Consider the following 57,671-nt stretch of genomic DNA (forward strand, 5'->3'; position numbering starts at 1 on the left):
ATTCGTGGCGGTGTGATCCCTGAATTTGACAAGCAAATTCTTCCCAAGCCACTCTCAAAATGCTTTTTATATAAAGTGTAGATTCGTTGTTTAAAAGAATAAAATGGAATTGTTTAAATTTTTTAATTACTCTTTTTGGATTTGCACTTTGCTTTGCTTCTTGTAATGACAAAAGAGAATAGATTGCTTCAGAAGCAAAGCTTCTTCGCAATGACAAAGGAAAAGTAAGGGGATTATTTAGGTTTTGCGATAAAGAAGGGGTTAATAAAGAGAGGCTATTTGCCCCCCCCCCCCGCACTAAGAGTGGAGTAGTGAATAGATTAGTTAAAGTCTGCATAGATTCCCTAAAATACATAAATTTAAATACTTTATTGTAAGTTTTAATCATTTTTAACTTAAAAAATAATTTTAATTCTACATATTAAAAATTTAAATTTGAATAAAATATAAAATGAGTATTATAGTTTTATATTTTGTTTAATCCAAAAGAATCAGCGAAATATAACTCTTGCAATAATAAAACAAAGAGAATATCCCTTAAATCAAAAAAATCTATGCAAATTATCACTATGAGTAAATTAGTAACATTTGCATACTATCCTAAAAACTTAAAGTTTTTAAGCTTTATGAATATCTAGCCACTGGATAAGGATCACGCGCATCTACACTGCTTCTTTGAAGCCAATAAGGATAAGGAAGCTTCGTCTGGCTTGCACGATCTAGCATTTCTATATGTTTAGGATCTAGCGTGATAGTAGAAGCTTTTAGATTATCTTTTAATTGTGTGGTGTTTTTAGCCCCTATAATCAATCCGCTAATGCTAGGACGGCTTAAAACCCAAGCTAAAGAGATCTGTGCAAAACTATATCCACTCTCTTTGGCTACTATTTCTAGCACATCCGTAATGTTATAAAGATGATCCATATCCATATCCCATGCACCTCCAGCATTTAGTCTTGAGCTTTCAATATTTTTTGCATTTCTTGTGATTTTACCTGAAAGTAAAGCTCCGCTTAGAGGACTCCATACAAAAGTGCCGATTTTCTCTTCTAAAGCTAAGGGCATAAGCTCGTTTTCTATATCTCTTGCTGCTAGAGAATAATAAACTTGCTGTGCTATCGGTCTTTGCAATCTGTATTCATCAGCTACTTTTAGCATTTTCATCAAATGCCATGCTGAATAGTTGCTAATCCCAAAATATCTAATTTTCCCTGCACGCACTAAATCATTTAAAGTTTGCAGAGCTTCTAAATGAGGAGTTTTTGCATCATAGCAATGCAAATAATACAAATCAATATAATCTGTTTTTAAACGCTTCAAACTTGCATCTATACTTTTTAAAATCTTTGCTCTTGAAGTGCCTATATCATTTGGGTTTTCACTTAGGGGTTGTCCTGTCTTTGTAGAGATAAAAACTTCTTCCCTTTTGTAATCTTGTAATGCCTCGCCTAAAATCTTTTCTGAATCTCCTAAAGAGTAGCAATCTGCTGTATCAAAGGTATTGCAACCATAATCCATACAAGTTTTAATAAGCTCTTTGGCTTCTTGCAAATTTGTCTGCCCCCATCTTTTAAAAAACTCTGTGCTACCGCCAAATGTGGCTGTTCCTAACATTATTGCGGGTATCATTTGTCCGCTGTTACCTAATTGTCTATATTGCATAAATATCCTTTATTAATTTTAATAATGCTTAGATTATAGCACTTGTTATTGTATTGAAGCTTATTTTTGGACTTTTTGTAGAAATTTAATTTTATATGTGAAATTAAAGTTTGATTATAAATTAAATACTTATTGATTTATTTCATTCATTATTTTCTAAAGCAAAATAAGTTGCTTTAGATGAATTCTAGTCTTTTTCTAGTTTTAAAACTTTATTAGTTTGAATACCTATGGGAATCTTTTTTATAGGTTTGCTAAAATCAATACAAATAATACAATAAAAGTGATTTTTAATTTTGTGTTTTTGTTTAATGTTTTATTTATTGTTATTCATTTCAATATTTTTTAAATAACTTACTATGACTACCTAGTTTTAAAATATTTAGCTCTAACTCATTATTATGTTTTTGATAAATCAATAACAAATTAGGTTTTATATGACATTCTCTAAAATCTTTTAGTACCCCTTTTAATTGATGATCTTTATATTTAGGTTCTAAATTTTTATCATTAGAAAGTTTTATGATAACTTCATCTGTTATTTTACGTTCTTCACTGCTTATCTTTTTGTAAGCTTTTATAAAATCTTTATGGTAATAAATTTTATATTTTGCCATCTTGATAAGCTTTCACAAAGTCTTGATGTGAATTAAAGCTTAATGCGGAGTTGGTTTTTTTCTCTTTGTTAAGCTCTTTATTTGCATTTAATATCTCACTTTCAAAACTACTTAGCTTAGGCTTAGAAACTTTGCATTTAGCGTTTATACTTTTAGCTAAACCTTTAAATGCAGGCAAAAAGTCTTCATTAACATTTTCAATAATAAGAGTCATTTAAACTCCTTTCAAATCATATGAAATAAATTATATCATATTTTACCAAATTTTAAAAATGCTAATATATTCAGAGTATCTTTTTTAGGCATTTAAAAAGAATTTATTTTAATGAGAAATTGACAAATCAAAGCCAAAAAACTTTAGTGTTACACAAGACAACACATTTAACCCGTCAATGAAATTATAGCAAATTAAAAAAATGTCAAATGTACTGAAGCTTATGTAGTGCTTTTGTTATTATGGGTTTTATATGTGTTTGAAGTGGATTTGTTTTATTGAACTGCTTATAAGCATAAGATATATTATTAATTTTTTTATTCTAAAAAGTCTTATTTATTTATATTTAAAAATATTTAACTTGCTTGTTATATATTTTGATTATGAATTTCCTTTTCACGTAGCTGTCCGCAAGCTGCTGATATATCTAGTCCTTTGCTTTCTCGAATCGTGCATAAAAGTCCTTTTTTGAGTAAAAATTCCCTAAAAGCTTCTAGTTTTTCTTTGCTAGGGCGTTTATAAATGCTTCCTTCATGCGGATTAAAATAGATAAGATTCACTTTTGCTTTGATTTTATTCAAAAGTGCTACAAGTTTCTTAGCACTCTCTAGCCCATCATTTAACCCATCTATCATAAGATATTCAAACATCACGCGTTTTCTACTATCAATAGGAAATGCCCTAACCTCATCAATAATCGCTTGAATATTATATGCTTTATTGATAGGCATTAGTTCTGTTCTTAGCTTGTCATCTACTGCGTGGAGAGAGATTGCAAGTTGCACCCCTAGATTTAATGCACCGAGTTTTTTAATCTTTGGTGCGATACCGCTTGTAGAGATCGTCTGCCTACGCGGTGAGATACTAAGTCCATCAAGTTCGGATAAAATGCTAATGCACCCTTTTACACTCTCTAAATTATCCAAAGGCTCTCCCATACCCATATATACGATATTTACAGATTTATTTGAAGGAATGTTTTGATCTTTTTTGATAGCTACGACTTGATAAACCATCTCTCCTATGGTGAGATTCCTCACAAATCCACCTTTAGCAGTGAGGCAAAAACTGCAACCCACTTTACAACCAATTTGTGATGAAAGACAAAAGGTAAATTTATCCTCTTTCATCTTTAAAAACACAGCTTCATAGGTAAGATTATCCAAAGTTTTAAAAAGATATTTCACACTTCCATCACTAGATTCTTCTTTTTTAGCAATCTGCACTGCATGCGTTGTAAAATTCTCATTTAAAAATTCTTTGAGTTCTTTTGGCAAATTTTGCATTTTTAAAAAATCATTTTCGTATTGGGTATAAAGCCAATGGTAGATTTGCTTTGCTCTATAAGCTTGTATTTTGCCTTGTGAATCTTCTACTAAAATCTTCGCTAATTCTTCTTGTGTATAGGAATAAATATTTTTTTTAGACATAGGATTTTTCTTTGATATAATTTTCTAATCTTTTTTTTGCTTCATTATGGTTAGCAAAAAACTCTTTTTGTGCGTCTTTATGGATATGATTTGTGCTACAAAATATCCCAAAAGCAGGAATATCAAAGTTTTTTGCTACTTGCAAAATACTAAAAAATTCCATATTTTCATATAAAATTCCTAGTTTTACCATAATTTGTGCTAGACTTTCATCCGTGCTTATATAGTTACTACAATTCACTATTTTTTGATTTTGATTAAGTAATGTTTCATGTGAAACATTTTGTTTTTCTAAACAAATAAAATTATCTAGTGGAGTATAAGACTTTTTTTCTAAGAAAGATAATTCTATATTACTTGCACTTTGCGTTTCAAAAACTTCTAAAAGTTCTTGATTCTTATCATAGCTCCCACAAGTTCCTATGAAAATAATTTCATCAGGTTTATCTCTATAAATAGAATGTGTGAGATTTATAGCACTCTGCACTAGCCCTACTCCGACACTCTTTGCAAAAGGAAAACTCTCAATCTCTCCTGCACAATAAATCATTTCACCTCTTTTATTTTTCTAATTCTTTATAAAATAAATGTGATTCATTCTTCTTTACATTTTTGACTTCTGGTATTTGTAAAACTTGAAAAAATCTTGATTTTTCTAAAAATGCAATCTCAATCACATCACCCACTTTCACATCTCTACTTGCTTTCACACTCACACCTGCGATTTTCACGACTTTATTTTCAATCATATCTTGCGCAATCGCTCTGCGTTTTACGATATTCACAGCATTTAGATATTTGTCAATTCTCATTTTTGCTCTTTTAAAACATCTATTTTATAGATTAAATCCTCTACACCTTGAATATTTTGTGCTTTTATCATATATTTACCTTTTACGATAAAGCTAGGCACACCTTGAATACTCGCATATTCTAAAAGGCTATCCCAAAATTCTAAAATTTCTTTGACTTCTTTAGATTTTAATAAAGTCTTATATTCTTTTTCCTCTAATTTTAAAATCTCTAAACTAAGCTTTGTTAAATCCGCTTCATTGTTAATTTTTTTAGCACTTTTACCATGAAAAATAGCAAAATAATCGTTCAAAAGCATTTGATAATTTGTATTTTTAGATTTTGTATCTTTGCCCTCTTTTTTATCCTTAATGATAGCCACTGCTAAAAACTCACTAATTTGTGTATGAAAATGCGCATTTGTCTTCATATGTGCGGGGTAAAATTCAATTTCTTGTGGAAGCATTTCTAAAAGCAATGGCAAAACTTCTTCATGGTAATACGCGCAATGCGGACAACCAATATTAAAAAGCTCAATCACACTATTTTCCATATTTTTAATAGGCTTAGATAAAACAATATAATCCTCACCCTCTTTTAAATCATTTGCAAACAAAGTTCCTACAAACAAGAATCCCAAAAATAAAACTTTAAAAAACTTCATTATTCACCCTCCTTAACGATACAATTTTCAAAAATAAACTGATGCTCTTGTGGCAATTTTTCAAAAATATTTTGTGTCAAATCTCTAATCTCCCATAAAGCAGATTTAGAACTTCTTAAAGCTAGAAAATTTTGCAAACTTCTTGCATTGATACTCCAAGTTAGCTCTGTCTTATAAGATTCTGGCATTGCAAATTTTGCTAAATCATTACTAATATTCACAATCAAAAGTTTGCGTAAATTCTCTAATGCCATCAAAGAAGCTTCATTTACTGCTTGATTTTCTGTAAAAACTAAAAATTTCTTAGCCCTATTTAGATTGTCCTCGCAAAAGGGTAAAAAAGATTCTTCTTCTTTTAACTCTTTTAGCGTATAGCGACTACTTTTAACCGATAAAGAAGCCATTCTATGTCTTGCAAGCTCTTGCAAACAAGCCCTACTAATCCCTTGAATATAAAAAGTATAGTTTAAATGCTCTAGCGTAGAAGCATGTTTAAATTTATTTCCCACTCTATCTATTAATTCCTTATCTTTCTCCCCGCCATTATCGCCCTTTTCAAAACTTTGCCAACAAGTCCTAATCGCATGGGAACAAATCTTCAAATCCGTATAATTTAAAAGTGTAATATCCATTTCTATTCCTTATTTAATTTGTAATTTTAAGCGTTGAGAATGGGTAATCGCAATCGCAATCGCATCTGTAATATCAAGAGGTTTAATCTCACCCTTAATCCCTAAAAGTCGCTTTACCATAAAAGCCACCTGCTCTTTTGTAGCCTTTCCATTACCTGTTAAGGCTTTTTTAACTTGTAAGGGAGTGTATTCTGCAAAATTCCCAAGTTCTTGTAAAATTTTTAAGCTCAAAGCTCCTCTAAATTGTGCTAATTTTATCACACTTTGGGGATTATAAGCATAAAACATATCTTCAATAGCAACAGAATCTATTTTATGATTTTTTAAAACCAAATCAATCCCTTCTACAAATTCTAAAATTTGATGCTGTAAGATTCTCTCTTTTATTCTTATAAGTCCTGCTTCTATTAATTTTATATTATTATTATGTAATTCTAAAATTGCATACCCACAATTTCTACTTCCAGGATCTATGCCTAAAATATTCATTCTTTTCCTAAAAATTAAAAGATTTGAAATTATAATAATTTTTTAGTAATCTTTGGATAAAATCTAAAATAAACTTTATTCACACCCTGTGAATTAAATGTGAATAACTCTTAGAAAGGGCTAAAATTGCACTCTATTTTATTACAACTTAAAAAAGAAATCACACCTTTTGAATACGATAATTACATCAATCAACTCACTTTTAATGAAAAATATTCCCGCGATGATAGAGTGGTTTTTAATGCACCCAATGTATTTGTAGCAAGCTGGATTAAGACAAAATATGCACAAAAAATTGCACATCTTTTTGAAATCACAAATGGAATCAAACCTGAAGTGATTATTGAAGTTTTCACACCCTCTAAAAAACAAGAAATCAAAAATATCCAAAAAAAGGTGCAACAAACAAGCAATCTAAACCCTTCTTTTACTTTTAATTCCTTTATTATGGGAAATTCTAACAAATATGCTTGTGAAGTAGCAAAAATCGTAGCAAATAATCAAAGCACAAAATATAATCCCCTTTTAATCTATGGTAATACTGGACTTGGCAAAACGCATTTGCTAAATGCCATAGGAAATGCAAATGTAGCTGTGGGTAAAAATGTGATTTATACTACAAGTGAACAATTTTTAAACGATTTTATGTTACATGTTAGAAATTCTACAATGGATCGTTTTAGAGAAAAATACCGCGCATGTGATTATTTACTCATTGATGATATTCAGTTTTTAAGTGGAAAATATCAAATTCAAGAAGAATTTTTTCACACTTTTAATGAATTAAAAGAAAATCACAAACAAATTGTACTTACTTCTGATAGGCCTCCTAAAAATATGGACGGCTTAGAAGAAAGATTAAAAACACGTTTTAAATCCGGACTTTTAGCAGATATTCAACCTCCAGAATTAGAAACAAAAATCAACATTATTCGCACAAAATGTGAATTTGATGGAATCTCTTTAGATAATGATGTAATCCACTATATTGCTGCAAACATTAATGATAATATTAGAGAAATTGAAGGGGTTTTAACAAAGCTCAATTTTTCTATTAATGTTACAAATATTCAAGAAGTAAAAGTGGATTTTGTCAAAGATATTTTAAAAGAATATATCAAAGAAACCAAAGAAAATATTTCCTTAGAAAACATTGTAGAAGTGGTTTCTAAATACTTTAACATTAAACCTTCAGAAATTAAAAGTAAAAATCGTTCTAAAAATGTCGTAACAGCAAGGCGTATTATTATCTATCTTGCTAGAAATCTTACACCAAATTCTATGCCAACTTTAGCAAACTTTTTTGGTATGAAAGACCACAGCTCTGTAAGTAAAGCAATGAAAAGTATTGAAGAAGAATTAAAAAATAATCAAAACTTTAGATTAATCTTAGAAGAATTAAAGAGTAAAATTGCACATTAGTAAAAATTTAACCTCATTAAAAACATAATTTTGATAAAATTGTGAATAAATGTGAATAAAATTTTATATAATTTCACATTTAAAGGCAAGTATTCTAGGGTTCTAAAAGCAATTTTTCCACATTGCACACACCCTACTAATACTACTAAATTTATTTAATAATAAAGGGAATTCCATGAACATTAACATTTCTAATAGTGTCTTAGATAATATCTTAACCAATTTACAACCTTTCTTAGATAAAAAAGATTCTAGTCAAATCACCTCTCATATTTATTTAGAAACTAAAGACAATGAGCTAATCTTTAGAGCGACAGATTTTGAAATGGGACTTTTAGCCACTACACAAAATTTAAACATTATAGAGCAAGGAATCGCAACAGTTAATGGAAAACAAATTCTAGATATTATTAAAAGATTGAAAGAAGGAGAAGTATCTTTACACACTAAAGATGAAAACCTAATCATCAAACAAAATAAAAGCTCTTTCAAACTTCCTATGTTTAATGCACAAGAATTCCCAGAATTCCCAAATTTAGAAAATCTATCAAAACTAGAAATTAACGCAATAGAACTTATTTCTTCTATGAAAAAAATCTTCCCTGTAATTGATACAAACAATCCTAAAAGAGAATTAACAGGAGCACTTTTAGATATAAAAGAATATTCTTATAATTTTGTAGCAACAGATACAAAAAGACTTTCTATTGTAAAATTTGACAATCCTTCAGGAAATAAACTAGCTTTAATTGTTCCAAAAAGAGCTATTACAGAGATTCAAAAACTTTTCTTTGATCAAATTGAACTTTACTATAATGAAAAAGAACTCATTATAAAATCTAAAAACTATATTTTCTTTACGCATTTAATCAATGGAAAATTTCCTGATTATGAAAGAATTATCCCTAAAGAGATTTTAGTAGAATTTTCTATCCCTAAAGCAAAAATTATTGAGGGAATTAAACTAATTAATTCCATTACAAATGATGTAAAACTTACCTTTAGACCGCATCAAATTTTATTTGAATCTTTAAGCAATGATAATTTAGAAGCAAATACAGAAGTAGAGATTGAACTTCCTATCGCAGAAGAAATTGTCTTAGGGATTAATTCGCGTCATGTGATGGACTTTTTAAACCAAATTGATACAATGGAATTCACTTGGTGTTTAAATGAAAAAAATGCTCCTTTTGTGCTTAAAAGTGAAAATTTTTCAACGGTTATTATGCCTATTATTTTATAAGTTTAAGAAACTTTATTAAGGAAAGAAATGGAAAAAGAATACGCTGGAAGTAGTATTAAAGTTTTAAAAGGCTTAGAAGCCGTTAGAAAACGCCCCGGAATGTATATAGGGGATACAAATATTAATGGATTGCATCATCTTATTTATGAAGTTGTAGATAATTCTATTGATGAAGCTATGGCAGGATATTGTGATACAATCCACATCACTCTTACAAAAAATGGAAGTGCGATTATCAAGGACAATGGGCGTGGGATTCCAGTGGATATTCACCCAACAGAAAATATCCCAGCTGCCACAGTTGTTTTAACTGTGCTTCATGCAGGTGGTAAGTTTGACCAAGATACTTATAAAGTTTCAGGTGGTTTGCATGGTGTGGGTGTATCGGTTGTAAATGCACTTTCTAAGAATCTTAAAATGACAATCCATAAAAATGGAAATGTTTATGAGCAAAATTTTGCACAAGGGATTCCTCAAGATGAACTAAATATAGTAGGCACAACAAAACAAAATGGAACTACAATTGAGTTTATTCCAGATGATAGTATTTTTGAAGTTACAAATTTTCAAAGAGAAATTTTAAGCAAAAGATTTAAAGAACTTGCTTACCTAAACCGCCAAATTACCATTCATTTTAAAGATGAACGCGATGGATTTAATGAAATCTATCATTTTGAGGGTGGATTAAATCAATTTGTAGAAGATCTAAATAAAAAACAATTAATCTCTACAATTATCAGTTTTGAAGGCTTTGAAAGCAATACAGAAGTGCAAATCGCTCTAGCTTATAATGATGGTTTTGATGAAAAAGTGTTAAGCTTTGTAAATAATATCAGAACCATTGATGGTGGAACGCATGAAGCAGGTTTTAGAGCAGGACTTACAAGAGCGATTACAAATTATATTGAAGCAAATGCAAATGCAAGAGAAAAAGATTCTAAAATCACAGGAGATGATATTAGAGAAGGGCTTATAGCAGTCGTTTCTACTAAAGTTGTAGATCCACAATTTGAAGGACAAACAAAAGGAAAATTAGGAAGTTCTTTTGTGCGTCCTATCGTGCAAAAGCTTACCTATGAAAAATTAGCAAAATTCTTTGAAGAAAATCCAAACGAAGCAAAAGCAATTATGCAAAAAGCACTCCTTGCAGCAAGAGGTAGAGAAGCTGCTAAAAAAGCAAGAGAACTCACAAGAAAAAAAGAAACCCTAAGTGTTGGGACATTACCGGGGAAATTAGCAGATTGCCAAAGCAAAGATCCAAGCATTAGTGAGCTTTATTTAGTAGAGGGTGATTCTGCGGGTGGTTCTGCAAAACAAGGACGCGATAGAGTTTATCAAGCTATTTTACCACTAAGAGGAAAAATCTTAAATGTAGAAAAAAGTAGGCTGGATAAAATTTTAAAAAGTGAAGAGATTAAAAACCTTATTACTGCATTAGGTTGTGGAATAGGGGAGGATTTTGATATTTCTAAAATCCGCTATAACAAAATCATTATTATGACAGATGCAGATGTAGATGGTAGCCATATTCAAACGCTTTTAATGACTTTCTTCTTTAGATATTTAAAGGGAATTATTGAAGAGGGGTATTTATATATCGCACAACCTCCTCTTTATCGTTTTAAAAAGGGTAAAAAAGAAATTTATCTAAAAGATGAAAAAGCTTTATCAGAATATTTAATAGAAAATAGTATTGAAAGTTGCAGTTTTACAGGCATAGGAACTAAAGATTTAATAGAATTTTTCAAAATTGTTTCTCATTATAGAAATATTTTAAGTTCTTTAGAAAAAAGATTCCCTTTTATTGATATTGCAAAATTTTTGATTGAAAATTCGGATTTTATCGGACTTAAAAATGAAGAACTTTATCAAAAGATTAAAGAAAAAATCACAAGTTTAAATTTTAATATCTTAAATGAAAGTGTAGATGAAGAAAAAATCCAGCTTTATGTGCAGACAAGTTCAGGCTTAGCGGATATTAGAATTGATGAGGAATTGTTTTCACATCCTTTATTTGAAGAAGCACATTTTGTATATAATAAAATCAAAGAAAGAGATTTAGAGTTTTTAGAAGGTAAAGATCCACTGATTGCTTTAAAAGAAGTAGAAGATAATAGTAAAAAAGGTGCAGAGATTCAACGCTATAAAGGTTTAGGTGAGATGAATCCAGAACAACTTTGGGAAACAACAATGACACCAGAAAATCGCCGATTAATCCGTGTAGAAATTCAAGATGAAATGGAAGCAAGTGATGTATTCTCACTCTTTATGGGAGATGAGGTAGAACCACGAAGAGAATATATTCAAACCCATGCAAAAGATGTTAAACATCTTGATGTATAATTAACTTCAATCTTAATGCTATAAAAGCCTGATAAAAAGGCTCTAGCATTCTTTATTAAAAATTCTCTATAAACAAACTACTTTTATGAAAAAATCTGTTACAATAATCATAATCTACAAAGTTTTTATAAGGGCAAATCAAAATGGAAGATTCTAAGAAAAAAGAGATTTTACAACAAAGTAAAATTATTGCTATTTATGGGCTTTCTAACGATAGTCAAAAGCCAAGTTACAAAGTTGCTCAATATCTTATTAAAGTAGGATATAAAATCGTGCCTATTAATCCAAAAGGTGGAGAAATCTTAGGAGAAAAAGTCTATCCTACATTAGAAGATGCAACAAATGCTTACGATATTGATATTTTAGATATTTTTAGAAAAAGTGAAGCACTTCCTGCTTTAGCCAAAGATATTATAGATCTTAAGAATAAGCCAAAATGTGTTTGGGTGCAGCTAGGGCTTTCTAGCAAAGAGGCTAAAGAGATTCTAATGAGTGCAAACTTAGAATATGAAGAAAATAGTTGTATTAAATTAGAACATCAAAGGTTAATCCCATGATTGCATTATCACAAATTGTAGATGCCAAAAAAAGATTAAATGGTATCACACAGCACACAAAACTTGCCTATGCTCCAAAGCTAAGTCTTTTAAGCAAGGCACAAATTTATCTAAAACAAGAGAATTTACAAAATACAGGTTCTTTTAAATTAAGAGGGGCTTTTAATAAAATCTCAAATTTAAAAGAAGAACAAAGAAAAAATGGAGTTATCGCAGCAAGTGCAGGTAATCACGCACAAGGTGTGGCATATAGTGCAAAGCATTTTGGGATTAAAGCAGTGATTGTTATGCCTGAATCCACTCCACTTTTAAAAGTAATGGGAGTAAAGGAGTTAGGAGCAGAGGCAATTTTATATGGGAATAATTATGATGAGTCTTATGCATATGCACTAGAATATGCTAAAACACATAATTTATGCTTTATCCACCCATTTGCTGATGATGAAGTGATCGCTGGACAAGGCACAATCGCACTAGAGATGATAGAAGATCAAAGCAATCTTAGCACCATTGTCGTGCCAATAGGTGGTGGAGGATTAATTTGTGGGATTGCTGCTGCTTATAAGCAAATGTTACCTAATACTAGAATTATTGGTGTAGTAGCAAGTGGAGCTCCTGGAATGTATCATTCTTTTTATAAAAAAGAGATTCAAAGCACAAAATCTGTGCGAACTATTGCTGATGGAATTGCTGTAAGAGATGTCAATCCACTAAATTTTGAATATATTTTAGAAAGTGTAGATGAGATAGTAAGCGTAGATGATGAAGAAATTGCAAATGCTATCCTCTACTTGCTAGAAAATCAAAAACTTGTAGTTGAAGGTGCGGGGGCTAGTGTAGTAGCAGCACTTTTGCACCATAAATTTACTTTAAAAGAAAATGAACAAGTAGGGCTAATTTTAAGCGGTGGTAATATTGATGTAAATATGCTTGGAGTGATTATTGAAAAAGGTTTAGCAAGATCCCATCGTAAAATGCGATTTTGTGTTACTCTTATTGATAAACCTGGAAGCTTACAAGCACTTAGCAATCTCCTCTCACAACTTGGAGCAAATATCGTAAAAATTGATTTTGATAGAATCTCCACTTCTCTTACTTATGGTGATGCGAATGTAACACTCTTTTTAGAAACTAAAGGAAAAGAGCATCAAGAGGAGATTAGAAAAGAATTAAAAGCTAATGGCTATGAATTTATAGAAATTTAAAGATGCAAAAGTTTATTTACCCTCTTTTTTTCATACTTCTTGGGTTAGATTTTTGTATGCTTTTATGGGCGCTTAATACCCTTAGTATTAGCTATGATGAAGCGGTAGGATTTTTCCACCCTACAAAGCTTAATGACTATCTAGCAAATTTTGGAGTATGGATTTTTGGACAAAATGATTTAGGACTTAGAATCCCTTTTGTATTTTTGCATTTATGCAATGCAAGCTTGCTTTTTATTTTTTCTTTGAAATTTTTAAAACGCAAAAGCGATGCACTTTTATGCGTGGCAATCTTTATGCTACTTCCAGGGATTAATGCAAGTGCGCTTTTAAATATTAATAGTGGTGTGATTTTATTTTTTGCACTTTTATTATGCACTTATCAAGTTTATTTTAAATCCATTCCTTATCCTCTTTTGGTGATTATGGCATTTATAGATGGAGCTTTTTCTTTAATATTTTTGGCACTTTTATTTTATGGAATTGGTAAAAAAAATAATCTTTTAATTTTTATTTCCCTTATTTTATTTGCTTTTAGTATGTATTTTTTTGGCACAGAGATAGGCGGACATCCTAAGGGTTATTTTTTAGACACGAATGGGCATTTATTTTTGATTTTCTCACCCTTACTTTATCTTTATTTTCTTTATGGACTTTATCGTTATTTTAACGCAAACAACCGCCCTCTTATTTGGTATATTTCTTTTAGTGCTTTAATCTTTATTTTTTTACTTTCTTTTAGGCAAAGGGTAGAAATAGAACTTTATGCACCTTTTTTAATCTTAGCACTTCCTTTGCTTGTAAGCATTTATCTTTCTGGGCTTAGAGTGCGTTTGCCTCTTTTTAGAATGCATTATCGCATACCTTTTATAGCTACTTTATTAGTGCTTATTTTATGCAATACAACTTTGATTTTTTCAAAATTTCTTTTTATCTTTATGGAAAAAGGAGATAAACATTTTGCTTATGAGCATTTTATCGCAAAAGAACTCGCACAATCTCTTAAAAAAAGGGGTATAAATTCTCTAAAAACGGATGAAGAATTGCAAAAAAGACTAGAATTTTATGAAATCTCCCCTGCAAAAAGCCCCATTTTAAGCACAAAATATAAAAAAGGTGCAAAGAAAATTGAAATCACTTATTATGGCAAACAAGTAGCACTTTTTTATGTCCGCTAAAAGCTCATTTACTCTTTTGGAGTGTTTATTAATAATCGCGCTTTTGGCGATTTTAAGCACTATAAGCTTAAATGCTAATTTTAAAAGCGATCTTATTTTGGCACAAGATGAGATTTTAAAGCATCTTTATTACACAAAATTTTTAGCACTCAATTCCCAAAAACATATTAGACAAAGCGATTTTTGCCAAAGTGATTTTTGCAAAGAAGAGATGGAGCGCTACAAAGAGAGCTTTTGGCGGATTCAATTTAGTGAATTAAAAAATATTGGGGTGGCTTATTCTATCTTTAGTGATAGTGCTAGGATAAAGGAGAGTAAAAATTATGATGATCGTCCTATGGATAGCTTTGAATATGCAAGAGATTTAGTGGATAGTAAATATCTTGGTGTGTATAATTACAATAATACAAAATTTGCCAATCCTTTGCGTGATGGAAATTTTGCCCTAAGCAGTCGTTATAAAATCAGTAAAGTAGTGTTAAAAGGCTGTGGAGAAAGCTTTGATAAAAAGGGCAATGCAATAGGAGTTAGGATTTTATTTGATAATTTAGGCAGAGTTTATTGCAAGATTCCTAAAGAAAAAGTAAGTCCTTTACAAGAACAAGCAATTTTTGAAATTTTTGATTTTCATAATAAAAGTGCAAAAATATGTATCACACCTAGAGGTATTATTAAAAAATGCTAAAAAATTATGTTATAATAAACCATTATAAAGCAAAGAGGTAGTGAATTATCAAAGAAACAAATAAAAAGGCACTAGCCAAAAAGCAATTTGGGCAAAACTTTTTACAAGATAAATTTGTGCTAGATAAGATTATCCAATCCATTCCCAACACAAACGCGCAAATAGTTGAGATTGGGGCTGGCTTAGGTGATCTAACAAATAAGCTTTTAAGCTTAGGGGACATCACTGCTTATGAGGTTGATACGGAGTTGTTGCCCTATTTAGAGGAGCGGTTTGCTAAAGAATTACAAAATGGCAAACTAAAAATACAAATGGGCGATATATTAAAAATATGGGAAGGGAAAAGTTTTAGGGATAAGCCCTACTTTTTAGTATCTAACCTTCCTTATTACATAGCTACTCTTTTGGTGGTTAAGGCTATTAAAGATCCTTTGTGTAAGGGTTTTGTCGTGATGACACAAAAAGAGGTTGCGTTAAAATTTTGTGCTAAAGTTAAAGAGAGTGATTTTAGTGCATTGTCTGTTTTATTAGGAAGTGTGGGTGGGGGTGAATTGATTTTAGAAGTTCCAAAAGAGGCTTTTATCCCTCCACCAAAGGTAACTTCCGCTGTCTTTAGATGTCAAAAAACAGAGAATTGTGATTTTGTATTTTTGCAAAATTTAGAAAAATTGTTGCAAATTGCTTTTTGTGCTCCAAGAAAGACTTTGTTGAATAATCTTCAAAAGCATTTTGAAAAAGAAAAAATTTTAAATGCTTTTTTAGAACTTGAAATAGAAATAAATAGCAGACCTCATGAGATTGATATTCCCCTTTATCACCGACTTTTGAAAATCTTTTAAAGGCGGAATTATGGAAGAAAATAAAAATATACAAGAAACAACACAAACACAAAACAAAGAGAGGAGATATTTTAAGCCACGCGGACAAAATACACAAAAAGATGAGAAGAATCCGCAAAAAAGGCATAACCCTAACTTTAACAAAAGACAGTACAACAAACAAAATAATGAAGGGCAAAACCCACAAAATGATAAAGTAAAGCCAAAGCATAACAAAAGCAATAACAATAATTATGGCACAAAAGAAGTGCAACAATCTACAATGGAGCTTAAAAAAACCGTGGAGCTAAATGCTAAGGTGCATCAAAGCTCCCTTAGCACACATTCTCAAGTGCATTTTAATCCAAATGGCAAGGTTAGAATAACTCCTATTGGTGGGCTAGGTGAGATTGGTGGAAATATGACCGTGATTGAAACGCAAAATTCTGCAATCATTATTGATGCGGGTATGAGCTTCCCAGATGCTAGTATGCATGGGGTGGATATTTTAGTGCCTGATTTTAGTTATTTAGAAGTGATTAAAGATAAGATTGCAGGGATTATCATCACCCATGCACACGAAGATCATATCGGTGCTATGCCCTATCTTTTTAAAAAATATCAATTTCCTATTTATGGAACACCGCTTCCTTTAGGACTAATTGGTTCTAAGTTTGATGAGCATGGGCTTAAAAAATACCGCTCACTCTTTAGGGCAGTGGAGAAAAGAAAGCCTATTAGAATCGGAGAGTTTGAGATTGAATGGATTCACATTACGCATTCTATTGTGGATTCTAGTGCTTTGGCGATTAAAACAGAAGCAGGATTAATCTTCCATACAGGAGATTTTAAAATCGATCATACACCAATTGACGGCTATCCAACAGATTTAAATAGAATCGCACATTATGGTGAGCAAGGCGTTTTATTATTATTAAGCGATTCTACAAATTCACATAAAAGTGGCTATACACCTAGTGAAGCAAGTGTTGGACCTGCATTTGATTTGCTCTTTTCGCGTGCTAAAGGAAGAGTGATTATGAGCACATTTAGCTCAAACATTCATAGGGTATATCAAGCAATAGAGCATGGGATAAAATATGGCAGAAAGGTTTCTGTAATTGGGCGTTCTATGGAAAAAAACTTAGAAATTGCTAGAGTTTTAGGCTATATTGATTTACCGCAAAATATTTTTATAGAAGCCCATGAAGTAGCAAAATATCCCGATGAAGAAGTGCTAATCGTAACTACTGGTAGTCAGGGTGAAACCATGAGTGCATTGTATAGAATGGCAACAGATGAGCATAGACATATCAAAATCAAGCCTAGTGATACAATCATTCTTTCAGCCAAAGCAATCCCCGGAAATGAAGGCTCTGTATCTAATGTGATTAACTTCATCACTAAAGCGGGTGCTAAGGTGTATTATCAAGATTTTAGCGAGATTCATACTAGCGGACATGCCGCACAAGAAGAACAAAAACTTATGCTACGCCTTGTAAAGCCTAAGTTTTTCCTACCCGTGCATGGAGAGTATAACCATATTTTAAAGCACAAAGAAACTGCTATTTCTTGTGGTGTAGATGAGAAAAATATCTATTTAATGGAAGATGGCGATCAAATGGAAATCTCCCATAACTATTTACGCAAAGTAAGAAGTGTAAAAACAGGTAAAACTTATATTGATAATCAAGTGAATTCTACAATCGCCAATGATGTGATTTTAGATAGACAAAATTTAGCTGAAAATGGTATGGTAACAATCTTTGTGCAATTAAATAAAGAAAAAAATTCTCTAGTAGGGAAGCCTAGAATCAATACTATGGGAATTATTGCAAACAAAGATATGGTGAGCTTTAATAAAGAAATTGAGGAATTTTTCTCTCTCTTTAGCAAAAATTGTAAAAAAGAACTTTACAACAATCAAAAAGCAATGGAAAATGAAATCCGCAATTCTTTAAGAAAGCTTCTTTTCAAAAAGACAAAACGCTATCCAATGCTTATTATCTATGCAAACCTCATTTAATGAGGTTTAACGCATATTTTTTTGCTTTTCATCATTAATTTTTTGAACTTTGATTAAAACTTCCACCATTGCTTGATAAAGCGTCTCTGGTATCTCGCTATCAATATCTACATCTTTATAAAGTGCGCGTGCTAAAGGAGGGTTTTCAATAATAGGAATATCATTTTCTTTAGCAATTTCTTTAATCCTTTGGGCGATAAAATCCACCCCTTTTGCAAGCACTCTGGGTGCATTTTCTTTTTTGCTATCATAACGCAGTGCAACCGCATAATGCGTAGGGTTAGTAACCACCACATCCGCAGCTGGAATATTTTGCATCATACGCTTTTTAGCTGCTTGAAACATCAAAGAGCGGATTTTTCCTTTTACTTGTTGATCCCCTTCTTGGTTTTTAAATTCATCTTTGACTTCTTGTTTTGTCATTCTTAGGGATTTATAATATTGATAGCGTTTTAATAGATAATCCACACTTGCCATTACTAAAAAAAATGCTAATAAGATTGCGATTAATATAAGTGCTTTATCTTTAAACCATATCATTTGTTGAAACACTGGAAAAAGAGAAACTTCTGTAAGCTCTTTAATAAAACTTAAAAATACAAAAAAGCCTATAATAAATGCCAAAAGCACTTTGGTGGTGATTAAAAAGCCATCAAGTAGTTTTTTGAGTGAAAAAAGATTTTTTAAGCCTGTGATAAAGTTTAACTTTTGGAATTTTGGCTGGATAGCCTTAGTAGTTAGCAAAAATCCACTTTGTGCGATATTTGCAACCACTCCTGCTATCATTAAAGCCGCAAAAATAGGAGCTAGCAAAAGTGCCATTTGATACATAAGCGAAAAAGTAAGCGACATGGAATTTTCTAGACTAAAATCTTGTGAGAAGAGTGCATATACTTGATGAAAAACATCTCCTAATCCCTCCACCCAAAAATTAAAACAAATAAAAATCAAAACAAGCCCCACAACCATACCTAAAAACGCATTAACATCGGGACTTTTTAGGACATTTCCTTCCTCTCTTGCTTTTTCAATTTTACGCGCGGAGGGTTCTTCTGTCTTTTCTTCTTCATCAGCCATTTAGTGCCTCTTTATAATCTTGTGGTGTGTTTAAATTTCTTGTTTGTTGTGTGGGTATTGCAACAAAATTTGCTTTTATTAAATCTAATAATTTTAAAAGTTTATAGTCTTGAATTTTAATTTGTTCTTCTATTATTTGGAGGGATTTATAAGTATAAACTCCAAGAAGTGGGTGGATTTTATCATTTTTAAAAAAAGTGGGAACTTTGCTTTTTTCATAAGATAAAATTAAATTTTTCACACTTTCTATTGTCAAAAAGGGTGCATCTACACTTAATACAAATACATCTTTTTGCAAGGTTTCTAAGATGCTCTTTAAACCAAAAATGGGTGCAAAAATATCCTTTGTAGAATCTAAGATTGTAGGAATTTCTAAAAGATTTTCAATAGGATTTTTAGAAGAAAAGTAAATCTTTTTAAAAAAGTTTTTGAATTTTTTAGCTTGAAAAGTTGCTAGATTCGTGCCACCAAATTCTAGAGTTTCTTTTTTTATCCCCATTCTTTTGCTTGCACCACCGCATAAAATCACACAAGGTAACAAAAAATTCCTTTAAAGTTTTTATAAAATTATACCTTGTTTCTTTAGATATTGTTATTGTATTTGTTTAGTTTTTGGTATGATTAGACATTTTATTTATAGGAGTTTTTTTGCTAATTGATAGTTTTGGACGCAAGATTGACTATATCCGTGTAAGCATTACAGAAAGGTGTAATTTCCGTTGCGTGTATTGTATGCCAAATACCCCTATGGATTTAGGAAAAGAAGAAGATGATGTGCCACTAAAGAGCGTTTTAAATTTCATCAAAGTTGCTATCAATGAGGGCGTGAAAAAGATTCGCATTACAGGTGGAGAACCCCTTTTACGCAAGGGAATTGTGGATTTTATCGCAGAAATTTGTGCTTATAAAAGCGATATTGATATTGCACTTACTACTAATGCCTTTTTACTAGCTCCCATAGCACAAGATTTAAAAAATGCAGGTTTAAAAAGGATTAATATCTCACTAGATTCATTACAAAAAGACAAAATTGTCTGTATCTCTAAACGCGATGGATTAGAAAAAATCCTAGCGGGAATAAAAAAGGCAAAAGAAGTAGGATTTATTATAAAACTAAATATGGTTCCCTTAAAGGGTATTAATGAAAATGAGATTTTAGAGATTTTAGATTATGGAATGAATCTAGGTGTAGGGGTTAGGTTTATCGAGTTTATGGAAAATATCCACGCTAAAAGTGGCACAAAAGGGCTTAGAGCTTATGAAATCTTAGATAAAATCAAACAAAAATACGATTATGAGCTTGTAGAAAAAGAACTTTTTGGACCTGCAACCCTCTTTAAAATCCCAAAAATGCAAGATTATGTTTTTGGTATTATTGCCCCGCATAATGATGATTTTTGTAAAAGTTGCAATAGAATCCGCTTAAGCAGTGAGGGAAAATTAATCCCTTGTCTTTATCATGAGAATGCACTAGACATTAAAGAAGCTATGCTACATGCTGATACAGAAGAGATTTTAAAAAATTTAAAACTTTGTATTGAAAATAAACCTGAAAAAAATGATTGGAATGAAGATGAGGTTTCTAGTAGAGCATTTTATAAAACTGGAGGTTAATTATCAAATAATAATAATTTTCTTTTAAGAATTATTATGTATAATTTCATTAACTTTTACGACATAAAAGTGGTATAATGAATTTGAAACTATAAATTAAAGGAGTTCAATATGAGTAAAGTAGTAGAAACACTCAAACAAATTCAAGCAGATTCAATGGTATTTTTTATCAAACTTCACAACTACCATTGGAATGTAACCGGTATGGATTTCCACCCAGTGCATAAGGCACTAGAAGAAATGTATGATGACATGGCAGATTTGATGGATGATATGGCAGAGCGTGTATTGCAACTAGGAGAAAAGCCTTATGTAACCACAAAAGATATGCTATCAGCTTCTAAAATCAAAGAAGAAAGTGCAACAAACTTTGATTCTAAAACTATTTTAAAAGCTGTTTTACCTGAATATGAATATTTTTTAAAATCTTTTAGAGAGCTTTCAGACTTAGCAGGTGAGGCAAACGACAAAGCCACAGTAGCACTAGCAGATGAAAAAATCGCAGGATTAGAAAAAGCACTTTGGATGCTAAAAGCACAACTTGCTTAGTCTTTGCGAGGACTCCTCGCAAAACTCTTCTTTGACAAATTAAATTTAGCTTTTATTGTAAATAATCGTAACAAACTTTCAAAATACTTCTTTATAAATCAAAATTTAGTTGTTTTATGAGTTCTTATAATGATAGAGCAGTTTTATTTTAAAAGATAAGCAGGTAAATCCATCTTAGCCCTCAAAAATGAGGGTCAAAGCTAATAAGCCTTGACTGTAAATATACAAAGTAGTATAATTACAACTAAGATGAATCGCATGGTTTTCATCTTATATCCTTAATGGGTATAAATTTTCAACCAAAGCAGGTCTTCTTCACCTGCTTAAAGTGAAGACCCACTGGAATTATACCACACTTTTTTAAAAAACTTAAATATTTTTAATGTTAATGCTTTTTATATAAAGTTTATCACTCTGCTTGTCATTGCAAGGAGCATTATGCCAAAGCATACAAGTCAAGCTATCCACAAACGAAGTGCAGTGCAAATCCATTTTTCTATCCTATAAGGTTGTTTTTGTCATTGCGAGGAGTGAAACGACGAAGCAATCTAAATAAAATCTAAACTTTCCACCCGTCATTGCGAACGCAGTGAAGCAATCCACTTGCTAGAATCTAAAGCAAGTATAGCTTTAACTTCACTTAAAAGTTTAAATCATATTGTAAGCCTTTAGACTGCCACAGCGGACAAAGTCCGCTTCGCAGTGACAAGTAGTGATTCCTTAGACTGCCACGCAAATGCTTTGCATTTACTCGCAGTGATAAAAAGATTGTTAATTTTAAAATCCTTATTTAATTCAAACAATAATTTTCAAATCTCATAAAACAAATCTTTTTATAAAATTATTAAAAATTTAAAAATTCTTTATAAAAAACAATCTAATTTTTTAATCTCTTTACAAAAATTTCTAAATTTTTTTAAAATTTTTGAAAAAGTTAATTATATGTATATTTTTAGTAAATTTTACTTATTTATAAAAGTTATATCTAGTATAAATACCATAAAGTAAAATGAATAAAATATAAATATCTTATAAAAATAACTTTTATTTAATTTAGATTTAAAAATAATTTTATACAATTTCGCCTTTTATTTTTAATATCAAAAATTTTTAAGGAATAAACTATGAAAACTCTTACAACCTTTAGCGGGGGGGGGGGGCAAAAATAACCTTTTAAAAGCTTCCTTTCTCTCACTTATTACAATTTCAATTTTAAGTTCAAATGTCTATGCGGATTCTGCTAAGCAAAACCGGAACAAAGCAGATTGTAGCGATGAAAGCACCTGTAAGCTTACTAGTGAAGTACCACAACTAGATGCAAATTCAAATGCAAATTATAAAGACTTAGTGATTGAAGAAAATGGAAAGATAAAATATGCTAGTGGTTCTCAAGTTCTCTTGCGTATAAGAAATGGTGCAAAGGTAGATAGCATTACTAATAATGGAGAATTATTGGGAGGTAGTGCAAGTTTTAATAAAGCTATTATACAAATAGAAGGCTCGAGTAAAGTTGGAACTTTTGCTAATAATGGTTTAATTAAAGACAATGCTTATGGTGTGCAGTTAAGCGGTAGTAGTACAATGGATAAGCTTGTAAATACGGGGGAGATTTTAAGCTACAATGGAATCTACCTTTCAGGAACGAATACCCTTGCAGAGTTGGATAATCAAAACAAAATTCAGGCAAATAAATATGGGGTTGATATAAATGCTAGCTCCAAAATCACAACTTTTAATAACACAGGCACAATCAGTGGAGGACAAGCAGCTATCAACTTACAAGGGACAATCACTACGCTAAATAACGAAGGCACTATCGGCAAAATCCAAATAGGGGGCGATAGTGGGAAAATCACAACTTTAGAAAATAAGAATGGCGGAACTTTGGATAGCATTGTTATGGGCGGAAAAGCAAGTATTGAAACTTTTAACAATGAAGCAAATATCAATAATATAGCTTTTGATAAGGAATCTCACATAGGAACTCTTACAAATAAGAGTGGTGGGAATATAGGGGGTATCACAATAGGAAATACCGCTTATCTTACTAAACTAGAGAATAACGAAAATGGAAGTATTAGTGGAATAACGCTTAAAAATGAATCTTATATCACAGATTTGAATAATAATGGCTCTATTACAGCAGTGACGCTAAATGGTTCTTCTTCTATTAAAAATTTTAACAATCAAGGTAATTTTGAAAATAGAGGCGAAAATTATAATACAGCTTTAAGGTTTTTGGGTACTTCCACCATAGATAAATTTATAAATGTGGGTAAAGTTTATGGAGATTGGAGGGCTTTAGATGGAACAGGATCAATTAAAAATTTAGACAATTCAGGGGAAATTTCTTCACAAAATATCGCACTCGCTCTTTATTCTGATGGAAGCAATCACGGAAAAATAGAAACTTTAGAGAATCAAGAAAATGGTTTGATTAAGGGTGAAGAAGCAGGGATTAATGTCGTAAATAATGCAAGTATTGATACGCTAAACAATTCTGGTAAGATTGAAAGTGCTAAAGATGGCATCAGAAATGCAGGCACTATCACCACCCTAGACAATAAGCAAAGTGGAGAGATTAGCTCTATTTTAAATACAGGGACAATCACTACTTTAAAAAATGAAGGGACAATTAGTAAGTTTGTAAATGTGGGAGAGATTACTAATGGGATTGATAATAAGGGAACTTTAGTAGTTGGAAACTTTGATGCGAGTTCTTTAACTTTGCGTGATGGAAGCAGCGATATAATCACAGGTAAATTTGGTAAAACCTCCGATGGCTACCACTTCAAAAACAACGGAACAGATTCCAAACTCTCTATCAATGGCTGGTATTTCTCTTCCCCTAATTTAAACACACAAGAATTAAGAGATAAAGAAGCCATTGTTATAGGTGGAGATAATATAGCAGGTATTAGTGCAGATAAGATTTATGTAGGTGGAGCGAATATGAATGTTATCTATGATTCTAATACTTTCTTTGTGGATAAAGATGGAAATACAATCGGAAACAATACAAACAATGGTAATGGAATTGATGCAAACAATATCCAAGCCATTGATGGACTCTTTAAATTTGTAAATGCAGGAGAAACAGGTAAATATACTGCTTATCTTTTAGAAGACGAACTAAGCGGTAAAACTCTAGCTAAATCTATTATTCAATCCAGTAGAATGCGTCAAATCAATACCAACAATATTCTAAAAGACATTAACTCTAAAAACTTTAAAACAGATTTTACAGATATAAAGAGCTTAGAGCAAGCACAAAGACTAACTACGCTGCAAGAAGAAACAAACAATGCTAAAAAAAGAAATGGTTTGGGTGAAACAACTGCAACTTATGATACCCATGATATTCTAAGAGAGTTTGAAGAAATCTTCCTCCCTCAAAAAGATCATAGTAAAGATATTTATACTTTCTTAGTACCTTATTATAATTATTCTTCATTAGACTTAGAAGATAACCTAGGAAGATTAAAAGTAGATACAACAGGAATTATAGGTGGAGCCCAAAAGAAACTAGACAATGAAAAGGGAATCTTAGGCTTTTATTTAGGATATGAGAATGCTAAAAAAGAACAACAAACTCAAAGACTAGATATAAAAGAGGATGTGTATTATGTAGGTTTAACCTATCACAATACTTTCTTAAGAGAAGGCATTAAAGAATATTATTTAAATATCACTACAAGATTAGATTATACAAAGAGTGATTTAGATAAAACCTATCTAAATAGAGTAACAAAGATTAATACCAAAGCAGATATTTATGGCTATGGATTAGAAACTAAACTTGGAGCAAACTTCTTTAATCTAGGAGATATTGCTATGTTAAGTCCAGAGATAGGATTAAGCTATATGGGATTAAGTTCTAAAGATTTTACTCTAAATCATTTAGGAGGCACAAAAGAACATTATTATGCTACGCAAAATAACTTTGTAGATTTAATCCTTTCTTTAAAATATCAAAGAGCTTGGAATGATAGATTAAGATTTAATGGCAATCTAGGAACGCTTATAAATCTATACAATGATGCTAAAGGAGAAGTAAGAGTAAATAATACTCATCTTAGCACAGATGTTAAATCTTCGGGTATGTATGCTTTTAGCACATTAGGTACTACTTATACTCTAGCAGACAATATAGATTTATCCCTAAACTATGGAGTAGTCTTAGCAGATGCTAAAAGCTATTCACACAATCTTTATTTAAAATTAGGAGTATGGTGGTAAAAAGCTTTAGAGGGTTAAAAGAAGAAACCTCTAGCTTTATAAGTAGTAAAAGAATCTTTAGCTTTAAAGAGGGCTAATAACTTCTTTTATTCTTTTAAAGATAAGTAGAGAGTTAGGTTTAATTGTAAGGATAAGAAGAGAAAGGATATAAAGAAATTATTCAATACAGTTAAACTCTAAAGAATCTAAGAAAATAAATTTAGATTCTTTAACACACTACTAAGTCTTTATTCAAAAGTAATTCTCTTAGAAAAGAGTGGGAACCCTAAAACTGCAAGCAGTTAATCCTTTGGAAATCGCCACGAGAATTCTTTTGCAATAAAGACTCTTTGGTTTGTATTTGTTTGTGATAGCAATTTGATAATTAGATTGCCACGATTTATTTTTGCAAATCTCGCAATGACAAAGCAGGGCATAAACTTTTGCAAAGACAATGTAAGCAATTTAGATTTTACAAGGACAAAAAGTATAAATAAACTATATGAGGGTTCTTTCTCCCATTTAGAACCCTCTTGTGGTTTATTAGTTTTAAGAGTTTTATTCATAAAAAGTCAAAAGAAGTTATTTGGCTTCTTTGGGCTTTGTTTTAAAACTTCATTTTAACAATAAAATAAACCCCCTAAACCTAAAAATCTACAAATATTATTTTAATAAATTTGCAATTTCTTTAGCATGGTAGGTAATGATAATATCAGCTCCTGCGCGTTTGAAGCCTATCATAGTTTCTAAAAGTACCCTTTCATAATCAATAAGCCCTGCTTTTTGGGCAAATTTTAACATCGCATATTCTCCGCTTACATTATAAACAGCAAGAGGTAATAAAGTTCTTTCTCTAATATCGCGAACAATGTCAAGATATGCTAAAGCGGGTTTTACCATTAAAATATCTGCCCCCTGTGCCTCATCTTCTAAGCTTTCTAAAATAGCTTCTCTACGATTTGCGGGATTTTGTTGGTAGCTTTTTCTATCGCCATGGCTTGGTGTGCTTTGTGCCACATCGCGGAAGGGTCCATAATAACCACTTGCAAACTTTGTAGAATAACTCATAATAGGAAGATGGCTAAAACCATTTGTATCAAGATGTGTGCGAAGCGAGATAATCATACCATCCATCATACCGCTAGGAGCAATTAAATCTGCCCCACTTTGAGCTAGAATAAGTGCTTGTTTGTTTAAAATTTCTAGTGTTAAATCATTATCTACGCTATTTAATTTTGGGTCTAAAATCCCACAATGTCCATGATCTGTGTATTCGCAAAAGCACAAATCCACGCTCACTAGAAAATAGGGAAATTCTTTTTTGATTGCTCTTGTGGCTTTTGCTACAATCCCTTCTTCACTTAGGGCTTCACTGCCTATGCTATCTTTAAAAGCTGGAATCCCAAAAAGTATAATCGCGTTAATCCCTAAAGTATCTAGCAGTTTGCATTCTTTAAGTGCTTCATCAATGCTTAACTGAAAAACATCAGGCATAGTTTCAATCGCATTTTTCACGCCCGTTCCATGCGTGATAAAAAGAGGATAGATAAGCTCTTTTGTGTTTAGAGTGGTTTCGCTTACAAGTTCTCTAATGCTTGGATTTAGTCGCATTCTTCTTAGTCTTTTAAACATTATTCATTCCTTTTTGTTTTTTGAATATTACTCCTTTAATGCTAAAAATATTTTGATTATTTTTGTGGAGATAATCTAAAGTCAATCCTTGTGCTTCAAGAGTGCTTTTTATAATATAGATTCCAAGTCCTAAGCCACCATTTTTGCTAGAATTTTTATCCTTAAAAAAGGGTTTAGAATGATCTTTTAGAGTGTAGGGCAAAGGTGGGGCGAAGTTTGTGATTAATAAATCATTTTCTTCTGTTTTGATTTCTACTAATCCTTCGGTTTTGTATTTTAAAGCATTGTCTAAAAGGTTTTTAATCGCGAGTGCTAGCATTTCAAAATCGCATCTAAGATAATAGGTGTCTTTTGGCATCGTGAATAATAAAGGGATTTGTTCTTCTTCAATAAGAAGCATTTTAAAGACTTTATCTAAGACTTCTTTGAGTGTATAGTTTTGTTTGTTTAGGCAATAATTTCTAGAGCTTAGTTCTTCAATTTTTGCAAATTCATTGATTAAAGAATTTAAGCGTTCAAATACAGAGCATAAGCGTTCTTTATAGAGGGGATTATCAATCATTTCAGCAGTAATTCTTCCTTTGGTAATGGGTGTCTTTAGTTCATGCATAATGGAGCGTAAAAAAAGATGTCTGGATTGATTTAGGGCATTGATTTTTATAGCCGCATTATCAAATTCTCTTGCAAGTTCTCCTATCTCGTCATTTTGTGGAATAGCAAAAGAGATGTCTTGTTGCCCCTCTGCGAATCTTCTAACTTTTTTACGCAAAATATTAAGTGGCAAAATACTTTTAATAACCAAAACAAATAGAAAAATTACAATCAAAAAAGCACTAAAAGTAATAATGTAATAATTAATAAGATTATGCGAATGAATATCTCCATAAACTTTCCAGTTTTGTGGAGTTTGCAAAAAAAGATAAAATCCCTCTTCTTCTTTAATGATTTTTGCGACGATTCCGCTACTTAAGTTGGGTAATGCTTGATGTTGGAATTTTTCTAGCGTGTGTGTGTTTGTGATTTTTGTCAATCCTAGCTCATAAAGATATTTTTCAATAAGATCTACATTATCTCCAAATCGCACAAGTTGGTTAATGGTGGTTAAAAACTGACTATAACGCAGTTGATTATCCGCAATTTCTTTATTAATTTCTTCGCGGATAAAATAATAAGAAAATGCACTAAGCCCAACGATTGCGGCTATAAATAAGATTGTAATTTTAATAACAATAGAATTTCTAATCATTTTAATTGCAATTTATATCCTACGCCACGGATAGAAACAATATATTTTTTTCCATTTTTTTCTATTTTAGAACGCAATCTTCCCATAATCACATCAATGCTTTTATTGGTGCTATCTGGATTTATAGATTCTGCTTGACCTGCAATTGCTTCACGACTTAGAGCTTGATTTTTATTTTCTAGCATAAAACTTAAAATTTCAAATTCTGCTTTGGTTAAATCTAATAATTCTGTGCCTAAATAAATTTCTCTACTTCCTCTATCTAATTTAAAAGGTTCAATAGAAAGTTTATTTTCCTGTTGTGAATTTTTATTGTTGTAGCGTCTTAAAACACTATGGATTCTAGCGATTAATTCTTTAGGATCGTAGGGTTTTGGTATGTAATCATCAGCTCCATATTCTAATGCAAGCACTTTATCATCTATATCGTGCCGAGCAGAAGTGATTATTATTGGGATACTTTTTTCCTTTGCAACCTTCTTGCAAACCTCAAGACCATCTAAGTTTGGGAGTGTTAGATCTAAAAGAAGGAGGTCAAAATGCTGAGTGTTAATTGCACTCATACCCGTATAGGGTTCATCATAATTTGTTATGTTTATATTATGAGCCTCGAGATATTCGCTAAGAATAGTCGCCAACTCTAAATCATCTTCTATCATCAACACTTTTAGCATGGCATCTTCCCTTTAAAAAGGAGGATTGGGTATTTTAGGGGGTTAAAAAATAATATGGGAAGATGCCTACTAAATTTGACAATATTTTCAAAGAACTTACTCACACTAAGTGTCCTTAAACAAAGGAGGAGTGGATGAAACATCCTTACAAACAAAGGAATAAACAAGTTTGACTTCAAGTCTTGCTTGTATCTCAACTCATCCGATTGAGATGTTGAAATTATAAAATGATAAAGTAAATCAAAAGTAAATAGATTTAAATTTCTCATAAATTGTTCCTTTTTTCATCAATAATAGCTAAAACAAACTCTAAAAAGTTTAAAATAATATCCACCTTATCTTCGATATTTCTATTATTTGGGGATTGCATACCTTCAAACAAAACCAAAATTCTCTCCTGCAAAGAATTTAAAAAAACCTCTTCTTGTTGATAGAGTTTTATAAGTTCAGCTTTGAGTTCTTCTGTATTTTTCAAATCTAGCTTTGCAATTTTTCGCTCATATGGATTTTTTTCTTGGGGTTTTTGCTCTAAAATCTCATCTTGGGGTAAAACTTCTAGCAGTGCATCTCTTTCTTTTATGGGCTCTTGGCTATTATTAGTGTCAATTTCTGCTAGAGTTTGGAGGATTGCTTCTTTTAATTCCATAATTGTAGTAACCACCTTTCAAATTCATTGTATTCAATGGAGCTATCCATTTGTATAAAAAGATTTAGCATAGCCTCATTACCTGGTTTGCCATAATTTTTCCTATTACTCCTTAATCTAAGCAAAGCCACTCTAGCTTCAGAGTTTGAAGGATCTTTTTGCAAGATTTCTTCATAGATTTGTGCTGCCTCGTGGCGATGTCCTTGTAGTTCATAAATGCTTGCAAGAGTAAAAGTTTTCAAAATTATTCCTCGCACATTTTAGCGATAATATTTCCCATTTCTTCTGTGTTGCAAAGAGTTTTAGCACCAAATTCTGCAATATCTTTAGTGCGATAACCTTCTTTTAATGCTGATTTAATCGCATTGTCTATGCAATTTGCTGCATCCTCCTCTTTTAAAGAATAGCGTAACATCATAGAGGCACTTGAGATGGTGGCAATAGGATTTGCGATTCCTAATCCTGCAATATCAGGTGCACTTCCATGTATAGGCTCATAAATTGCATGTTTTGTCCCAATGGAAGCTGAAGGTAAAAGTCCAATAGAGCCACTTAGCATACTTGCTTCATCACTTAAAATGTCGCCAAATAAATTTTCTGTTAAAAGCACATCAAAATACTTTGGATTACGCACTAATTGCATAGAGGCATTATCCACATACATATGGCTTAGCTTTACATCTTGGTATTCTTTTGCTACTTCGCTTACTACTTCTCTCCAAAGTTGGCTCACATCAAGCACATTCGCCTTATCCACAGAACAAACACGCTTATTACGCTTTTGTGCTGCACTAAATGCAATGTGTGCTATGCGTCTTATCTCATCAGCGCTATACACCATTGTATTATAGGCTCTATTTTGCTCTCTGCCCTTTGGTGTGCCAAAGTAGATTCCGCCTATTAGCTCTCTTACTACTAAAATATCCACACCCTTAATCACTTCTTCTTTTAATGTGCTAGCATTAATGAGTTCATCATAAACCATAGCAGGGCGGAAGTTCGCAAAAACTTCTAAGGATTTTCTAAGCTTTAAAAGTCCGCTTTCAGGTCTTAATTCTCTAGGCAAGTTGTCCCATTTTACCCCACCAATCGCACCAAAGAGTGTAGCATCTGCGTTTAAGCACCCTTTTATTGTTTCATCGGGTAGTGGATTTTTGGTTAAATCATAAGCAATCCCACCCATAAGATAATCTTCAAATTCTAAGCCAAAATTAAATTTATTTGCCACTACTTTTAAAACTTTTACTGCTTCATTGATGATTTCAGGTCCGATTCCATCGCCTTTTATAAGTGCAATTTTGTATTGTGCCATTTATTTGTCCTTTGTTTGTGTTTTGGCATAGGGGATTAAGCCTCCACTTTTTAGAAGCTCTAGCATAAAAGCAGGTATGGGGCTAAAATGATAAGTTGTATTTTGTGAGAGATTGTTAATCACACCCGCTTCTAGGTTGATTTCTAATCTATCGCCTTCTTTGATTTCATCTACTTCTTTGATTTCTAAGATAGGAAGCCCTGTATTAAAGGCATTGCGATAAAAGATTCTTGCATAGCTTTTTGCGATTACTGCACTAATTTTTGCTCCTTTGATGGCCACAGGTGCGTGTTCCCTACTAGAACCACAACCAAAATTTTCTCCCGCTACGATAATATCCCCCTCATGAATTAAGCTCACAAAATCCGCCCTTGCATCTTCCATTAAATGAGAAGCTAGAATCTTTTCATTACTTGTATTTAAATATCTCGCTGCAATAATCAAATCTGTATCAATATTATCCCCAAATTTCCAAACTTTTCCTTGCATTTTATTCCTCATAAACTTGTAATTTTGTGCCATTCCAATACCAATTTTTGCTATAAAGCCTTTTTTTAAATTCTTGTGGAACTTCTAAAAAGAATACACGCTGTGGCTCTACATCTGCACTTAATAATGAATGTTCAATACTTAAAATTAAATTTTCTGCACTAGTAATTTTGCAATGTTCTACCAAGACTTCTTGACTAGCTTGTGAGATAATTTTCATCTCCCATCCTTATATTTTGGCATTTATTTTGAAAGCTTGTTATTATAACACAGAATCTTAAAACTCTAAATTTTATTCAAAGTTAAAATCGCATTTATTTTTTGGATTCTAGTGGATGATTGTTTTGGCATAATGCGCCTTGCAATAATAAAGGGTGGGTTTTGCAATAAAGAGAAAGGAAGTCTTAACTCTAACAACGACAAAAGGGAAATTATCTTAATATTTTAAGGCATTGTTTGCTATTGTTTTATATTTCTTTAACGATAAAGGCAATCTATGCAAGAAATCTTACGATTAATCCCAAAAGTGGATAAACTTTTGACACATAAGGATTTAAGGCAGTTTAACACCTTGCTTTTAAAAAAGGCAATCTATAAATTTTTAAGCATTTATAAGCAAGAATTGCTTACCACACAAAAGGTAAAGAGCCTAGAAGAGTGTATAGAGTGCATTCAAAAAATCATAAAAACCAAACAGCAAAAATCCCTAAAACCCCTTGTGAATGCCACGGGGATTGTCGTGCATACAAATTTGGGACGAAGCATTCTCTCAAATGAGATTTTAGAAGAAGTCAAGCCCCTTTTAACTTCTTATAATAATCTAGAATATGATGCGATAAAAGGAGAAAGAGGGGAACGCTATATCCATTTAAGTGAGATTTTGAAAAATCTATTAGACACAGAAGATGTGCTTGTGGTGAATAACAACGCTGCTGCTGTGTTTTTAATCCTGAATACTTTTGCTAAAAATAAAGAAGTGATTGTATCGCGTGGAGAGCTTATTGAGATTGGTGGAAGCTTTAGAATCCCAAAAGTTATGGAGGATTCAGGAGCAATTTTAAAAGAAGTAGGCACGACTAATAAAACGCATTTAAAAGATTACAAAGAAGCGATTAATCAAAATACAGCTATGCTTTTTAAAGCCCATAAATCTAATTATGAAATTGTAGGATTTAGCAAAGAAGTTCCTTATAAAGAGCTAATAGATCTAGCAAAAGAGCATAATTTGCTAGATTATTATGATTTAGGAAGTGGATTTTTTAAAAATGCTTGCAAACAACTTTCAAAATATGAACTCTCTTTAGAAGAGATAGCCTCTTTAAAACCCTCACTTGTTAGCTTTAGTGGAGATAAGCTTTTAGGAGGGGTGCAAGCAGGAATTATCTTTGGAAAGAAAAAATATATACAAGAGCTAAAGAAAAATCAACTTTTAAGAATGCTTAGGGTGGATAAGGTTACACTTAGCTTGTTAGAGGCGATTTTTAGTGCGTATTTAGAAGAAAAATACGATAAAATCCCTACAATTTGTATGCTAAATTTGTCTAAAGAAATATTGAAACAAAAATGCGAAAATCTTTTAAAATTTATCCCAAATAGCTTTAATCCTAAAATCATCACTACACAAACTTATAGCGGTGGAGGTGCAATGCCAAATAAGCCTTTTAGCTCCTATGGAGTAGCATTGCATTATAAAAAAGCAAAGATTCTTGAAGCACATTTAAGGAGCTTTGGGATTATTGCTAGGATTGAAAAAGAACAAGTGATTTTAGATTCTAGGACGCTTTTAAAAGGCGATGAACTAAGAATCCAAAATGCACTTTTGCAAGATATAAAGGCTTAAAAATGCAAGACAATTTGATTATTGGCACGATGGGACATATCGATCATGGGAAAACTAGTTTGATTGCCTCTTTAAATGGGTTTTTTGGGGATGAGCTAAAAGAAGAAAAAGAAAGGGGCATTACTCTTGATTTAAGCTTTTCAAATTTAACTTTTAAGGATAGGAATATAGCCTTTATTGATGTTCCAGGACATGAAAAGCTTGTTAAAAATATGATAGCAGGGGCGTTTGGGATAGATTATGCCTTGCTTGTAATTGCAGGGAATGAAGGCATTATGCCCCAAACCCTAGAGCATTTTAAAATCGCTAAAATTTTGGGGATTAAAGATTTTTTGGTGGTGATTACAAAAGCAGATTTAGTAAGTAAAGCTACCCTAGAATCTCTAAAAGAAGAGGTAAAAAAGCTTTTTTTAGATTTTAAAGATGCAACCTTTAGCATACTTACTTTTTCTATTTATGATAAGCAAAGTGTGCAAAGCCTAAAAGAAGCCCTCTATAATCTAAAGAAAAAAGACAAAAAAGAGCTAGAATATTTTAGATATTATATAGATAGAGCCTTTAGCATTAAGGGTGCAGGTTGCGTAGTTAGCGGAACTTTGCTAGATGGAAGTTTGAATTTAGAGGATAAAATATGGTGTTGTGATTTAAATAGAGCCTTAGGGATAAAATCTATCCAAAACCATAACCAAAGTGTGCAAAGTGCAAAGCCCGGACAAAGAATAGCACTAAATTTAAGTGGAGTAAATGCAAATGAGCTAAAAAGAGGCGATTTGCTTAGCAAAAAAGGATATTTAAGAAGTTTTGATATTTTAGAGGCAAAGCTAGAACTTTTTGCCCCTTTAGAGCATAACTCTAGCGTGCAACTCTATATGGGTGCATTACGCACAGAATGTAGAGTGCTTTTTTTAGACAAGGAGCAAAATCTTGCTACATTAAAACTAGATAAACCTATTTTTAGTGTGTTTGGGCAAAAGTTTATTTTACGCGATGATAAGCAAACTCTAGGAGGTGGGAGTGTTCTAGCACCCATTGCTGATCCTTTGAAAAAATCGCAAAAATTAGAATTTTTAAACGCATTAAAAGAAAATGATTTAGAAAGTGCTTTTAAGATTATGCTACAAGCACATAAAAAAGGTTTTGGGATTATTAGCACAATGCAACGCTTTGGTGTCTCGCAAAATAAAGCCTTAGAAATTGCAAGCAAGATTCAAGATATTTTTATAGATTCTAAAGAGCTTATTCTCTATCCTAGTTCTTCTAAAAAAATCGTGGAAAATATTATTTTAAAAATCTTAGAAAAAAATAAAAATGCCTTGCTTTCTGCTTCTTTAATCTCTCAAAAGCAATCTTGGATTTCTAAAAGCTTTGCACAAAGTATTTTGGACTTTTTAGAAGAAAAAGGGACTTTAAGAAAAGCAGAATCTTTTTATGTAGGCAAGGAGTTTAAAGCTAAAAATGTCAAAGACTATCTGTATGAGCAAATCTTTGAAAAAATCAAAAATCAAGGCTATGAGCCTATTGCACCTTATAATTTATATGATTTGTTAGATATTGATAGACAAAGTGGCGATGAGGTGTATAAAAAACTCACAAAAGAGAAAAAAATCTTGCGTTTAAGCCATAAGCTTTTTATTGAGGCAAATGCACTTTCACAACTGCTAGAAAAAATGCGACAGATTATTAAGGATGAGGGCTATTTAGATTTAAACAATTTTAAAAATCATTTCAATCTTAGCCGAAAATACCTCATCACATATTTAGATTATTTAGATAGTTTTGAAGATATTTGCAACACAAATGGCAAACGCACTTTTAAGGGAAAAATATGCTAGATTATTTACAAAATCCACCTACAAATTGGGAGTTTATGGGGCTTATTGGAGGGGAATTTGTGCGCCCAAAGCTCCTAAATCCTAATGTAAAAATGCAAATAAGAGCAGAAAATGAAGAGCTTTGCAAAGAGCTTAATATGAAAATCGCTAAGCCTTTTAGCTTTAGTGTGGAATCTTTTTATTTTCTTTTAAAAAAGCTTGTTAAAAAATACAAGGTTGCCTTAGCTCTCTCCTCGCACCGCTTTTTATATGAGGCTTATTTGCTCTTAGAAGAAAAAGATAAGATTATCCCTCTAATCCCCTCTTATGAAAAGGGAGAAATTTGTATCCAAGAAGCACTCACTTTAGGTGCAGAATGCTTTGTTTTGCCCTGTATTAATGAAGATATTTTAACTTCAAATTTGCATTTACAAGAAGCTCTAAAGGATAAAATTTGTATTTGGGATATTAGCTATGCACTTGCGCTTTCATTGCCCCTGCCTAAAGGAGCAAGTGCATATTTAATCAATGGAGAAAGTATGGGGCTTTTGTATCCTTTTGGGATTTTGGCACATTCTTGTGCTGATTTTGGGGATTTTAATGAGCTTTATTTGGAGATTTTTGGACTTTATAGGGCATTTTTAGAATCCATTAAAAAGCACACTCCTTTAAAACAAGATTATGCACCAGATTTTTTTAATGCCTTAAAAGATATTTTGCAAGATTCTCTAGTTTTGAGCTTTAAAACACCCAAAAATACCCTTGCTATAAGGCTCAAAGACAATAAAGCAAGAAATCTCATTCAAGCTTTAATGCTAGAAGATATTTCTTGTATTAATGGACAAGAATGTCTTTTTGGCTTTATGCAACCCTCTTTTGTGTTGCGTCTTATGGGCTTTGATACAGAAGAAGCAAGAGAGTTTTTAAGCCTTAGTTTTTGTAAGGAATTTGATATTCAAAGCGTTGCTAAAAAGATTGCATTTAAATACAAGCAATTTCAAGCAATGCAATAATAAGGAGAAAAAATGGCACAAGAAAAAATAGAGAGTTTAAGTTTACAAGAGGCAATTAAGGTTTTAGAAGAGAGTGTGGAATCTAAGCCAAATGTAGAAATTCTACCGCTTTTAGAAGCACAAAATCGCTATCTTGCCACAGATCAAATTTGTCAAAAATCTATGCCTTCTTTTAATAGTGCTGCGATGGATGGTTTTGCTTTTAGCCATAAAGCACAAGGGGAACTAAAAATAAAAGAAAGCATTTTTGCAGGAGACAAGAAAGAAATTCTTTTAAAAGAGGATGAGTGTGTGAAGATTATGACAGGGGCTAAAGTGCCAGAGGGTGCGGATAGTCTTGTCCCTTTTGAAGAGATTGAAGGTGGATTTTCTAATAAAGATTCTATTTTTGTAAAAGAGCAAGGAAAAATTTGGAATAACATTAGAAAAGAGGGCGAAGAAATCACAAAAGGGGAAATTTTACTAAAAGCAGGAGAAGAGCTAGATGAAAATGCACTTATGCTTCTTGCAACACAAGGGATTAGCCATGTTAGTGTATATGAGAAGCTAAAAATAGGAGTGTTTGCAAGTGGAGATGAACTAAAAGAGCCTTGGGAAGTTTCAAGCTCCCATCAAATCCACAATTCTAATGCCACAATGATTGTTTCTACACTTAAAAGCTTTGGAATGAATGCTAGTTATGGAGGGGTGCTAAAAGACGATAAAGAAAAAATCTCTAAAGTTTTACAAAGCCCTTATGATGTGATTATCACAAGCGGAGGGGCAAGTAAGGGGGAAGCTGATTTTATGCGAGAGATTTTGCAAAGAAGCGCCACACTTTTAATCCCAAGCATTAAAATCCGCCCTGGAAAGCCTATAATGGTAGCCAAAATGCAAAATAAATTTATTATAGCACTTCCGGGGAATCCCCTTGCTGGAGCTGTGCTTTTAAGATTTTTAATTGTGCCATTTTTAAAAAATCTTAGCGGTGCTAGAGCACATTTTTTACAAAGCATTCCTATAAAAATTTATGAAGAATTTACTCTAAAAAACAGAATGGACGCAATGCTAGGAATTATTAATAATGAGGGCTTTAAACTTACGCAAAAAGGCAAATATGGTTCTTCACAAACTCTCCCACTCCATCTTAGTAATGCACTTGCTATTTTTGGTGAAGACTTTTTATGTGGTGAGGCTAACAAAGTAATACAAGTGCTTCCTTTTAAGCTTATTTTTGGTGATAAAAAATGCAATTTTATAAACTAGATTTAAGCTTATTTTTATAAAATAAATGTTTGCTTAAAAAGGAGTAAAAATGAAAAAGATTCTCTTTGCAGTGGATGATACTAAGGCTTGTCAAAAAGCAGCAGATTTTATTGTAAATTTTTTTGGAGATAGAGAGGATTGCTCCATTACGCTAATCCATGTAAAAACTCCCATTATGCTCTATGGAGAAGCCGCACTTGCAGCCTATGAAGAAATAGAGAAAAAGGAAGCAGAAGTTAGCGATAAACTCTTAGAAGATTTTAGCAAGATCTTTTTAGATAAGGGCGTAAATATCGAGCAAAAACTCCTAGAGGGTGAGGCTGTAGTAGAGGTGCTAAATTATGCAAAAGATTTTGATTTATTAGTGATTGGGCAAAGTGAAGATAGCTTTTGGAATAAGGTATTTTCAAGCAACCAAAATAGCTTTTCTGAAAAATCACCCATTCCTATTTTAATCGTAAAATAGGAATCTTTTAGGTAGGGTTTTGGAAAAATATTGCTAGACTTCTTTATTTTTGCATTATTATTGGGCTCTAGCTTATCTAAAACTGGTGCAAAACTTTAGAAGATACAATTACTTAATTATAACCTATCTTTGCATAAATACTTGAGCATATAAAAAGGAGGCAGTAAAACGCTAACCTTAGGACTTAGAGATTTAGAGATGCTTATCAATTAGTTTGGAGAGATAAAATTTAACACAAAAGGAATAAAAATGAAAAAACTTATTGCAGTGGTTGTGGTGTTAGTAGTGGGCTTTTTTGGCTCTAGCTTTTATATTGAGGGGCTAAATGCCAAAGCACATGAGGAGTTTAAAAAAGTCGCTTCTAGCCCTGAAATGTGGCAAGGATTAATCATAAAACAAGCAGAAAACAATAGAGTTTTACGCGAACAAATGGCGGGTTTGTTGTATGCTGGTTCTGATCTTTTTTTGGAATTTGAAGATTACCAAAAAGGCTTTTTAAGCTCTAGCGTAAAATTTTCATTAATGACAAAAACACAATTTTATGATAAACCAACAAAGCTTTTAGAAGGAAATATCACTTATTATAATCTCCCCTTATCCAAACGCTTTAAAGCGGTTTTAACAAAAGAAGGCTTAGAAAAAGAAAATAAAGAATTAGCCCAAGCGATTAAAAGTGAGAATCTTTTAGAAATTGAGGGGTTTAAAACTTTCTTTGATTGGGAAGTTAGAATGGCAAGCGGAGAGTTTTCACACCTAGAAGAAAGAAAGCAATATGAACCAAGAACAAAAAAAGTGGAAATTAAACCTATGAGTTTAACTATGATTTTAGATGGCAAGAATCCTCTGCTTTTAAAAAGTGTAAATGCTGATATTCCCTACATTAGTTTAATAGAAGAAAGGCAAAGAAAGAGTGGGAATAACGCAAATAGCAAGCTTTTGTTAGAAAAGCTACAAATCACACAAAGCAATACAGAACCTACATCAATTTTTGATACTAAATTAGTAGAGGGCACATCTAAAGCGAGTTTGAAAAATTTGGAATTTGTGAATGTAGATGCGATGTATGAGCTAAATGCAGAGCTTAAACTCCAAGAGATAGAATCTAGTGCAGACATAATCCTAAAAGATGATAAAATGACAATGAATACCAAAACAAATGCAAAAACTCTAAGCTTTAAAGATGGCGAAGAAGCGATAGATGTAGAGCTTACAAGCCCTAAATTAGTCTTTAGCCTAAAAGATATTAATGCAAAAGCTTGGGAGAGATTTTTAAACTATCAAGATTTTGGTGTGTTAGAAGCAATTCTTAAAGAGGTCGTTGGTATAAGTTTAGACTTCCAAACTAAAATCAACAAAAAAGATCTAAGTATCAAAGCAGACGCACAAGTGCAACAAGAAAATACAAAGCTAAATGCCATAATTTTGAGTGAGGGCAAATTTAGCGAGTTAGCAAACTTTGGAAGATACACAACCAGAGATTTAGAACAACTTGATTCTATGGCTAGTGTTAGTGGTAAAGAGTATAAGATTGAAGTTAGCCTTGATTATAATCCTATAAAAGACTTATTTCCTGATGTTAAGATTAATGGCAAGTCTTTAAGTGAATACCCGCAAGGTTTTTAAAAACAAAAATCCTATAAGTATCCAAAATTATAAAAAAGGGGAAGTTTAACAACGCTTCCCTTTAAAAAATAGCTAAATTAGCTCCAAAAGTTATCAAAATATAGGAGGTAGTTTTATGGTAGAGATTAAAAATCTAACTAAAGCCTATGGAGACACTATTGCATTAGATAATGTGAATTTGCATTTACAAAAGGGTAAAATCATAGGACTTTTAGGCCCCAATGGAAGTGGGAAAAGCACACTTATGAAAGTGATTTTAGGACTTTTGAAGCAATTAAAAAGTGGGGAAGTGCTACTAAATGGAGAAAAAATCAACGATTTTTCACGCAAAGATATTGCTTATTTGCCCGATAAAAACCATATTCCAACAGAATGGAGTGTGCAGAGGGTTTGTGAGTTTTATACAGACTTTTTTAGCGATTTTGATTTGCAAAAAGCCCATAAACTTTTTAAAGATTTACAAATACCCTTGCAAGTTAGAATAAAATCCCTCTCCAAAGGAAATCAAGAAAAAGTTTCTTTAATCTTAACTCTTAGCAGAAATGCTTTGCTTTATGTCTTAGATGAACCCATAGCTGGGGTAGATCCACTTGCTAGAGAGGAGATTTTTAAGCTTATTTTGCAAAACCATAGAAGCGATAGCACGATTTTAATCTCTACACATTTGCTTTTAGATGTAGAGCACATTTTAGATGAGGTGATTTTTATAAGCTATGGAAATGCCTTTTTGCATAAACCTTTAAGCGAGATTACTAGCCCCACTAAAAATCTTAATGACGCTTTTAAGGAGTATTTTGGATGATTAAGCTATTAAAATATGAACTAAAAAATATGTATTTGCCTTATATAGTTGTGAGTGTGCTTTATCTAGTTTGTATGCTAATCATTTCTATCTATGGGAAAATAGGCTTAGAAGAGCTTTCTTTTAAAGCTTCTAGTAAGGATTTAGGGATTTTTGTGGTGCTTCCCTTTTGGTTTGCAATACTTGGTGCCTTGCTTAGCTTTGTGGGATTGCTTATTGTGGTTGTTGTGAGCGTGATTAATTCTTTTTCTAAATATCTTTTTGGTGCTTATGGAAGCTTGCTTTTGTCTTTGCCTATAAAGCTAGATAATATCTTACTTGCTAAAATTTTAAGTAATCTTGTTTGCATAGCTTGTGCAAGTTTATTTTATCTTTTTTGCCTTATGCAGGTAGTTTCTTCTTTTAGTGAAGGCACACTTACAGAATTTTATACAGAAGTTTTTAAAACTTTAAATGAATTTAGCATAGGCGATATTTTGCTATTTTGCTTTTATTGGGTGGTAAATACGGGCAATTTTTTAGTGATGATATTGCTTACACTTACGCTTCTTAATATTTGGCATATTAATTCTTTTGTATTTCCTATTGGGCTTTTGATTTATTTTTGTATTAGTTTTGTTTTTGGGATTGTTTCTGCTATTGTGGATGTAGTTTTTGGTATTTCTCTTGCAGATAGCATTGTGGATTCTTTAAGCTATATAAACAATTTTACTCTTTTTGGTTTTCAAGGAATTAAAACTCTTATTCTTTGTGTAGGAATGTATTTAATCGCTAGATTTTTGATTGTAAAGAAGCTAGAACTTTCTTAAATTTATAAAGTTTTTAAATCTAAAGAGAGGGCAATTAATTGCCCTTAGAAATCTTTTCTATAATTGCATTAAAAGTTGCACTAGGACGCATAATCTTATCACATTTTGCATCATCTAGCTTGTAATATCCGCCTAAATCCACTTTACTTCCTTGGGCGTTTAAATACTCCTTGTGTATTTTTTCTTCATTGTCTTTTAGCTCTTTGGAGATTTTAGTAAAAAATTCTTTTGTAGCATTATCTTCGTTTTGAACGCTTAGGGCTTCTGCAAAATATAATGCTAGATAAAAATGGCTTGTTCTATTGTCATCTTCACCTACTTTGCGCGAAGGAGCTTTGTTATTCTCTAGCCATTTTCCTATTGCAACATCTAGTGCATTTGCTAAAACTTTGGCTTTTGCGTGATTGTTTTTTAATGCAAAAAACTCTAAACTTGCTTGAAGCGCTAAAAACTCACCCAAACTATCCCAACGCAAGTGGTTTTCTTCTACTAATTGCTCTACTTGCTTAGGTGCTGAGCCACCCGCTCCTGTTTCAAACATCGCCCCACCATTTAGCATTGGCACGATGGAGAGCATTTTTGCGCTTGTCCCAAGCTCTAAAATGGGAAAAAGATCGGTTAGATAATCTCTTAATACATTTCCACTAATTGAAATAGCATCTTTTCCAGCTCTAATTAGCTCTAAACTTCTCAAACACGCTTCTTTTGGAGGTAAAATTGCGATTTTTTTACCACACTCTTGCAATCTTTTTTCTACAAAATCTATCATAATTTTATTGCTTGGGCGTTTAGAATCTAACCAAAAAATCGCCTCACTTCCAGTAATATCTGCTCTTTGTATTCCTAAATCAATCCAGTTTAGCACCGCATCATATTTTGCTTCATTGGCTCTATAAATATCCCCTTTTTGCACTTTGTGTTCTAATAATACATTATTCTTTGCATCTACGATTCTAAAAATCCCATCTTCTTTTGCGATAAAAGTTTTATCATGTGAGCCATATTCTTGTGCTTTTTTAGCCATTAAGCCTACATTAGAAACACTTCCTAGCTTGGTTGGAACTAGCGTGCCAAATTTTCTTAAATCTTCAATCACGGCTTCATAAATTGTTGCATAAGTTTTATCTGGAATTAACGCATTTGTATCTTTTTCCTTGCCCTCTTTATCCCATAATCTTGCACCATTTTTAAGCATTGCAGGCATAGAAGCATCTACAATTACATCACTTGGCACATGCAAGTTTGTAATTCCTTTATCAGAATTTACCATAGAAAGTGGAGCACTTTTTTCTAAAATTTCATTATATTTTTTCAGAATTGCTTCTTTTTTAGGGGAGTTTTCAATCTTGCTTAAAAGCTCGCTTACTCCATTGTTAGGATTTATAGCTAAAGCTTCAAACTCTTCTTTAAACTCACTAAATAGCTCACTAAAATAAACTCTAATCGCATATCCAAAAATCACAGGATCGCTTACTTTCATCATTGTTGCTTTTAAGTGCAAAGAAAGCAATAAATCTTCTTTTTTGCAATCTTCAATTTGCTCTTTATAAAATGCACTCAAAAGCGCAACACTCATAAAAGTTGCATCTAAAATCTCATTTTTTTCTAGTTTTAGCCCCTTTTTTAGAACTTCTGTCCCATTGCTTCCTATAAATTCAATCCTAGCTTCTGTGTCTTCTTTGATAAGCACAGCTTTTTCATTGGAGAAGAAATCTCCCTCTTTCATATAAGAAACCTTGCTTTTGCAAGTAGGCAAAAATGGCACAACGCGGTAAGGATTTTTCTTAGCATATTCTTTAACCGCTTTGGTGCAACGCCTATCAGAATTTCCTGCTCTTAGCACGGGATTAACCGCAGAACCTAATACTTTTTGGTATTTTTCCTTAATTTCTTGTTCTTCTTTTGTGGTTGGATTATCAGGATAAGAAGGCACATTAAAGCCCTTATCTTGCAATTCTTTGATAGTTGCTTTTAGTTGTGGAATAGAAGCGGAGATATTAGGGGTTTTAATCAAGTTTGCATTTTCTTTTTGGACTAATTCTCCAAGATAGCCTAGCTCATCTTTAGCATTTGTAAATTGTGCTAAAACTCTAGCGGATAGCGAAATATCAGAGGTTTCAACACTAATTCCTGCTTGATTTAAAAAAGCTTTTGCTATTGGCAAAAAAGAATAGGTCGCAAGGGCTGGGGATTCATCTGTAAGAGTGTAGGTAATTTTCATAATTTCTTCCTTAAGATTTTAGATATAGTTTTAAAGAGTATAACAAAGAAAAGCACATTTTTAAATAATTTTAGGCAAGAATCTTTTTACTTTTATAAGAAAGGTAACAAAGCTAAAACTGCCACAAGCAACTTTATGATAAGATTTTAAAAAATATAAGGGTGCATAATAATGAAAATTTTTGAAACAGAATACTTTTATATTCTAAGAGAGCCTTTTGGCGAATACCAAACAAACTGCTATCTGGCCTTTAACAAAGAAGATGAAACCTCTCTTATTATTGATCCGGGCATTAATGCGACAAATTGGGTTTTAGAAAATGCAAAGAATCCTCTGTGTATTTTAAACACACATGGGCATTTTGATCATGTGTGGAGCAATAAAGAGCTAAAAGAAAAATTACAAATCCCTTTACTTTGCCCTTATGAAGATGCTTTTATGTTGACTAGTGATTGCTTTAGCACGGGGCTTCCTAGTTCAAAGCCTGATGTTTTAGTGGGGGCTAAAGAGAATGAGGAAATAAACCTAAAATCTTCAGAATCTTATAATATAAATAGGCAAAATACCTTTAGTTTTGGTGCATTTAATATCAAATTTACTGCATATCCCGGGCATACTCCAGGTTGCAGTATTATTACTTTGGCTCATCAAAAAAATTTAGAAGAGGAAGTGATTTTTAGCGGGGATTTTATCTTTTTAAACTGCATAGGTAGAAGTGATTTTCCTTATTCTTCACACAAAGTGATGCTACAAAGTTTGCAAAGTTTTTTGCAAAATATTAAAGAATGCAAAGATACTCCTATTTTCCCTGGACATGGGGAGGCTACAAGCACAAAAAGTGAAATAGAAAGCATTGAATATTTTATAAAAAGATTGAGTAAAATTGCCTAGAAATTTTTAAGCTGCATAGGCAATTCCCAAAGTGGCAAGAAAATCCCAAGCCCAAGCCACAGCACCAAAACCCCTAAAAACAAAATAGCAAGGGGTTCTAAACTTGCAATTACAACGCTTGTCTTATCTTCTAAAATCTCTCCATAAAGTTCGTTGATAATACTAAGTGCGCTTAATAAACCCTTGCCATCTCTAATGGAATGCAAAAGGGATTGTGCTTGTAAGTTTAAAACTTGAGCTTTTTTAAAAGCTAAAGAAAGCGAAATGCCTTTTTCTATTTCTAAATATACAATCTCCAAACGCTTTTTTAAATACTTATTAGAAATTGCCCCACTTGCACACTCTAAACGCTTTTTTATAGGCACTTCACTTTGGGTTAAATAATAAAACAATACAAAAAATGTATGGATTTGAGAATAATAAATCATCTCCCCAAAAATAGGAATTTTAAGCATATAAAAATCAATAAAATTTGCAAATTTTTCTATCTTTAAATATGCACCTTTAAAGAGCAAAAAAGCACCCATCATACAAACAAAACTGAAAAATCCATAATCTATTACTAAAGATTTTATAAATAAAAGGCTAAGGGTAGCAGTGGGTAAATTTGCCCCTAAATCCATAAAAAGATTTTCAAACTCCGGTAAGACAAAAATCACAATCCCCAAAAAGACTAAAAGCATAATAATTACCACAAAAAATGGGTAGAAGAGCGCCCTAAAAAGTGCCTTTTTATTTTTATTTTGTAGTTTTAAAGACAAAATAGCATAGCTTAGCATTTCTTCTATTTTTCCATTTTGTTCTCCTACTTCTATTAAAGCACAAATAAAGCTTTCAAATCCTGTCTCTCTAAAAGCGCTCGATAGATTTTTTCCTTCTTTTATTTTAAAAAGAATTGACAAAAATCTTTGCTGTAATTTTTGATTTTTTGTATGCTCTATAATACTTTGCAAGGATATTTCAAGGGCTATCTTTGCTCTAAGGCATAAATTTAGCTGATAAAATGCATCCAGTATATCTTTAGTAGATGGGTTTTTACTAAAAGACAAAAAGGATTCTTTTGGTGTGATTTTTAAGGCAATAAAATGGTTTGAAACTAGCCAATTTTCAATTTCTTCTTTGTTTTTTGCACTTCTTTGTGTGCGAAATTTTTTACCCTTATATTTATAGAGGATTTCATATTTTTGCACTTACTTTACCACCCTATACACTTCTTTTAGTGAAGTTATACCGCTTTTAGCCTTGCAAAGTGCCTTTTGCAAAAGAGAATAATCTCCCTCTTTTTGCAAGATTTCTAATATTTTTTCTTTGCTAAGCTTATTGTCAATAAAAGCTTTTAGTGTTTCATTCATGAGTAAAATCTCTGCAATCACAACCCTACCTTTAAATCCTGTGAAATTGCATTTTACACAACCTCTAGCTTTGTAAAATTCTCCAACTTTGACTTTACACAAAGGGCATAATTTTCTTAAAAGTCTTTGAGCGATTACCCCGCTTAATGCTTCTTTTAAAAAATATTGCTCCACTCCCATATCTATAAGTCTAGGGATTGCTTCTAATGCGTCATTTGTATGTAGCGTAGAAAATACCAAATGCCCCGTAAATGCAGCCCTCAAAGCCACTTGTAGTGTTTCTTTATCTCTGATTTCTCCTATCATAATCACATCTGGGTCTTGACGCAAAATATTTTTAAGCACAGAAGCAAAGCTTATTTCTTTATGGATAGCAACTTGCGTGATATTTTCTAAGCGGTATTCTACTGGGTCTTCAAGGCTTATGATTTTTAAATTTTTATGTTTGATTTGGTTTAAAATTGCATGTAAAGTTGTGCTTTTGCCGCTGCCTGTGGGTCCGCTTATGAGCACAAATCCATAAGGTAAATGAGCCATTTTTAAAATCTTTTCAAGCTCCTCTTTTGAAAGTCCAAGCTCTTTTAAAGGAAGCACTATACTTTTGTTATCAAGCACCCTTAGTACAGCAGATTCTCCTTCAACAAGAGGAAGTGTAGAGATTCTAAAATCATAATTTCTTTTATCTCCTTTTGTGTCTTTTAGCAAGTAAGAAAACCGCCCATCTTGTGGCAAGGAAACCTCTGCGATATTAAGATTTGCAAAAAGTTTTAGGCAAAGCATTAAGGGCGCATTTAAATAGCTAGGTAAATTCAATCTATCAACAAGCACAGAATCTAGTCTAAACCTAATTTTGCATTCTTTAGAGGTTTGTTCTATATGAATATCGCTCGCCCCTTTATAAATAGCATCTTGCATAATATTTTCAAGCAAAAAAATAACTTTGGAATCTTTGTTTTGTAGATCACTTTTTGGGATTTCCTCTAAAGCTAGAGCGATATTTTGTTCTATTTCTAAAAAGTGCAAAATCTCTTGAAAATTCTCTTTTGTGATATAAAAAAATTGTATTTTATACGGATTTAAAATTTTAGGGAGGGTTTTTTCTGCTTCTTCTTTGCTAGATTCTAAAAGCGCAATTTGCAAATGCTCTTCCCTATAATCCAAGCAAATCGCACCAAAATGCTTCATTTGCTCCAAATTTAAAAGCTTTGCAATCTCTAAATTGATTTCGCCTAGTTCAATTTCTCTTAACACAAACATCAAATTACCTCTTGAAAGCTATTTAATAGGGTTTGTAATTTCTCATCAAATTCATAGCTTAAAACATTTTCTAAAAGCTTTTTAGCTTCCTCTTTATCGCCCTCTTCATAAAGGGTTTTTGCATAAATCTCATAGCTTCTAAAATCTAAAGGATTTTTTAAATTTTGTTTGTATGCAAGGCTTTTGGCTAGTTTATAATCTCTGCTTTTTAAGGCAATTTCTGCCTTTTTAAACCAATCCATTTCTTTTTTATAACTTTTAAGTGTAATGTTGGGCGAAGTTTTTTGCTCTTTTTTAGAATCTTTTAGGGGAAAAAGAGAGAGGTATTCAAAATACACATAACCCTCTTGTGTTTTTAAAAAATCATTCTCTAGGCTTTCATATTTACAAATTTGTGAGTTTAAGGGCAGTTGCTTTAAAATTGTAGAATCTAAACTAGGTGCCTCTCTTAAATTTAGATTTTGCACTTTTACATAATAGCAAGGTTTTGTGATTTTTAAAGGTTTTTTGTGGGCAATTTTAGAGGATTTTTGCTCTAAAGTTGCAACAAAGGGTAAGATTATCAATAAAAATCCAAAAAATAAGAGGCTTAAAGCAAGTTTTATCATTTCAATCCTTTAGTATTTCATAGCCTAGTGATTTTAGCGTGGGTGGCTCTTTGTGAATGATTTTTGGCTCTATGATAAAGACAATTTCTTCTTTGTTTTGAATGCTTTGTGAATAAGAAAAAACATAAGAAAGCAAGGGCAAATCCCCAAGCAATGGAATCTTATTTTGCTTTTGGCTTTTGATATTTGAGATTAATCCTCCTAAAATGATTTTTTCTTTATCTTTTACTTTAATCATTGAAGAGAGTTGGTTTGTCGTAAGGTTTGGTGGGGTTTCAAATACGAGAGTGGGGAGATTTATTCTGTTTTCTTTAGTTTTTGTAATGGAAGGATTAATCTTTAAAATCACTTCATTGCCAAAAATCAAAGGTGTAATATCTAGCAAAACCCCAGCAAAAATGCTAGGATATTCGCTATCTTTGTTGGTGAGTGTAGTTTGTGCATTTGTGTTTTGATAAATCGTGCTTTTTTTATAACGCAAAATATCTCCCACGCTAATCATTGCAGGTTGATTGTTGAGTGTCAAAATTTTGGGATTTGAGATAGAGGTTACCTCTCCATAAGTTTGTAAATACTTTATAATCTCATTTAAGCTTAGTCCTTGATGCACGATATTTAACCCATATGCTTTGCTTGCCTTAGTGCCACCTATAATATTAATCCCGCTACTATTACCTAAATTTCCTTCCCCACCTAAATTTGGATTTTCATTTGCCCCTAAAATATTGATATTTTGTAGTCCATAAAGTCCTTCCCAGTTTATACCTGTGGTATTTGTATCATTATGTAAAATGCTTAAGATTTGCACATCAATCATTACTTGTGCTTGTAGTCTTTTGTGTAAAGTATCCATATAAGTTTTTGCTAGTTTTAGTTGCTTTTGCTCCCCTTTTATGCTAATCAGTCCCGCTCCTTTATTGATTGTAATCCCTACATTTTCTCCTAAAAGATCTTCTAGCTCTTGCTTGATATTTTCCCAAAAGTTAAATCCATCATAGCTAGTAATATCTACTCCTGATTTGCTAAAACCTTGCGTTCCTGTCTCATTAAAATTTTGTTCTTTAGAATCTTTATTGATAAGCACAGAAGTGCTAGAGCTACCCTCTCTATTTGTCCCAAGATAATTAATCTTAAAGGTTTTAGTTTGTAAGATATTTAATTCTAGCTTATTATTTTCATAAGAATAATGCAGATTTGCTATGCTAAATAATAAATCAAAGATATAATCTAGCTCACCCTTTTTGATATTAACAATAGGCAACTTTTTATCTAGCCTATCTATAATCCCTTCTTCATCATAAACCACGCTAAAAGAGCATTCTTTGGCTAGATAAGTTAGTAGCTCTTGAATGCTAACCTGTGAATGCTCTATATGCAAATCAAAAACTCTATTTTCACAAGAAAAAATAAGTCCCAAAAAACTAAAAAATAATAGAAAAATCTTCATTTTTTGCCTTTAAAATTATCCTTAAAGCATAGTTTTTCAATTTTTTCTTCATAAGAAAGTTCTATGCATGGATAGGAAATCAAAACTATTTTTTTGTTTGCGAACTTTTCTCCTAAATGTAGCCAAACTCCATTAATCTTGACACTTTTATCTAAAATCGCCTCTAGGTTTAAAGCACTATGTGCTAAAGAAGAGGGAGCAAAATAAAGAAAATTATCCACCCTTTTGGATTCTGCTTTGGAAACTGCTAAAAAAGTCATTAAAAGATAAAAAATAATAATCTTCATCTAATCTTCTTTTAAATCGGATAAAGATAGGTGGAATTCAAGTTTGTTAAAATTAGGATAGACGCTAAAAGAGGAAATTTGTGTAAAATTTAAATCCCTATCTATCTCTAAAACTAAATCAAAAAGTGTATTAAAATCTAAAATCCCTTCAAGAATAATTTTTTCACTCTCTTTGTGAATGCTAATTTGTGAGAGCTTTTTGTTGCTAAGTTCAAAAAGCAAAACATTTAAAGAAGAATAGCCATTTTTATAGGTTTGTATCTGTTCGTTTTGCTCTTGTATTTTTTCTTTTAAGTCTTTTAGGGCTTCTTGTGTTTTTGTGTAATCTAACTCTTCTTTTGTTTCTAGCTTTTCTTGTAATTCTTGTATTTTGAAGTTCAAATTTTCATTTTTGTTTAGTGAAAACTCATAGTTTTGAAATATTTTGGGGTAGATGATGAAAAGATTTAAATAGATGCTTAAAGAGAGTATCAATAAAGCTAAAAGAATAAGCTCTCTTTTAGAACGCCCTTTTAAAAATTCTTCTAAAATCATAAAATTTAGCATTTTCATTTTGCCTCCAAATGTAGATAATAATAAGGGGAAATATCGCTAAAATCTAATACTTTGGCATACTTTTCAATTTGTGGAAAGAGAGAATAAAACCCTTCCCCAAACAGCAAAAAAGAAAACTTTTTGTTTCTATAATTTAAAAAGGCTATTTTTATATTTTTTTCCAAAAATAGCCCATTAATCTCCATAAAGCTTGAAAGAAAATAGGTTTTTTGTGGATTGATAGATGAAAGATATTCTTTATTTTTTAGATAAACTTGCTTTAAATTTTGCAATTCTTCTTTGACTTTTAAAATTGCTTTTTCTTCATTGCTTTTTTTCTCATTTTTTAGATTTAATTCTAAATTTAAGGCTTGAAGATTGTGGCTAATTTCTTGATTTTTATTCTCTAAGATTAGATTTGAGATTAAAAAATACAAAGGATGCATAAAACACAATAAAAAACTTACAAAAAATAATAAAAAATACCTAAAATAAAGCTTTTTAAAGATTTCTAATTTGCTTTTTTGAGGGCTAAAATTTGGCACATTTTTCTTTTCTAATTCCTCTTTTTTAAAGCAATTTTTTATAAATTTGATTTCTTGATTGAAAGTATTTTGAAGTTCTAATATTTTCTCATTATACTCTTTATCTAAAGAAAAATAATAAAGATTAAAAGGCTCTTTTTGTTTTTTAAAGATGGAGTAAATTTCTTCTAGTTTTAAAAGTTCATAAAAAATAATCTTGGAATCTTCTACTAAAAGAAGGGCTAATTTTTCTGATTCTTCTAAAATAAACGCACTTAAACCCTTTTGTGTATAGAGTGCTTGAAGCACAAAAATAGGACTTGTAAGAAAGCTTGTATTTTTGTAATCATTTTCAAGCTCGTCTTTATTTATAAGCACGCAATGGTATTTTTTATCTTTATAACAATAGGATAAAAAATACTCACATTCTCTATTTAGTCCCAAAATAAGGCAGATTTTTTCTTCCAGCAAATCTTGCAAATCTTCCTCTTTTGCCTCTAGCTCTAAAGAATAAAAGATAATTTCATTAAGAGAAAAATAATTTACCACTTAAAATGTTCCTTAAAAACGTACTTTTTGGATATACTACCCTAATAAACTTAAATATGATTTATTTTAAGAAAATTACTTTTGAATAGGAATGCAAAATGACGGATATAAAAAAAGCTTTTAGTCTTATAGAGTTGTTGTTAGCACTTGTGTTGCTTGGGATTGTGCTTAATAGTTTTTTGCAAAGCTCTTATTTTAGGGAATACAATAATTCTCAAGGGCTTGCAAGTGAAACTTTGGGGATTTTAGAAAATGTTTCTTATTGTAGCACGTGGCAAAAGGGGTGCGTTTATCTCTCTAGTTTTTCTAGCACATTGCCTTATTTGTTTTTAAAAGAAGATGATGAAAGCCTTTAGTCTTTTGGAAGCTTTGATTGTGCTTTTTGTTTTTGGAATCTTTATAGGAGTTTTTGGTTCTAGCTTTTTAGAGATTCAAAAGTTTAAGATTTTAGAGGATAGGAGTTATTTTTTGACATTGCAAACAAAAACTTCTTTGCAGATTTTAAAAAACTATTTGCGAATGGGTTTGCTAGAGGATATGAAATTTACTCCAAATTTTGTAGAGTTTTGGATACCGCTTTATGATTTTACTTTTTTAGAGGGTTATTCTTATCCTTGTTTTAGTGGTTTTTTAGAAAACATAAAATTTAAAAATCATAAACTAGAAGCTAAACCTCTAGTTTTTTCTAGCACTTTGGGGCAAAATATTTGTAATACTCTTTTTAAAAAAGCCAAATATGCAATTTTGTTTTTTGGAGATGAAAAGCAGCAAAATATTGATAAGAACGCTGTTGTGGCAGAAATTGTAGCTTTGGATTTTGGGTATATTGTTTTGGATTTGCCAGCTTTTATTTTGAGTGTAATCAAAAATGGAGAAAAAGTTAAAATTTATCCAAAAATCTATCTTCTAAAAAGCGATTCTAAAGCAAAAATTTTTTTAAAAGAAAATGCACTTTTTATGCAATCTAGCGAGGGTTTAGAGATTCTAGCCAAAGATATTCTAAGCTTTAATATCACAAAGCACAAATTAGGGTTTGTAATTAGCCTCTGCGCCAAAGATAGCTTTGATAAGAATCAAAAATTATGTTTGAGTGATATTTTGCTTTTTGAGGAGTTTTCTTATGTTTTTTAAAAAAGCACTTGTTTTGTTGCCAGTGCTTATGCTAATAGTTATAGGGGGTGCTTTATTGTTGCTTTCTTTTAAGGCAAAAGCACAAAATGATCATTTAATTTCTTTGCATCAAAGGCAAATTTGGCTAAGTTTTTATACAAAAAGCTTTATTGAAATCATAAAAGACAGATTAAAACTTAAGAAGATTACTTTTGAAAACCATGTAGGGAAATTTGAATACAATTTCAAATCTTATGAATACAAAGCTGTGATTTTTGAGCTTCCAAACCCTTATGGAGTGGATTTATTTTTTGTGGATATTTTTGCTATTTTGCATTATAACTCACAAGAATTTAGCCAAAATTTAAATTTTTTTATAGTTTTATAAAAACAATAAAATAAAACTTAAATTAAGCAATATTTAATAAATATTGGCTATAATTCTAGCTCCATTTTTTAGAAATTTAAGCAAATTTAATTAAGAAAGGTAAAATTATGAATATTACCAAAATGGCAAAAGCCACTGAAATCAAACGCGAATGGGTTGTTCTTGATGCAGAAGGCAAGACTTTTGGTCGCCTTATCACAGAAATTGCAACTCTTTTAAGAGGCAAACATAAGCCAAGCTATACGCCTAATGTAGATTGTGGAGATTTTGTAATTGTAATCAACGCTCCTAAAGCAAAATTTAGTGGTATGAAGCTTGAGGATAAAGAGTATTTTACGCATTCAGGTTACTTTGGTAGCACAAAATCAAAAACTCTTAAGGAAATGCTAGAAAAGCATCCAGAAAAGCTTTATAAATTAGCAGTTCGCGGTATGCTTCCTAAAACAAAACTTGGTAGAGCAATGATTAAAAAGCTTAAAGTTTATTGTGATGCAAATCATCCTCACACTGCACAAGTAACAAAGTAAGGAAACAAAATGGCAAAAATTTATGCAACTGGAAAAAGAAAAACAGCTATCGCAAAAGTATGGCTAACTCCTGGAAGTGGGAAATTAAGCATTAATGATACAAATTTAAATAGTTGGCTAGGCGGACATGAAGCTATCAAGATGAAAGTAATGCAACCCCTTTTACTTACTAAGCAAGAAAAAAGTGTGGATATTGTAGCAGTTACAATGGGTAGTGGATATTCTGCACAAGCAGAAGCGTTAAGACATGGTATTTCTAAAGCACTTGTAGCTTATGATACAAACTTTAGAAGCATTCTAAAGCCAAAAGGCTTACTTACTAGAGATTCAAGAGTTGTTGAGCGTAAAAAATACGGAAAACGCAAAGCAAGAAGAAGCCCACAATTCTCAAAGAGATAATCTTTCTTCTTCTCTTTTGGGAGCTTCTTTGCTTCTTAAGAATTTATATAAAAATCCTTTTTATTATCATTTTATTTTTGTTTTTCTACTTATCTTTTTTCATATTTTTTTTCATACATTAGATTATTATACACTTACTAAAGATCCTAAAAATTTTTTTGAAGACACTCTTATCTTAACTTCTTATGATTCTTATTTTTATGCCAAAAGTACGAAAGAATTTTTAGAATCTTTTTCTTTTGATATTCCGCTTTTATCGTTTGTTGCTGGTATCTTTGCAAAAGTTTTTGGGCTTTCTTTTACCCTTAGTTTTCTTAGCGTGATTGCTTCGGCTAGTTTTGGAGTAATTCTATATATTTGGTGCTTTGTGCTTTTAAAAGAATATTCCAAGTTTTCTACTTTAGGGCAAAAAATTTTAGCATTTTTAGGGGCATTTTTAGCTCTTAGTTCTCCGCATTTTTACCAACGCACAGGTGCTGGGTATTTTGATACAGATATGCTTATTCTTTCTTTGCCTTTGCTTAGCCTTTTGTTTTTATATCTGCATCTTTTAAAAGCAAATTTCAAGTATCTTATATTTTTCTCACTCTTTGGCTTATTTGCGACAATCTGGCACAATGGAGTGCAAAATATTCTTTTTTTATCCTTTTTGCTTTATTTGTTTATCTCTTTTGTTTTGTATTTTAAAAAATCTTATTCTATTTTAGAGATTTTGCAAGTTTCTTCTTTGTTTTTAATTGTTTTAGTTCCGACTTATTTTAGCTTTTTTGCATTATTTATTTTGCTTTGCCTTTTTAAGGGGGGTTCTAAAAAATTAATTTTTATAGGTTTTTTAATTGCGCTTATTTTTAGTTTTTATTTTGGGCTTTTTAATCCCATAATCTCACAAATCAAAGCCTATCTGTTTGGTAAGGTTCAATATTCTAAGCATTATATTTATGCCTCTGTTATTTCTAGTATTTTAGAAACTACACCTAGCAATTTTACAAATCTTATTGCAAGATCAGGTGGAATGGTTAGCTTTTTTTTAGGCATATTTGGATTTTTAGTTTTGGGGTTTTATAACTTTACTAAAAAGTCTTTTTATTCCTTTGCACTTTTGCTCCCCTTTTGTCTTTTGGGGTTTGCAAGCTTTAAGCTTGGTGTGCGTTTTAGTATGTTTTTAGCTCCTATTTTGGCATTAGGTTTTGTGGTTATATTTGTCTTTTTGCAAAAGTTTTTGAAAAAAGCCACACTCATCTTTAGTGCATTTTGTTTTATTTTGGTGCTTGTTAATCTCTCTTATACGCTTCCAAAACCTATTTTGGATAGTTCTATAATCTCAAGTTTTAAGGCATTAGATCAAAAAATCAAAAAGGGTGATATTTTATTTTCTTGGTGGGATTATGGCTATGCACTTTCTTATTTTACAAAAGGCACGATTTTAATAGATGGTGGTAGGCATTCAGGAGGAGTTAATTATCCTATTTCGCTAATTTTGCTTAGTTCTTCTAGCAATCTTGCTAAAAACCTTTCTTTAGCACTCGCAAGCAAAATGGAGGAATTGCCTAAATCAAAATGGAATTTTGTTTATGAGAGTTTATTGCAAGATTATAAAGCAAATCCTAAAGATTTTCAAACAATCTTAGAAAAAGAAAAGCCCCTATTAATTCCAAAAGGCGATGTTTATTGGGTTTTACCTACACAAATGCTTGCTTTATTGAAAAATATTGATTCTTTTTCTTCGCTCAATATTTTAAATGGAAAAAAATATAAAGATAAATTTTTCTTATTAAAAAAGGATTCTCTAAATCTTCCAACCACACACAAAACCTATTCTATTTATGAGGATTTTTATGCCCTGCAAACACAAAATGGGTTAGATTTAACCACAATCTGTTTGCAAAATTTTACCCTTTTATTGGACAATGATTATTTTTATAGTAATATCATTTCTTGGTTGGCTTTTAAAGACAATCAAGCAATGGAGCTTATAGAGGATAATAAAAATCTTTTAATTTATAAAGTCAAAAAGGAATAAAATGTGTGGCATTGCAGGAAGTATTAATTTGGCTAAAATCCCTTTAGAAAAAATTTATCCCTTTATGGCACATCGTGGGCCCAATGATAGTGGAAGCTTTTATGAAATGAGCAAAGGAGGGCTAATTTCGCTCTTTCATGCAAGGCTTTCTATTCAGGATTTAAGTGAATGCGGACACCAGCCTATGCAAAAAGAAGAGGCGGTTATCGTTTTTAATGGAGAGATTTATAATCACAAAGATTTACGAAACGAGCTTGATTGTGAATTTAAGAGCAGTAGCGATACAGAAACCCTTTTAGCACTTTATTTAAAATATGGAATGGCTTTTTTAGAAAAATTAGATGGAATGTTTGCTTTTGCAATCTATGACAGAAAAAAACAAAAAGTTTTTTTTGTGCGTGATAGAATGGGCAAAAAACCTCTTTTTATCTATCAAGATAAAGAATCTTTAGCCTTTAGCAGTGAGTTAAATACACTTTTATGCTTTAAAAAGCTACAAATAGACTATGAGGGCTTAAAATTCTTTTTGCAAAGTGGGTTTTTTTATCACGATGGCACTCCCTATCTTAATTGCTATTCGCTCCCCAACGCCTCTTATGGCGAGTATGATCTTTGTAATCATAAGCTTAGCATAAAGCCTTATTTTAATCTTTTAGATTATTATTTAAGGCCCAAAATTACAGATGAAAAAGAAGCCATAAAAGAGTGTGAAGAGATTTTAATCCAAAGCCTTAAAAGGCGTATAGAATCTTCAGATTTAGAAGTGGGAGCTTTTTTGAGTGGCGGGATTGATAGCTCTTTAATTGTGGCACTTGCTTCTAAGATAAAGCCAAATTTACGTACCTTTACTATTTCATTTAGCGGTGCTTATGATGAATCGCATTTAGCACAAATCACAGCTAAAACCTATGGCACAAACCACACCACACTAAAAATCACCCCAAATTTAAAAAACGATGTGGAAAAAATCTTGCAAAATTATGGACGCCCTTTTGCAGATAGCTCTGCAATTCCTAGTTTTTATGTGGCAAAAGAGGCCAAAAAGCATTTAAGTGTTGTTTTAAATGGTGATGGAGCTGATGAGCTTTTTGGTGGATATAGACGCTATGTAGGGCATTTATTGGTTTCAAAAATTAAGCCTTTTGGGTTTTTGTCTAATATGCTTCCCTCTCCCAAAGAAAAAAAATCGCTTTATAATTATTTTTACCGCCTTTTGCAAATGGCAAAAGCCTATCAAAATGATTTTTTAGCTTATTATCTCCTTGCGACAACAGATATATTTTGCGGATATTTTAGCTTTGAAAACTCCTATAATAATGATTTTCAAAAGGAATTAACAGAGATTTTTAATGCACCTCTTTCTAAGCTTTCACAAATGCTTTATTTAGATTCTAAAAATTTATTACTAAGTGATTTGTTGCCTAAAATGGATATTGCTACGATGGCAAATTCACTAGAGGGGCGATCGCCATTCCTTTCTAAAGAAATGGTAGAGTTTGCACCACGCCTAAGTGATGATTTAAAAATTAGAGGTAAAACCACCAAATATCTTTTAAGAAAATTAGCACAAATCCACTTAGATAAAGAAATTGTAAATGCTCCCAAAAGAGGCTTTGAAGTGCCTTTAAAACAATGGGTAAATTATGAACTAAAAGAACTTATTATGGATAGATTAAGCGATAGTAAAATTGCTTGTGATTTTCTTAGCAAAGAGGAAATTTATAATCTATGTTTTAAGGGTGAAAAATATGGAGAAGAAAAAAGGGCTAAAATGCTTTGGAGCTTGTATGCACTAGAAGAGTGGTATGCATATTATCTAAAACGCTAAAACAAGGAAAAATATTTGCAATGCAACATGATGAACTAAAACTATCATTGCAAGTAGTTTAACAAGTTAAGGCTAAGAGAGGAAATAACTAAGAGAGCTTTTGCCAAATTTTTTGGTTTTAAAATGCTTAAAAGAACCTATTTCTTTAGGTAAAGAGAGGCTAGAAATATGTTCTAATATAATAATTTTAAAAATATTTGTATCAAGATTTTTGATAATATCAAAACATTTTTCATAAATATCTTGCATATTTTCTCTAATATCAAAAGGGGGATCAAAATATCCTATTGTATCTTCTTGTAGCTCTTTTAAGGCATTTACATAAGAAGAGAAAGTATCACCAAAAATGATTTTATATTCATTTTTTTGGCATAAATTTTCTAGATTTTCTTCTAAAATCTTACAAGATTCTTTGTGCTTTTCAAAAAATATGCAATATTTTGCACCACGGCTTAGTGCTTCAATCCCTATGCTTCCGCTTCCTGCAAAAAATTCTACAAAATTTATCCCGACTATTTCGCTTGCTAGAGTATTAAAAAGGGATTCTTTTAAAATGGATTTGCTAGATCTTGTTATGTTGATAGGAGCCATTTTGAGGTTTTTTCCTTTGAATCTTCCGGCAATAATTTTTAGATGCGGTTTTTTATCCATTTTAGTATCCATATTTTGAAAGAATTTCTTTAAGC

Annotated in this window: 60 protein-coding genes (1 of these 60 running past the window's edge); 28 read left to right on the plus strand and 32 right to left on the minus strand. The window is 31.7% G+C overall.

Annotated features, from left to right (window positions below; all coding sequences use genetic code 11):
- From EBF09_RS04775 to ruvC, 10 genes are all read right to left on the minus strand, one after another.
- Positions 1-337 (minus strand): hypothetical protein (locus EBF09_RS04775; RefSeq protein WP_157978166.1); only part of this gene is annotated, 337 nt, incomplete at its 3' end.
- A gap of 287 nt (positions 338-624) precedes the next feature.
- Positions 625-1,662, minus strand: a complete 1,038-nt coding sequence (locus EBF09_RS04780; RefSeq protein WP_121763998.1) for an aldo/keto reductase — start codon at positions 1,660-1,662, stop codon at positions 625-627.
- A gap of 335 nt (positions 1,663-1,997) precedes the next feature.
- Positions 1,998-2,279, minus strand: coding sequence for a type II toxin-antitoxin system YafQ family toxin (locus EBF09_RS04785; protein ID WP_121763999.1), 282 nt, complete (start codon positions 2,277-2,279; stop codon positions 1,998-2,000).
- The gene (locus EBF09_RS04790; protein ID WP_121764000.1) at positions 2,266-2,493 is read right to left on the minus strand and encodes a hypothetical protein; all 228 of its coding nucleotides are present in this window, start codon (positions 2,491-2,493) and stop codon (positions 2,266-2,268) included. The genes EBF09_RS04785 and EBF09_RS04790 overlap by 14 nt, the downstream gene beginning before the upstream one ends.
- Positions 2,494-2,861: 368 nt before the next feature.
- On the minus strand, positions 2,862-3,923 hold the full coding sequence (gene rlmN, locus EBF09_RS04795; RefSeq protein ID WP_121764001.1) for a 23S rRNA (adenine(2503)-C(2))-methyltransferase RlmN: 1,062 nt from the start codon (positions 3,921-3,923) through the stop codon (positions 2,862-2,864).
- A complete protein-coding gene (locus EBF09_RS04800) occupies positions 3,916-4,473 on the minus strand; it encodes a nucleoside phosphorylase-I family protein (RefSeq protein WP_121764002.1) in 558 nt (185 codons plus the stop codon). Before EBF09_RS04800 ends, rlmN begins: the two co-directional genes overlap by 8 nt.
- 10 nt (positions 4,474-4,483) lie before the next feature.
- Positions 4,484-4,735, minus strand: a complete 252-nt coding sequence (locus EBF09_RS04805) for an RNA-binding S4 domain-containing protein (RefSeq protein ID WP_121764003.1) — start codon at positions 4,733-4,735, stop codon at positions 4,484-4,486.
- On the minus strand, positions 4,732-5,379 hold the full coding sequence (locus EBF09_RS04810; protein WP_121764004.1) for a thioredoxin domain-containing protein: 648 nt from the start codon (positions 5,377-5,379) through the stop codon (positions 4,732-4,734). The genes EBF09_RS04805 and EBF09_RS04810 overlap by 4 nt, the downstream gene beginning before the upstream one ends.
- Entirely contained in the window at positions 5,379-6,011 is a 633-nt protein-coding gene (gene thyX, locus EBF09_RS04815; RefSeq protein WP_121764005.1) for an FAD-dependent thymidylate synthase, read from the minus strand. Before thyX ends, EBF09_RS04810 begins: the two co-directional genes overlap by 1 nt.
- A gap of 9 nt (positions 6,012-6,020) precedes the next feature.
- Positions 6,021-6,500, minus strand: coding sequence for a crossover junction endodeoxyribonuclease RuvC (gene ruvC, locus EBF09_RS04820; protein ID WP_121764006.1), 480 nt, complete (start codon positions 6,498-6,500; stop codon positions 6,021-6,023).
- A gap of 126 nt (positions 6,501-6,626) precedes the next feature.
- On the opposite strand from ruvC, the gene dnaA reads away from it, so the two are divergent.
- The 9 genes from dnaA (at position 6,627) to EBF09_RS04860 (ending at position 17,977) form a co-directional block, all read left to right on the plus strand.
- Entirely contained in the window at positions 6,627-7,922 is a 1,296-nt protein-coding gene (gene dnaA / locus EBF09_RS04825; RefSeq protein WP_121764007.1) for a chromosomal replication initiator protein DnaA, read from the plus strand.
- 175 nt (positions 7,923-8,097) lie between these two features.
- Positions 8,098-9,165 (plus strand): DNA polymerase III subunit beta, encoded by a 1,068-nt coding sequence (dnaN, locus tag EBF09_RS04830; protein WP_121764008.1) that lies wholly within the window; start codon positions 8,098-8,100, stop codon positions 9,163-9,165.
- 27 nt (positions 9,166-9,192) lie between these two features.
- Positions 9,193-11,508 carry a DNA topoisomerase (ATP-hydrolyzing) subunit B gene (gyrB, locus tag EBF09_RS04835; protein WP_121764009.1) on the plus strand — a complete coding sequence of 772 codons (2,316 nt, stop codon included), beginning with the start codon at positions 9,193-9,195 and terminating at the stop codon, positions 11,506-11,508.
- A 143-nt stretch (positions 11,509-11,651) separates the two neighbouring features.
- On the plus strand, positions 11,652-12,065 hold the full coding sequence (locus EBF09_RS04840; protein WP_232817659.1) for a CoA-binding protein: 414 nt from the start codon (positions 11,652-11,654) through the stop codon (positions 12,063-12,065).
- Positions 12,062-13,270, plus strand: a complete 1,209-nt coding sequence (gene ilvA / locus EBF09_RS04845) for a threonine ammonia-lyase (protein ID WP_121764011.1) — start codon at positions 12,062-12,064, stop codon at positions 13,268-13,270. Before EBF09_RS04840 ends, ilvA begins: the two co-directional genes overlap by 4 nt.
- Before the next feature lie 2 nt (positions 13,271-13,272).
- The gene (locus tag EBF09_RS09185) at positions 13,273-14,448 is read left to right on the plus strand and encodes a hypothetical protein (protein ID WP_198672539.1); all 1,176 of its coding nucleotides are present in this window, start codon (positions 13,273-13,275) and stop codon (positions 14,446-14,448) included.
- Complete coding sequence (locus tag EBF09_RS04850) at positions 14,438-15,133, plus strand: prepilin-type cleavage/methylation domain-containing protein (RefSeq protein ID WP_198672540.1); 696 nt, start codon at positions 14,438-14,440, stop codon at positions 15,131-15,133. The genes EBF09_RS09185 and EBF09_RS04850 overlap by 11 nt, the downstream gene beginning before the upstream one ends.
- A gap of 47 nt (positions 15,134-15,180) precedes the next feature.
- Complete coding sequence (rsmA, locus tag EBF09_RS04855; protein WP_121764012.1) at positions 15,181-15,972, plus strand: 16S rRNA (adenine(1518)-N(6)/adenine(1519)-N(6))-dimethyltransferase RsmA; 792 nt, start codon at positions 15,181-15,183, stop codon at positions 15,970-15,972.
- A gap of 10 nt (positions 15,973-15,982) precedes the next feature.
- On the plus strand, positions 15,983-17,977 hold the full coding sequence (locus tag EBF09_RS04860) for a ribonuclease J (protein ID WP_121764013.1): 1,995 nt from the start codon (positions 15,983-15,985) through the stop codon (positions 17,975-17,977).
- 6 nt (positions 17,978-17,983) lie between these two features.
- Here EBF09_RS04860 and flhB read toward each other — a convergent pair whose 3' ends face one another.
- Positions 17,984-19,054, minus strand: coding sequence for a flagellar biosynthesis protein FlhB (flhB, locus tag EBF09_RS04865; RefSeq protein WP_121764014.1), 1,071 nt, complete (start codon positions 19,052-19,054; stop codon positions 17,984-17,986).
- A complete protein-coding gene (locus tag EBF09_RS04870) occupies positions 19,047-19,595 on the minus strand; it encodes an NTP transferase domain-containing protein (protein WP_121764015.1) in 549 nt (182 codons plus the stop codon). The genes flhB and EBF09_RS04870 overlap by 8 nt, the downstream gene beginning before the upstream one ends.
- A gap of 107 nt (positions 19,596-19,702) precedes the next feature.
- Between EBF09_RS04870 and moaA the strand changes: the two genes are divergently transcribed.
- Complete coding sequence (gene moaA / locus EBF09_RS04875; protein WP_121764016.1) at positions 19,703-20,668, plus strand: GTP 3',8-cyclase MoaA; 966 nt, start codon at positions 19,703-19,705, stop codon at positions 20,666-20,668.
- Positions 20,669-20,779: 111 nt separating this feature from the next.
- Entirely contained in the window at positions 20,780-21,217 is a 438-nt protein-coding gene (locus tag EBF09_RS04880) for a Dps family protein (protein WP_121764017.1), read from the plus strand.
- A gap of 369 nt (positions 21,218-21,586) precedes the next feature.
- On the opposite strand, the gene EBF09_RS09450 is transcribed toward EBF09_RS04880, so the two are convergent.
- Positions 21,587-21,709, minus strand: a complete 123-nt coding sequence (locus tag EBF09_RS09450) for a hypothetical protein (protein ID WP_269801078.1) — start codon at positions 21,707-21,709, stop codon at positions 21,587-21,589.
- A 176-nt stretch (positions 21,710-21,885) separates the two neighbouring features.
- Complete coding sequence (locus tag EBF09_RS09455) at positions 21,886-22,020, minus strand: hypothetical protein (RefSeq protein ID WP_269801079.1); 135 nt, start codon at positions 22,018-22,020, stop codon at positions 21,886-21,888.
- A 544-nt stretch (positions 22,021-22,564) separates the two neighbouring features.
- Here EBF09_RS09455 and EBF09_RS04885 point away from each other — a divergent pair.
- A complete protein-coding gene (locus tag EBF09_RS04885; protein ID WP_121764018.1) occupies positions 22,565-25,456 on the plus strand; it encodes an autotransporter outer membrane beta-barrel domain-containing protein in 2,892 nt (963 codons plus the stop codon).
- A 642-nt stretch (positions 25,457-26,098) separates the two neighbouring features.
- Here EBF09_RS04885 and hemB read toward each other — a convergent pair.
- From hemB to EBF09_RS04935, 8 genes are all read right to left on the minus strand, one after another.
- Positions 26,099-27,067 carry a porphobilinogen synthase gene (hemB, locus tag EBF09_RS04895; RefSeq protein ID WP_121764020.1) on the minus strand — a complete coding sequence of 323 codons (969 nt, stop codon included), beginning with the start codon at positions 27,065-27,067 and terminating at the stop codon, positions 26,099-26,101.
- Positions 27,060-28,313, minus strand: coding sequence for an ArsS family sensor histidine kinase (locus EBF09_RS04900; RefSeq protein ID WP_121764021.1), 1,254 nt, complete (start codon positions 28,311-28,313; stop codon positions 27,060-27,062). Before EBF09_RS04900 ends, hemB begins: the two co-directional genes overlap by 8 nt.
- Positions 28,310-28,987 (minus strand): response regulator transcription factor, encoded by a 678-nt coding sequence (locus EBF09_RS04905; RefSeq protein WP_121764022.1) that lies wholly within the window; start codon positions 28,985-28,987, stop codon positions 28,310-28,312. The genes EBF09_RS04900 and EBF09_RS04905 overlap by 4 nt, the downstream gene beginning before the upstream one ends.
- A gap of 265 nt (positions 28,988-29,252) precedes the next feature.
- Complete coding sequence (locus tag EBF09_RS04915; RefSeq protein ID WP_121764024.1) at positions 29,253-29,633, minus strand: CiaD-like domain-containing protein; 381 nt, start codon at positions 29,631-29,633, stop codon at positions 29,253-29,255.
- Complete coding sequence (locus tag EBF09_RS04920; RefSeq protein ID WP_198672541.1) at positions 29,624-29,875, minus strand: tetratricopeptide repeat protein; 252 nt, start codon at positions 29,873-29,875, stop codon at positions 29,624-29,626. Before EBF09_RS04920 ends, EBF09_RS04915 begins: the two co-directional genes overlap by 10 nt.
- A 2-nt stretch (positions 29,876-29,877) precedes the next feature.
- A complete protein-coding gene (gene leuB / locus EBF09_RS04925) occupies positions 29,878-30,945 on the minus strand; it encodes a 3-isopropylmalate dehydrogenase (protein ID WP_121764025.1) in 1,068 nt (355 codons plus the stop codon).
- Positions 30,946-31,434, minus strand: coding sequence for a 3-isopropylmalate dehydratase small subunit (locus EBF09_RS04930; protein ID WP_121764026.1), 489 nt, complete (start codon positions 31,432-31,434; stop codon positions 30,946-30,948).
- 1 nt (position 31,435) lies between these two features.
- Positions 31,436-31,654 (minus strand): hypothetical protein, encoded by a 219-nt coding sequence (locus EBF09_RS04935; protein ID WP_121764027.1) that lies wholly within the window; start codon positions 31,652-31,654, stop codon positions 31,436-31,438.
- 276 nt (positions 31,655-31,930) lie between these two features.
- Between EBF09_RS04935 and selA the strand changes: the two genes are divergently transcribed.
- The 8 genes from selA (at position 31,931) to EBF09_RS04975 (ending at position 41,043) form a co-directional block, all read left to right on the plus strand.
- Positions 31,931-33,274, plus strand: a complete 1,344-nt coding sequence (gene selA, locus EBF09_RS04940; protein ID WP_121764028.1) for an L-seryl-tRNA(Sec) selenium transferase — start codon at positions 31,931-31,933, stop codon at positions 33,272-33,274.
- 2 nt (positions 33,275-33,276) lie between these two features.
- Entirely contained in the window at positions 33,277-35,106 is a 1,830-nt protein-coding gene (gene selB, locus EBF09_RS04945) for a selenocysteine-specific translation elongation factor (RefSeq protein ID WP_121764029.1), read from the plus strand.
- Positions 35,100-36,098 carry a nitrogen fixation protein NifS gene (locus tag EBF09_RS04950; RefSeq protein ID WP_121764030.1) on the plus strand — a complete coding sequence of 333 codons (999 nt, stop codon included), beginning with the start codon at positions 35,100-35,102 and terminating at the stop codon, positions 36,096-36,098. The genes selB and EBF09_RS04950 overlap by 7 nt, the downstream gene beginning before the upstream one ends.
- 12 nt (positions 36,099-36,110) lie before the next feature.
- Positions 36,111-37,343: a molybdopterin molybdotransferase MoeA gene (locus EBF09_RS04955; RefSeq protein ID WP_232817661.1), complete on the plus strand. Its 1,233-nt coding sequence runs from the start codon at positions 36,111-36,113 to the stop codon at positions 37,341-37,343.
- 49 nt (positions 37,344-37,392) lie between these two features.
- Positions 37,393-37,809 carry a universal stress protein gene (locus EBF09_RS04960; RefSeq protein WP_121764031.1) on the plus strand — a complete coding sequence of 139 codons (417 nt, stop codon included), beginning with the start codon at positions 37,393-37,395 and terminating at the stop codon, positions 37,807-37,809.
- A gap of 249 nt (positions 37,810-38,058) precedes the next feature.
- The gene (locus EBF09_RS04965) at positions 38,059-39,432 is read left to right on the plus strand and encodes a YdgA family protein (protein ID WP_121764032.1); all 1,374 of its coding nucleotides are present in this window, start codon (positions 38,059-38,061) and stop codon (positions 39,430-39,432) included.
- A gap of 115 nt (positions 39,433-39,547) precedes the next feature.
- The gene (locus tag EBF09_RS04970; protein ID WP_121764033.1) at positions 39,548-40,234 is read left to right on the plus strand and encodes an ABC transporter ATP-binding protein; all 687 of its coding nucleotides are present in this window, start codon (positions 39,548-39,550) and stop codon (positions 40,232-40,234) included.
- Positions 40,231-41,043 (plus strand): hypothetical protein, encoded by an 813-nt coding sequence (locus EBF09_RS04975; protein ID WP_121764034.1) that lies wholly within the window; start codon positions 40,231-40,233, stop codon positions 41,041-41,043. The genes EBF09_RS04970 and EBF09_RS04975 overlap by 4 nt, the downstream gene beginning before the upstream one ends.
- Before the next feature lie 34 nt (positions 41,044-41,077).
- On the opposite strand, the gene EBF09_RS04980 is transcribed toward EBF09_RS04975, so the two are convergent.
- Complete coding sequence (locus EBF09_RS04980; protein ID WP_121764035.1) at positions 41,078-43,264, minus strand: NADP-dependent isocitrate dehydrogenase; 2,187 nt, start codon at positions 43,262-43,264, stop codon at positions 41,078-41,080.
- A 171-nt stretch (positions 43,265-43,435) separates the two neighbouring features.
- Between EBF09_RS04980 and EBF09_RS04985 the strand changes: the two genes are divergently transcribed.
- Positions 43,436-44,155 carry an MBL fold metallo-hydrolase gene (locus tag EBF09_RS04985; RefSeq protein ID WP_121764036.1) on the plus strand — a complete coding sequence of 240 codons (720 nt, stop codon included), beginning with the start codon at positions 43,436-43,438 and terminating at the stop codon, positions 44,153-44,155.
- On the opposite strand, the gene EBF09_RS04990 is transcribed toward EBF09_RS04985, so the two are convergent.
- The 7 genes from EBF09_RS04990 to EBF09_RS05020 are packed head-to-tail and all read right to left on the minus strand — an operon-like array spanning position 44,152 to position 50,713.
- A complete protein-coding gene (locus tag EBF09_RS04990; RefSeq protein WP_121764037.1) occupies positions 44,152-45,345 on the minus strand; it encodes a type II secretion system F family protein in 1,194 nt (397 codons plus the stop codon). The genes EBF09_RS04985 and EBF09_RS04990 overlap by 4 nt on opposite strands.
- Positions 45,346-46,764: a GspE/PulE family protein gene (locus tag EBF09_RS04995; RefSeq protein ID WP_121764038.1), complete on the minus strand. Its 1,419-nt coding sequence runs from the start codon at positions 46,762-46,764 to the stop codon at positions 45,346-45,348.
- A complete protein-coding gene (locus EBF09_RS05000; RefSeq protein ID WP_121764039.1) occupies positions 46,764-47,372 on the minus strand; it encodes an SH3 domain-containing protein in 609 nt (202 codons plus the stop codon). The genes EBF09_RS04995 and EBF09_RS05000 overlap by 1 nt, the downstream gene beginning before the upstream one ends.
- A gap of 1 nt (position 47,373) precedes the next feature.
- Positions 47,374-48,819: a pilus (MSHA type) biogenesis protein MshL gene (locus EBF09_RS05005; RefSeq protein ID WP_121764040.1), complete on the minus strand. Its 1,446-nt coding sequence runs from the start codon at positions 48,817-48,819 to the stop codon at positions 47,374-47,376.
- The gene (locus EBF09_RS05010; protein WP_121764041.1) at positions 48,816-49,106 is read right to left on the minus strand and encodes a hypothetical protein; all 291 of its coding nucleotides are present in this window, start codon (positions 49,104-49,106) and stop codon (positions 48,816-48,818) included. Before EBF09_RS05010 ends, EBF09_RS05005 begins: the two co-directional genes overlap by 4 nt.
- Positions 49,107-49,658, minus strand: a complete 552-nt coding sequence (locus EBF09_RS05015) for a hypothetical protein (protein WP_121764042.1) — start codon at positions 49,656-49,658, stop codon at positions 49,107-49,109.
- Positions 49,655-50,713 carry a hypothetical protein gene (locus tag EBF09_RS05020; RefSeq protein ID WP_121764043.1) on the minus strand — a complete coding sequence of 353 codons (1,059 nt, stop codon included), beginning with the start codon at positions 50,711-50,713 and terminating at the stop codon, positions 49,655-49,657. The genes EBF09_RS05015 and EBF09_RS05020 overlap by 4 nt, the downstream gene beginning before the upstream one ends.
- A gap of 98 nt (positions 50,714-50,811) precedes the next feature.
- Between EBF09_RS05020 and EBF09_RS05025 the strand changes: the two genes are divergently transcribed.
- The 7 genes from EBF09_RS05025 (at position 50,812) to asnB (ending at position 56,985) form a co-directional block, all read left to right on the plus strand.
- Complete coding sequence (locus EBF09_RS05025; protein ID WP_121764044.1) at positions 50,812-51,069, plus strand: prepilin-type N-terminal cleavage/methylation domain-containing protein; 258 nt, start codon at positions 50,812-50,814, stop codon at positions 51,067-51,069.
- The gene (locus EBF09_RS05030; RefSeq protein ID WP_121764045.1) at positions 51,056-51,844 is read left to right on the plus strand and encodes a hypothetical protein; all 789 of its coding nucleotides are present in this window, start codon (positions 51,056-51,058) and stop codon (positions 51,842-51,844) included. Before EBF09_RS05025 ends, EBF09_RS05030 begins: the two co-directional genes overlap by 14 nt.
- The gene (locus EBF09_RS05035; protein WP_121764046.1) at positions 51,834-52,211 is read left to right on the plus strand and encodes a hypothetical protein; all 378 of its coding nucleotides are present in this window, start codon (positions 51,834-51,836) and stop codon (positions 52,209-52,211) included. The genes EBF09_RS05030 and EBF09_RS05035 overlap by 11 nt, the downstream gene beginning before the upstream one ends.
- A 113-nt stretch (positions 52,212-52,324) precedes the next feature.
- Positions 52,325-52,738, plus strand: a complete 414-nt coding sequence (rplM, locus tag EBF09_RS05040) for a 50S ribosomal protein L13 (protein WP_198672543.1) — start codon at positions 52,325-52,327, stop codon at positions 52,736-52,738.
- Between the two features lie 9 nt (positions 52,739-52,747).
- Positions 52,748-53,137, plus strand: coding sequence for a 30S ribosomal protein S9 (gene rpsI, locus EBF09_RS05045; protein ID WP_121764048.1), 390 nt, complete (start codon positions 52,748-52,750; stop codon positions 53,135-53,137).
- A complete protein-coding gene (locus tag EBF09_RS05050) occupies positions 53,073-55,157 on the plus strand; it encodes an STT3 domain-containing protein (protein ID WP_157978167.1) in 2,085 nt (694 codons plus the stop codon). Before rpsI ends, EBF09_RS05050 begins: the two co-directional genes overlap by 65 nt.
- Position 55,158: 1 nt before the next feature.
- Positions 55,159-56,985 carry an asparagine synthase (glutamine-hydrolyzing) gene (gene asnB, locus EBF09_RS05055; RefSeq protein WP_121764050.1) on the plus strand — a complete coding sequence of 609 codons (1,827 nt, stop codon included), beginning with the start codon at positions 55,159-55,161 and terminating at the stop codon, positions 56,983-56,985.
- Between the two features lie 72 nt (positions 56,986-57,057).
- Here the strand turns inward: asnB and rsmD are convergent, their stop codons facing one another.
- Together rsmD and EBF09_RS09190 are read right to left on the minus strand one after the other, a co-directional pair.
- Complete coding sequence (gene rsmD / locus EBF09_RS05060; protein WP_232817662.1) at positions 57,058-57,636, minus strand: 16S rRNA (guanine(966)-N(2))-methyltransferase RsmD; 579 nt, start codon at positions 57,634-57,636, stop codon at positions 57,058-57,060.
- A gap of 1 nt (position 57,637) precedes the next feature.
- On the minus strand, positions 57,638-57,671 hold the 3' end of the coding sequence (locus EBF09_RS09190) for a hypothetical protein (protein ID WP_198672542.1). The gene runs 428 nt beyond the window's last position; 34 of the gene's 462 nt are visible here — the last part of the coding sequence; its start codon lies off the right edge, out of view — the gene reads right to left on this strand; the stop codon is at positions 57,638-57,640.

This window comes from Helicobacter burdigaliensis, assembly GCF_003670295.1.
GTDB lineage: Bacteria > Campylobacterota > Campylobacteria > Campylobacterales > Helicobacteraceae > Helicobacter_D > Helicobacter_D burdigaliensis.

Excerpts from the sequence above, each read along its gene's own strand:
- EBF09_RS04780 (WP_121763998.1), bottom strand. The coding sequence starts at position 1,662 with ATGCAATATAGACAATTAGGTAACAGCGGACAAATGATACCCGCAATA.
- EBF09_RS04785 (WP_121763999.1), bottom strand. The coding sequence starts at position 2,279 with ATGGCAAAATATAAAATTTATTACCATAAAGATTTTATAAAAGCTTAC.
- EBF09_RS04790 (WP_121764000.1), bottom strand. The coding sequence starts at position 2,493 with ATGACTCTTATTATTGAAAATGTTAATGAAGACTTTTTGCCTGCATTT.
- rlmN (WP_121764001.1), bottom strand. The coding sequence starts at position 3,923 with ATGTCTAAAAAAAATATTTATTCCTATACACAAGAAGAATTAGCGAAG.
- EBF09_RS04800 (WP_121764002.1), bottom strand. The coding sequence starts at position 4,473 with ATGATTTATTGTGCAGGAGAGATTGAGAGTTTTCCTTTTGCAAAGAGT.
- EBF09_RS04805 (WP_121764003.1), bottom strand. The coding sequence starts at position 4,735 with ATGAGAATTGACAAATATCTAAATGCTGTGAATATCGTAAAACGCAGA.
- EBF09_RS04810 (WP_121764004.1), bottom strand. The coding sequence starts at position 5,379 with ATGAAGTTTTTTAAAGTTTTATTTTTGGGATTCTTGTTTGTAGGAACT.
- thyX (WP_121764005.1), bottom strand. The coding sequence starts at position 6,011 with ATGGATATTACACTTTTAAATTATACGGATTTGAAGATTTGTTCCCAT.
- ruvC (WP_121764006.1), bottom strand. The coding sequence starts at position 6,500 with ATGAATATTTTAGGCATAGATCCTGGAAGTAGAAATTGTGGGTATGCA.
- dnaN (WP_121764008.1), top strand. The coding sequence starts at position 8,098 with ATGAACATTAACATTTCTAATAGTGTCTTAGATAATATCTTAACCAAT.
- gyrB (WP_121764009.1), top strand. The coding sequence starts at position 9,193 with ATGGAAAAAGAATACGCTGGAAGTAGTATTAAAGTTTTAAAAGGCTTA.
- EBF09_RS04840 (WP_232817659.1), top strand. The coding sequence starts at position 11,652 with ATGGAAGATTCTAAGAAAAAAGAGATTTTACAACAAAGTAAAATTATT.
- ilvA (WP_121764011.1), top strand. The coding sequence starts at position 12,062 with ATGATTGCATTATCACAAATTGTAGATGCCAAAAAAAGATTAAATGGT.
- EBF09_RS09185 (WP_198672539.1), top strand. The coding sequence starts at position 13,273 with ATGCAAAAGTTTATTTACCCTCTTTTTTTCATACTTCTTGGGTTAGAT.
- EBF09_RS04850 (WP_198672540.1), top strand. The coding sequence starts at position 14,438 with ATGTCCGCTAAAAGCTCATTTACTCTTTTGGAGTGTTTATTAATAATC.
- EBF09_RS04860 (WP_121764013.1), top strand. The coding sequence starts at position 15,983 with ATGGAAGAAAATAAAAATATACAAGAAACAACACAAACACAAAACAAA.
- flhB (WP_121764014.1), bottom strand. The coding sequence starts at position 19,054 with ATGGCTGATGAAGAAGAAAAGACAGAAGAACCCTCCGCGCGTAAAATT.
- EBF09_RS04880 (WP_121764017.1), top strand. The coding sequence starts at position 20,780 with ATGAGTAAAGTAGTAGAAACACTCAAACAAATTCAAGCAGATTCAATG.
- EBF09_RS09450 (WP_269801078.1), bottom strand. The coding sequence starts at position 21,709 with ATGGATTTGCACTGCACTTCGTTTGTGGATAGCTTGACTTGTATGCTT.
- hemB (WP_121764020.1), bottom strand. The coding sequence starts at position 27,067 with ATGTTTAAAAGACTAAGAAGAATGCGACTAAATCCAAGCATTAGAGAA.
- EBF09_RS04900 (WP_121764021.1), bottom strand. The coding sequence starts at position 28,313 with ATGATTAGAAATTCTATTGTTATTAAAATTACAATCTTATTTATAGCC.
- EBF09_RS04905 (WP_121764022.1), bottom strand. The coding sequence starts at position 28,987 with ATGCTAAAAGTGTTGATGATAGAAGATGATTTAGAGTTGGCGACTATT.
- EBF09_RS04915 (WP_121764024.1), bottom strand. The coding sequence starts at position 29,633 with ATGGAATTAAAAGAAGCAATCCTCCAAACTCTAGCAGAAATTGACACT.
- leuB (WP_121764025.1), bottom strand. The coding sequence starts at position 30,945 with ATGGCACAATACAAAATTGCACTTATAAAAGGCGATGGAATCGGACCT.
- EBF09_RS04930 (WP_121764026.1), bottom strand. The coding sequence starts at position 31,434 with ATGCAAGGAAAAGTTTGGAAATTTGGGGATAATATTGATACAGATTTG.
- EBF09_RS04935 (WP_121764027.1), bottom strand. The coding sequence starts at position 31,654 with ATGAAAATTATCTCACAAGCTAGTCAAGAAGTCTTGGTAGAACATTGC.
- selA (WP_121764028.1), top strand. The coding sequence starts at position 31,931 with ATGCAAGAAATCTTACGATTAATCCCAAAAGTGGATAAACTTTTGACA.
- selB (WP_121764029.1), top strand. The coding sequence starts at position 33,277 with ATGCAAGACAATTTGATTATTGGCACGATGGGACATATCGATCATGGG.
- EBF09_RS04950 (WP_121764030.1), top strand. The coding sequence starts at position 35,100 with ATGCTAGATTATTTACAAAATCCACCTACAAATTGGGAGTTTATGGGG.
- EBF09_RS04955 (WP_232817661.1), top strand. The coding sequence starts at position 36,111 with ATGGCACAAGAAAAAATAGAGAGTTTAAGTTTACAAGAGGCAATTAAG.
- EBF09_RS04960 (WP_121764031.1), top strand. The coding sequence starts at position 37,393 with ATGAAAAAGATTCTCTTTGCAGTGGATGATACTAAGGCTTGTCAAAAA.
- EBF09_RS04965 (WP_121764032.1), top strand. The coding sequence starts at position 38,059 with ATGAAAAAACTTATTGCAGTGGTTGTGGTGTTAGTAGTGGGCTTTTTT.
- EBF09_RS04970 (WP_121764033.1), top strand. The coding sequence starts at position 39,548 with ATGGTAGAGATTAAAAATCTAACTAAAGCCTATGGAGACACTATTGCA.
- EBF09_RS04975 (WP_121764034.1), top strand. The coding sequence starts at position 40,231 with ATGATTAAGCTATTAAAATATGAACTAAAAAATATGTATTTGCCTTAT.
- EBF09_RS04980 (WP_121764035.1), bottom strand. The coding sequence starts at position 43,264 with ATGAAAATTACCTACACTCTTACAGATGAATCCCCAGCCCTTGCGACC.
- EBF09_RS04985 (WP_121764036.1), top strand. The coding sequence starts at position 43,436 with ATGAAAATTTTTGAAACAGAATACTTTTATATTCTAAGAGAGCCTTTT.
- EBF09_RS04995 (WP_121764038.1), bottom strand. The coding sequence starts at position 46,764 with ATGTTTGTGTTAAGAGAAATTGAACTAGGCGAAATCAATTTAGAGATT.
- EBF09_RS05000 (WP_121764039.1), bottom strand. The coding sequence starts at position 47,372 with ATGATAAAACTTGCTTTAAGCCTCTTATTTTTTGGATTTTTATTGATA.
- EBF09_RS05005 (WP_121764040.1), bottom strand. The coding sequence starts at position 48,819 with ATGAAGATTTTTCTATTATTTTTTAGTTTTTTGGGACTTATTTTTTCT.
- EBF09_RS05010 (WP_121764041.1), bottom strand. The coding sequence starts at position 49,106 with ATGAAGATTATTATTTTTTATCTTTTAATGACTTTTTTAGCAGTTTCC.
- EBF09_RS05015 (WP_121764042.1), bottom strand. The coding sequence starts at position 49,658 with ATGAAAATGCTAAATTTTATGATTTTAGAAGAATTTTTAAAAGGGCGT.
- EBF09_RS05025 (WP_121764044.1), top strand. The coding sequence starts at position 50,812 with ATGACGGATATAAAAAAAGCTTTTAGTCTTATAGAGTTGTTGTTAGCA.
- EBF09_RS05030 (WP_121764045.1), top strand. The coding sequence starts at position 51,056 with ATGAAAGCCTTTAGTCTTTTGGAAGCTTTGATTGTGCTTTTTGTTTTT.
- EBF09_RS05035 (WP_121764046.1), top strand. The coding sequence starts at position 51,834 with ATGTTTTTTAAAAAAGCACTTGTTTTGTTGCCAGTGCTTATGCTAATA.
- rpsI (WP_121764048.1), top strand. The coding sequence starts at position 52,748 with ATGGCAAAAATTTATGCAACTGGAAAAAGAAAAACAGCTATCGCAAAA.
- asnB (WP_121764050.1), top strand. The coding sequence starts at position 55,159 with ATGTGTGGCATTGCAGGAAGTATTAATTTGGCTAAAATCCCTTTAGAA.
- rsmD (WP_232817662.1), bottom strand. The coding sequence starts at position 57,636 with ATGGATAAAAAACCGCATCTAAAAATTATTGCCGGAAGATTCAAAGGA.